The 56030-nt window shown below is 62.2% G+C and carries 57 protein-coding genes (1 of these 57 running past the window's edge); 21 read left to right on the forward strand and 36 right to left on the reverse strand.

The window, feature by feature from the left end:
- Positions 1-52: 52 nt before the first annotated feature.
- The 23 genes from A2I95_RS16795 to A2I95_RS16905 all read right to left on the reverse strand — a co-directional run bounded on the left by A2I95_RS16795 (position 53) and on the right by A2I95_RS16905 (position 18720).
- Positions 53-838, reverse strand: coding sequence for a TIGR02186 family protein (locus tag A2I95_RS16795; RefSeq protein WP_291731227.1), 786 nt, complete (start codon positions 836-838; stop codon positions 53-55).
- A 2-nt stretch (positions 839-840) separates the two neighbouring features.
- The gene (locus A2I95_RS16800) at positions 841-1764 is read right to left on the reverse strand and encodes a sulfite exporter TauE/SafE family protein (protein WP_291731229.1); all 924 of its coding nucleotides are present in this window, start codon (positions 1762-1764) and stop codon (positions 841-843) included.
- 288 nt (positions 1765-2052) lie between these two features.
- Positions 2053-3018, reverse strand: a complete 966-nt coding sequence (locus A2I95_RS16805; RefSeq protein ID WP_291731231.1) for an ABC transporter permease — start codon at positions 3016-3018, stop codon at positions 2053-2055.
- Complete coding sequence (locus tag A2I95_RS16810; protein WP_291731233.1) at positions 3018-4112, reverse strand: ABC transporter permease; 1095 nt, start codon at positions 4110-4112, stop codon at positions 3018-3020. The genes A2I95_RS16805 and A2I95_RS16810 overlap by 1 nt, the downstream gene beginning before the upstream one ends.
- Positions 4113-5642 carry an ABC transporter ATP-binding protein gene (locus A2I95_RS16815; protein WP_291731235.1) on the reverse strand — a complete coding sequence of 510 codons (1530 nt, stop codon included), beginning with the start codon at positions 5640-5642 and terminating at the stop codon, positions 4113-4115.
- Positions 5639-5992: a nuclear transport factor 2 family protein gene (locus A2I95_RS16820; RefSeq protein ID WP_291731237.1), complete on the reverse strand. Its 354-nt coding sequence runs from the start codon at positions 5990-5992 to the stop codon at positions 5639-5641. Before A2I95_RS16820 ends, A2I95_RS16815 begins: the two co-directional genes overlap by 4 nt.
- A gap of 17 nt (positions 5993-6009) precedes the next feature.
- The gene (locus tag A2I95_RS16825; protein ID WP_291731239.1) at positions 6010-7005 is read right to left on the reverse strand and encodes a BMP family ABC transporter substrate-binding protein; all 996 of its coding nucleotides are present in this window, start codon (positions 7003-7005) and stop codon (positions 6010-6012) included.
- A gap of 153 nt (positions 7006-7158) precedes the next feature.
- Positions 7159-7584 (reverse strand): GNAT family N-acetyltransferase, encoded by a 426-nt coding sequence (locus A2I95_RS16830; protein WP_291731241.1) that lies wholly within the window; start codon positions 7582-7584, stop codon positions 7159-7161.
- Positions 7577-8206 carry a tRNA (adenosine(37)-N6)-threonylcarbamoyltransferase complex dimerization subunit type 1 TsaB gene (tsaB, locus tag A2I95_RS16835; protein WP_291731243.1) on the reverse strand — a complete coding sequence of 210 codons (630 nt, stop codon included), beginning with the start codon at positions 8204-8206 and terminating at the stop codon, positions 7577-7579. The genes A2I95_RS16830 and tsaB overlap by 8 nt, the downstream gene beginning before the upstream one ends.
- A complete protein-coding gene (locus A2I95_RS16840; RefSeq protein WP_291731245.1) occupies positions 8203-8646 on the reverse strand; it encodes a GFA family protein in 444 nt (147 codons plus the stop codon). Before A2I95_RS16840 ends, tsaB begins: the two co-directional genes overlap by 4 nt.
- The gene (locus A2I95_RS16845; protein ID WP_291731247.1) at positions 8636-9202 is read right to left on the reverse strand and encodes a NifU family protein; all 567 of its coding nucleotides are present in this window, start codon (positions 9200-9202) and stop codon (positions 8636-8638) included. The genes A2I95_RS16840 and A2I95_RS16845 overlap by 11 nt, the downstream gene beginning before the upstream one ends.
- A gap of 69 nt (positions 9203-9271) precedes the next feature.
- Complete coding sequence (locus tag A2I95_RS16850) at positions 9272-9871, reverse strand: 2-hydroxychromene-2-carboxylate isomerase (protein ID WP_291731249.1); 600 nt, start codon at positions 9869-9871, stop codon at positions 9272-9274.
- Between the two features lie 19 nt (positions 9872-9890).
- Positions 9891-10346, reverse strand: a complete 456-nt coding sequence (locus A2I95_RS16855; RefSeq protein ID WP_291731251.1) for a universal stress protein — start codon at positions 10344-10346, stop codon at positions 9891-9893.
- 313 nt (positions 10347-10659) lie between these two features.
- Positions 10660-11523, reverse strand: a complete 864-nt coding sequence (locus A2I95_RS16860) for a branched-chain amino acid aminotransferase (RefSeq protein WP_291731254.1) — start codon at positions 11521-11523, stop codon at positions 10660-10662.
- Positions 11524-11866: 343 nt separating this feature from the next.
- Positions 11867-12628: a Phenylacetic acid catabolic protein gene (locus A2I95_RS16865; RefSeq protein ID WP_291731257.1), complete on the reverse strand. Its 762-nt coding sequence runs from the start codon at positions 12626-12628 to the stop codon at positions 11867-11869.
- Positions 12629-12652: 24 nt separating this feature from the next.
- Entirely contained in the window at positions 12653-13726 is a 1074-nt protein-coding gene (paaE, locus tag A2I95_RS16870) for a 1,2-phenylacetyl-CoA epoxidase subunit PaaE (RefSeq protein WP_291731258.1), read from the reverse strand.
- A gap of 10 nt (positions 13727-13736) precedes the next feature.
- Positions 13737-14210 (reverse strand): 1,2-phenylacetyl-CoA epoxidase subunit PaaD, encoded by a 474-nt coding sequence (gene paaD, locus A2I95_RS16875; protein WP_291731261.1) that lies wholly within the window; start codon positions 14208-14210, stop codon positions 13737-13739.
- A 151-nt stretch (positions 14211-14361) separates the two neighbouring features.
- Positions 14362-15123, reverse strand: coding sequence for a 1,2-phenylacetyl-CoA epoxidase subunit PaaC (gene paaC / locus A2I95_RS16880; RefSeq protein ID WP_291731264.1), 762 nt, complete (start codon positions 15121-15123; stop codon positions 14362-14364).
- Positions 15123-15407 carry a 1,2-phenylacetyl-CoA epoxidase subunit PaaB gene (gene paaB / locus A2I95_RS16885; RefSeq protein WP_008557866.1) on the reverse strand — a complete coding sequence of 95 codons (285 nt, stop codon included), beginning with the start codon at positions 15405-15407 and terminating at the stop codon, positions 15123-15125. Before paaB ends, paaC begins: the two co-directional genes overlap by 1 nt.
- Positions 15408-15418: 11 nt before the next feature.
- Complete coding sequence (locus A2I95_RS16890; protein ID WP_291731291.1) at positions 15419-15817, reverse strand: VOC family protein; 399 nt, start codon at positions 15815-15817, stop codon at positions 15419-15421.
- Positions 15814-16791, reverse strand: a complete 978-nt coding sequence (gene paaA, locus A2I95_RS16895; protein ID WP_291731293.1) for a 1,2-phenylacetyl-CoA epoxidase subunit PaaA — start codon at positions 16789-16791, stop codon at positions 15814-15816. Before paaA ends, A2I95_RS16890 begins: the two co-directional genes overlap by 4 nt.
- 22 nt (positions 16792-16813) lie before the next feature.
- Complete coding sequence (gene pcaF, locus A2I95_RS16900; protein WP_291731295.1) at positions 16814-18016, reverse strand: 3-oxoadipyl-CoA thiolase; 1203 nt, start codon at positions 18014-18016, stop codon at positions 16814-16816.
- Between the two features lie 137 nt (positions 18017-18153).
- On the reverse strand, positions 18154-18720 hold the full coding sequence (locus A2I95_RS16905; protein WP_291731297.1) for a GNAT family N-acetyltransferase: 567 nt from the start codon (positions 18718-18720) through the stop codon (positions 18154-18156).
- Positions 18721-18847: 127 nt separating this feature from the next.
- Between A2I95_RS16905 and A2I95_RS16910 the strand changes: the two genes are divergently transcribed.
- Both A2I95_RS16910 and A2I95_RS16915 read left to right on the forward strand, forming a co-directional pair.
- The gene (locus tag A2I95_RS16910; protein WP_291731299.1) at positions 18848-20473 is read left to right on the forward strand and encodes a sulfatase-like hydrolase/transferase; all 1626 of its coding nucleotides are present in this window, start codon (positions 18848-18850) and stop codon (positions 20471-20473) included.
- Positions 20474-20603: 130 nt separating this feature from the next.
- Entirely contained in the window at positions 20604-21254 is a 651-nt protein-coding gene (locus tag A2I95_RS16915) for a GntR family transcriptional regulator (RefSeq protein ID WP_291731301.1), read from the forward strand.
- Between the two features lie 77 nt (positions 21255-21331).
- Here the strand turns inward: A2I95_RS16915 and A2I95_RS16920 are convergent, their stop codons facing one another.
- On the reverse strand, positions 21332-22042 hold the full coding sequence (locus A2I95_RS16920) for a type 1 glutamine amidotransferase (protein WP_291731303.1): 711 nt from the start codon (positions 22040-22042) through the stop codon (positions 21332-21334).
- Positions 22043-22123: 81 nt separating this feature from the next.
- On the opposite strand from A2I95_RS16920, the gene A2I95_RS16925 reads away from it, so the two are divergent.
- Both A2I95_RS16925 and A2I95_RS16930 read left to right on the forward strand, forming a co-directional pair.
- Entirely contained in the window at positions 22124-23383 is a 1260-nt protein-coding gene (locus A2I95_RS16925) for a cytochrome P450 (RefSeq protein WP_291731305.1), read from the forward strand.
- Positions 23384-23492: 109 nt separating this feature from the next.
- Positions 23493-24782 (forward strand): glutamine synthetase family protein, encoded by a 1290-nt coding sequence (locus A2I95_RS16930; protein ID WP_291731307.1) that lies wholly within the window; start codon positions 23493-23495, stop codon positions 24780-24782.
- A gap of 119 nt (positions 24783-24901) precedes the next feature.
- Here A2I95_RS16930 and A2I95_RS16935 read toward each other — a convergent pair whose 3' ends face one another.
- Together A2I95_RS16935 and A2I95_RS16940 are read right to left on the reverse strand one after the other, a co-directional pair.
- Positions 24902-26257 carry an aspartate aminotransferase family protein gene (locus A2I95_RS16935; RefSeq protein WP_291731310.1) on the reverse strand — a complete coding sequence of 452 codons (1356 nt, stop codon included), beginning with the start codon at positions 26255-26257 and terminating at the stop codon, positions 24902-24904.
- A gap of 48 nt (positions 26258-26305) precedes the next feature.
- Complete coding sequence (locus A2I95_RS16940) at positions 26306-27085, reverse strand: IclR family transcriptional regulator (RefSeq protein ID WP_291731312.1); 780 nt, start codon at positions 27083-27085, stop codon at positions 26306-26308.
- A gap of 173 nt (positions 27086-27258) precedes the next feature.
- On the opposite strand from A2I95_RS16940, the gene A2I95_RS16945 reads away from it, so the two are divergent.
- The 6 genes from A2I95_RS16945 to A2I95_RS16970 all read left to right on the forward strand — a co-directional run bounded on the left by A2I95_RS16945 (position 27259) and on the right by A2I95_RS16970 (position 35453).
- Positions 27259-28206, forward strand: coding sequence for a tripartite tricarboxylate transporter substrate-binding protein (locus tag A2I95_RS16945; protein WP_291731313.1), 948 nt, complete (start codon positions 27259-27261; stop codon positions 28204-28206).
- Between the two features lie 71 nt (positions 28207-28277).
- Positions 28278-28808 (forward strand): tripartite tricarboxylate transporter TctB family protein, encoded by a 531-nt coding sequence (locus A2I95_RS16950; protein WP_291731316.1) that lies wholly within the window; start codon positions 28278-28280, stop codon positions 28806-28808.
- A 9-nt stretch (positions 28809-28817) separates the two neighbouring features.
- A complete protein-coding gene (locus A2I95_RS16955; protein ID WP_291731318.1) occupies positions 28818-30437 on the forward strand; it encodes a tripartite tricarboxylate transporter permease in 1620 nt (539 codons plus the stop codon).
- Complete coding sequence (locus tag A2I95_RS16960; protein WP_291731393.1) at positions 30344-31786, forward strand: aldehyde dehydrogenase family protein; 1443 nt, start codon at positions 30344-30346, stop codon at positions 31784-31786. Before A2I95_RS16955 ends, A2I95_RS16960 begins: the two co-directional genes overlap by 94 nt.
- Positions 31787-31899: 113 nt before the next feature.
- A complete protein-coding gene (locus tag A2I95_RS16965; protein ID WP_291731320.1) occupies positions 31900-33132 on the forward strand; it encodes a Tm-1-like ATP-binding domain-containing protein in 1233 nt (410 codons plus the stop codon).
- Between the two features lie 230 nt (positions 33133-33362).
- Positions 33363-35453, forward strand: coding sequence for a 3-hydroxyacyl-CoA dehydrogenase NAD-binding domain-containing protein (locus A2I95_RS16970; RefSeq protein ID WP_291731322.1), 2091 nt, complete (start codon positions 33363-33365; stop codon positions 35451-35453).
- Positions 35454-35642: 189 nt separating this feature from the next.
- On the opposite strand, the gene rpe is transcribed toward A2I95_RS16970, so the two are convergent.
- Entirely contained in the window at positions 35643-36332 is a 690-nt protein-coding gene (gene rpe / locus A2I95_RS16975; RefSeq protein ID WP_291731323.1) for a ribulose-phosphate 3-epimerase, read from the reverse strand.
- A 215-nt stretch (positions 36333-36547) separates the two neighbouring features.
- On the opposite strand from rpe, the gene phnC reads away from it, so the two are divergent.
- The 5 genes from phnC (at position 36548) to A2I95_RS17000 (ending at position 41338) form a co-directional block, all read left to right on the forward strand.
- A complete protein-coding gene (gene phnC, locus A2I95_RS16980) occupies positions 36548-37366 on the forward strand; it encodes a phosphonate ABC transporter ATP-binding protein (RefSeq protein ID WP_291731326.1) in 819 nt (272 codons plus the stop codon).
- A 66-nt stretch (positions 37367-37432) separates the two neighbouring features.
- Positions 37433-38335 carry a phosphonate ABC transporter substrate-binding protein gene (gene phnD, locus A2I95_RS16985; protein ID WP_291731329.1) on the forward strand — a complete coding sequence of 301 codons (903 nt, stop codon included), beginning with the start codon at positions 37433-37435 and terminating at the stop codon, positions 38333-38335.
- Between the two features lie 114 nt (positions 38336-38449).
- Complete coding sequence (phnE, locus tag A2I95_RS16990; RefSeq protein WP_291731332.1) at positions 38450-39319, forward strand: phosphonate ABC transporter, permease protein PhnE; 870 nt, start codon at positions 38450-38452, stop codon at positions 39317-39319.
- Positions 39316-40698, forward strand: a complete 1383-nt coding sequence (gene phnE, locus A2I95_RS16995; protein WP_291731334.1) for a phosphonate ABC transporter, permease protein PhnE — start codon at positions 39316-39318, stop codon at positions 40696-40698. The genes phnE (A2I95_RS16990) and phnE (A2I95_RS16995) overlap by 4 nt, the downstream gene beginning before the upstream one ends.
- Before the next feature lie 25 nt (positions 40699-40723).
- Positions 40724-41338 (forward strand): chloramphenicol acetyltransferase, encoded by a 615-nt coding sequence (locus A2I95_RS17000; RefSeq protein WP_291731336.1) that lies wholly within the window; start codon positions 40724-40726, stop codon positions 41336-41338.
- A 234-nt stretch (positions 41339-41572) separates the two neighbouring features.
- On the opposite strand, the gene A2I95_RS17005 is transcribed toward A2I95_RS17000, so the two are convergent.
- Positions 41573-42646, reverse strand: coding sequence for an Mrp/NBP35 family ATP-binding protein (locus A2I95_RS17005; protein WP_291731395.1), 1074 nt, complete (start codon positions 42644-42646; stop codon positions 41573-41575).
- 306 nt (positions 42647-42952) lie between these two features.
- On the reverse strand, positions 42953-43981 hold the full coding sequence (gene gap / locus A2I95_RS17010) for a type I glyceraldehyde-3-phosphate dehydrogenase (RefSeq protein ID WP_291731338.1): 1029 nt from the start codon (positions 43979-43981) through the stop codon (positions 42953-42955).
- A 143-nt stretch (positions 43982-44124) separates the two neighbouring features.
- Between gap and A2I95_RS17015 the strand changes: the two genes are divergently transcribed.
- Positions 44125-45129, forward strand: coding sequence for a LacI family DNA-binding transcriptional regulator (locus A2I95_RS17015; RefSeq protein ID WP_291731341.1), 1005 nt, complete (start codon positions 44125-44127; stop codon positions 45127-45129).
- A gap of 148 nt (positions 45130-45277) precedes the next feature.
- Positions 45278-45493, forward strand: coding sequence for a hypothetical protein (locus tag A2I95_RS17020; protein WP_027256338.1), 216 nt, complete (start codon positions 45278-45280; stop codon positions 45491-45493).
- Positions 45494-45562: 69 nt separating this feature from the next.
- Here A2I95_RS17020 and A2I95_RS17025 read toward each other — a convergent pair whose 3' ends face one another.
- From A2I95_RS17025 to A2I95_RS17055, 7 genes are all read right to left on the reverse strand, one after another.
- The gene (locus tag A2I95_RS17025; RefSeq protein ID WP_291731344.1) at positions 45563-46708 is read right to left on the reverse strand and encodes an iron-containing alcohol dehydrogenase; all 1146 of its coding nucleotides are present in this window, start codon (positions 46706-46708) and stop codon (positions 45563-45565) included.
- A 65-nt stretch (positions 46709-46773) separates the two neighbouring features.
- Entirely contained in the window at positions 46774-48156 is a 1383-nt protein-coding gene (locus A2I95_RS17030) for an aldehyde dehydrogenase family protein (RefSeq protein WP_291731346.1), read from the reverse strand.
- Positions 48157-48256: 100 nt separating this feature from the next.
- Positions 48257-49609 carry a glutamine synthetase family protein gene (locus A2I95_RS17035; protein ID WP_291731348.1) on the reverse strand — a complete coding sequence of 451 codons (1353 nt, stop codon included), beginning with the start codon at positions 49607-49609 and terminating at the stop codon, positions 48257-48259.
- 116 nt (positions 49610-49725) lie between these two features.
- On the reverse strand, positions 49726-50760 hold the full coding sequence (locus A2I95_RS17040) for a TRAP transporter substrate-binding protein (protein WP_291731350.1): 1035 nt from the start codon (positions 50758-50760) through the stop codon (positions 49726-49728).
- 52 nt (positions 50761-50812) lie between these two features.
- Positions 50813-52315: a TRAP transporter large permease subunit gene (locus tag A2I95_RS17045; RefSeq protein ID WP_291731351.1), complete on the reverse strand. Its 1503-nt coding sequence runs from the start codon at positions 52313-52315 to the stop codon at positions 50813-50815.
- Positions 52315-52911 (reverse strand): TRAP transporter small permease subunit, encoded by a 597-nt coding sequence (locus A2I95_RS17050; RefSeq protein WP_291731353.1) that lies wholly within the window; start codon positions 52909-52911, stop codon positions 52315-52317. Before A2I95_RS17050 ends, A2I95_RS17045 begins: the two co-directional genes overlap by 1 nt.
- Positions 52904-53689, reverse strand: coding sequence for an N-formylglutamate amidohydrolase (locus A2I95_RS17055; RefSeq protein ID WP_291731354.1), 786 nt, complete (start codon positions 53687-53689; stop codon positions 52904-52906). The genes A2I95_RS17050 and A2I95_RS17055 overlap by 8 nt, the downstream gene beginning before the upstream one ends.
- A 152-nt stretch (positions 53690-53841) precedes the next feature.
- Here A2I95_RS17055 and A2I95_RS17060 point away from each other — a divergent pair, with 152 nt between their 5' ends.
- The 4 genes from A2I95_RS17060 to A2I95_RS17075 all read left to right on the forward strand — a co-directional run.
- Positions 53842-54714 carry a MurR/RpiR family transcriptional regulator gene (locus A2I95_RS17060; RefSeq protein ID WP_291731356.1) on the forward strand — a complete coding sequence of 291 codons (873 nt, stop codon included), beginning with the start codon at positions 53842-53844 and terminating at the stop codon, positions 54712-54714.
- Between the two features lie 87 nt (positions 54715-54801).
- A complete protein-coding gene (locus A2I95_RS17065; protein ID WP_291731359.1) occupies positions 54802-55143 on the forward strand; it encodes a hypothetical protein in 342 nt (113 codons plus the stop codon).
- Between the two features lie 50 nt (positions 55144-55193).
- Positions 55194-55544 carry a RidA family protein gene (locus A2I95_RS17070; protein ID WP_291731361.1) on the forward strand — a complete coding sequence of 117 codons (351 nt, stop codon included), beginning with the start codon at positions 55194-55196 and terminating at the stop codon, positions 55542-55544.
- 269 nt (positions 55545-55813) lie between these two features.
- On the forward strand, positions 55814-56030 hold the 5' portion of the coding sequence (locus A2I95_RS17075) for an Ldh family oxidoreductase (protein ID WP_291731363.1). It continues 827 nt past the right edge of the window; the window shows 217 of its 1044 coding nt (coding positions 1-217); the start codon lies at positions 55814-55816; its stop codon lies beyond the right edge, outside the window.

The raw sequence follows: 56030 nt of genomic DNA on the forward strand, positions 1-56030 counted from the left end.
AAAAATACCCCGGGGTGAATTGGCCGTACGGCCAAAGAGGGGCCGGCCCCTCTTACCGGTTCCGAAGCAAGCTGAAGGCCGCAGAAGCGCCCCAGCCGGAGGCGATCGCAATGGCCAAGGCCATCAGGCCGTAGAGAAAAGGCTGCTCGCGGGACATCGAAAACAGGAACCGTTCCAGCCCCACTTTGCGCACATCGATTGTGGTCTCGTAACTGGACACAACCTCGCCGCCGCGGGTCAGAAAGATGCGGGTCTGGTAATCGCCTTCAGTCAGGTCCGCCGGCATCTCAATGGCGGTGCGGAACAGGGTCTGCTCATCTACTGCGACCGTGTTTTCCCGCAGCGAGTAGAGCCCGTTGTCCTCGCGGATGCGCACCACCGCGTCAGCAAAGGACTGGGCGCCGCGGATGTGCATTGCCGCACCGACCGATCGGATGGCCCGTTCGATGGACACCCGGAAACGCAGATCTTCGGTATCCGTCAGCACCTGGTCAAACGGTGCGCTGGTGGCCACCGCATAGAAAGCCGGGGCCGAGTCGACCAGCACGCTGTCCACATTGACCCAGATGCCCAGCTTCTTTTCCTTGCGGCGCACCATCACTGCCGGGGCAGGGCCGGAGACGGTAACAATCACTTCCAGCGGATCCTCCGACGGGATCGGGCTTTCCCGTTTCACCGCGCCGAAGACCAGAATTTCCGAGCCATCAAAGGTGGCGGTGATCGCCACCCGGTCCTGGCTGAGGCCCAGAACGACTTCTTCCTTGGCGGCTTGGGCCGCTGACTGCGGCAGCAGTGCCAGGGCCGCAGCTGTGAGGGCGGACATAAGCAGCTTGCGCATGATCAGTGGCCTCCTGCAGCGCCGAGCGAGTACAGCTCAGCCGGTTGCAGCAGCAGCTCAAGCCCCAGCTTGACACAGACGATGATCACCATCAGCGCCAGCAGGATCCGCAGCTGTTCGGCCTTGAGATAGACACCGATGCGGGTGCCGATCTGGGCTCCGATCACGCCGCCGACCAGCAGCAGCACTGCCAGAACGATGTCCACTGTATAGTTGGTGGTGGCATGCAGCATGGTAGTGAAAGCGGTGACCGTGATGATCTGGAACAGCGAGGTGCCGACAACCACTTTGGTCGGCATGCCAAGGATGTAGATCATCGCAGGCACCATGATGAATCCCCCGCCGACACCCATGATGGCGGCCAGGATGCCGACGCAGATGCCGACCAGGACCGGCGGGATCACTGAAATGTACAGGCCTGAGGTGCGGAACCGCATCTTGAACGGCAGCGCATGCACCCAGCTGCGCTGGCGCCGGGCGGCAGGCGCCGCACCGCCCGCTTTTTTTGATTTGCGAATGGCGTTCAGGCTTTCGATGAACATCAGCCCGCCGACCACGCCGAGGAAGACGACATAGCAGAGCTTCACCAGCAGATCGACTTGGCCAAGCGCCTTGAGGTAGTTGAACACCACCACCCCAAGCGCCGCGCCCATCAGGCCGCCGGCCTGCAGCACCAGCCCCATCTTGATATCGACGGTGCGCCTTCGGAAATGCGCGAGCACCCCGGAAAACGACGAGGCGACAATCTGGTTCGCTTCCGTGGCCACGGCCACGGCTGGCGGGATGCCGATGAAAAACAACAGCGGCGTCATCAGGAAGCCGCCGCCGACTCCGAACATGCCCGAGAGAACCCCGACCATTCCCCCGAGGCCCAGGAGAAGGAAGGCATTGACCGAGACCTCAGCTATGGGAAGGTATATCTGCATGGTCCTTGTTAAACCGCAGTTCGTTCAAAAATCAATGATCTATGCCGCTCTGCAGCGTGCAGGACTGATTTGACGCATCAAACTGGACTTATCGCTGGGTTTGCGGGCACAGGGGCAGGCGGGAAGCTCCCGCGCCCGCAGGAGATGGCTGCGCCAATCGCCTTGGCGGCCTTGGGCCGGGCACCGCACTGCGTGCGGTGCAACAGGGGCCTGCTGTGACACCTCTGAGGGGCAGATAAGGAAACGCCCGGTGCGGGGCCGGGCGTTTCAGCAAGACAGACGCAGGGCTTAACGCTCCTTGACGTAAGGCTCGCCGCCGGCGCGGGGCGGGATCGCCTTGCCGACAAAACCGGCCAGGATCACCACTGTCAGCACGTAAGGCAGCGCGTCCATCGCCTGCACCGGGATGGTGATGCCGCCCAGTTCGATGTTCTGGAACCGCAGTGCGACGGCCTGCAGCAGGCCGAACAACAGGCAGGCGCCCATGGCGTGCCAGGGCCGCCACTTGGCAAAGATCAACGCCGCCAGGGCGATGAAGCCGCGCCCTGCGGTCATGTCCTTGACAAAGCCTGCCTGCAACGCAGTGGCCAGATAAGCCCCGGCAATGCCGCACAACAGGCCGCAGATCATCACTGCCGCGTACCGCAGGCCGACAACCGAGACGCCGGCAGTATCGACCGCCGCCGGGTTTTCACCCACCGCGCGCAGGCGCAGTCCGAACCGGGTGCGGAACAGCACCCACCAGGTGGCAGGCACTGCCAGGAAGGCGATATAGACCAGGATCGAATGGCCCGAAAGCAGCTCGGAATAGACCGGGCCCAGCACCGGCACATCGGACAGGCTGTCGGCAAAGGGCAGGGTGATCGGCCCGAACCGCCCGCCGCTGAACAGCGACGGCGTGCGGCCGCCCTGCTGGAACCAGTCCTGGGCGATCAGCACGGTCATACCCGCCGCCAGGAAGTTGATGGCGACGCCGGAAATCAGCTGATTGCCGCGGAAAGTGATCGACGCCACACCGTGCAGGCCCGCCAGCACCAGCGAGGATCCGATACCGGCCAGCAGCCCCAGCCAGACATTGCCGGTCACGGCAGCGACAGCGGCGGAAAAGAAGGCGGCCATCAACATCTTGCCTTCCAGGCCGATGTCGAAGATGCCCGCGCGCTCGGAGAACAGGCCTGCAAGGCAGGCCAGCAGCAGAGGCGTGGCCAGGCGGACGGTGGAGTCCAGCAGTTGGATGATCGTCAGGAAATCCATCAGCTCCGCCCCTTCCGCACCGCCAGGAAGATCTTCTCAAGCGGCATCCGCACCATGTTGTCCAAAGCGCCGGTGAACAGGATCACCAGCGCCTGGATCACCACGATCAGCTCGCGCGGGATCGAGGTCCAGAGCGCCAGTTCCGCGCCGCCCTGATAGAGGAAGCCAAAGAGGATCGCCGCCAGAAACACGCCAAAGGGATGGTTGCGGCCCATCAGCGCCACTGCGATGCCGATGAAACCGGCGCCTTCGGTGGCGTTCAGCACCAGACGCTCGGCCTCGCCCATCACGTTGTTGACCGCCATCATGCCGGCCAGCGCGCCGGAGATCAGCATGGCGATCATGACAGTGCGGACCGAGGAGATACCGGCATAGCGCGCGCCGGGTTCCGATTTGCCCAGCGAACGGATTTCATAGCCCAGCGGCGTGCGCCAGATCAGCAGCCAGATAAACAGGCAGGCGCCCACAGCAACCAGCAGGCTGACATTGGCCGGGGCCGATTTGGAGAAGCTGATACCGATGGGGGTCAGCAGCTCATGCAGCGACGGCAGATGCACGGCCTCGGGGAAGCGCGCGGTGGCCGGGTCCATCGAGCCTTCGGGGCGCAGCACGTTGACCAGCACATAGTTCAGCACCGCCGCGGCGATGAAGTTGAACATGATGGTGGTGATCACGATATGGCTGCCGCGTTTGGCCTGCAGGTAGGCGGGGATTGCGGCCCAGGCAGCGCCGAAAACCCCGGCGCCCAGAGCAGCAAAGATCAACGCCAGCGACCAGTGCGGCCAGGGGATCAGCAGGCAGACCAGCGCCACGCCAAGCCCCCCCAGCATCGCCTGGCCTTCGCCGCCGATGTTGAAAAGGCCCGCATGAGCCGCAACTGCCACCGCAAGGCCGGTGAACATGAAATTTGTGGCGTAATACAGCGTGTAGCCCCAGCCATAGGTGGATCCCAGGGCGCCATCGACCATCAGTTTGACCGCCGCCACCGGGTCCTCGCCGATCCCGAGGATCACCAGGGCCGACAGGAGTGCGGCCAAAGCCAGGCTGATCAGCGGGATCAGGACCACATCGGCCCATTTCGGCATCTTGTCCATTTACGCGGCCTCCCCCGCGACACCGGCCATCAACAGGCCCAGTTCTTTCTCGTCCGTCTGATCCGCCGGGCGCTCGCCCATGATCATGCCGTCAAACATCACTGCAACCCGGTCCGCCAGCGACAGGATCTCTTCCAGCTCGACCGAGACCAGCAGGATCGCCTTGCCCTGATCGCGCAGCTCGACGATCTGCTTGTGAATGAATTCGATGGCGCCGATATCGACGCCGCGGGTCGGCTGTCCGATCAGCAAAAGCTCGGGGTTCCGCTCAATCTCGCGCGCCACAACGATTTTTTGCTGGTTGCCGCCGGAAAAGCTTTTGGCGGCCAGCCAGGGATCGGGCGGGCGCACGTCGAATTTTGCCATCTTGGCTTCGGTATCCGCCTGCAGGGCGGCGTTATCCAACAGCAGACCGTTCCTGTAGGCCGGATCGCGGTGATAGCCAAAGGCCACATTCTCCCATGCGTGGAAGTCCATGATAAGGCCTTCGCGCTGGCGGTCCTCCGGCACATGGCCGATATGGGCATCCCTGCGCGCGCGCGCATCCGCACCCTGGCCGCGCAGCGGCAAAGGGGTGCCATGCAGTTTGATGCTGCCGCTGCCCGCTCGCATGCCGCCCAAGACTTCCAGCAGCTCCGACTGGCCATTGCCGGCCACGCCTGCGATGCCGACAATCTCACCTGCGCGCACGGTCAGGTCGATGCCCTTGACGCGCTCGACGCCGGCCTCGTCCACCACCCGCAGGTTTTCAATCTCAAGGATCGGTGCGCCGGGCCGGGCCGGCACCTTGTCCACCCGCAGCAGCACCTTGCGGCCGACCATCAACTCCGCCAGATGTTCGGGGCTGGTTTCAGCCGTCTTTACGGTGGCAGTCATCTGGCCGCGCCGCATCACCGAAACAGTATCGGTATACTCCATGATCTCCCGCAGCTTGTGAGTGATCAGAATGATGGTCTTTCCCTCGGCGCGCAGCCGGTCGAGGATGCGGAACAGCTGGTCCGCCTCAGAAGGTGTCAGCACACCGGTCGGCTCATCCAGGATCAGGATCTCGGCTTTGCGGTAGAGCGCCTTCAGGATCTCGACCCGCTGCTGCATACCGACACCGATCTCGTCGATGCGGGCGTCGGGATCCACGAACAGCTCGTACTCTTCTTCCAGCGCCTTCAGCTCCTTGCGGGCACGGCGCAGCGAGGGCATCAGCATGCCGCTGTCCTCGGCCCCCAGCACGATGTTCTCCAGCACGGTGAAGTTCTCCACCAGTTTGAAATGCTGGAACACCATGCCGATGCCCGCGGCAATCGCCGCCTGACTGTCGGGAATCGCGGTCCGCTGTCCCTTGATCCAGACCTCGCCTTTGTCGGCCTTGTAAAAGCCGTAGAGGATCGACATCAGCGTCGATTTGCCGGCACCGTTTTCACCGATGATCCCGTGAATGGTGCCGGGGGCGACGCTGATGGAAATGTCCTTGTTTGCCTGGACCGGGCCAAAGGCCTTAGAAATGCCTTTGAGTTCGATGGCGGGAGCGGTCAATCGGGCTCTCCCATGCCTGTGAATCCGATCAGACGCACCACCTTGGCGTCTTCCAGATCAGCAAAATACTGGCCGCGCACCATCAGTTGGCCGTCCTTCAGGAAATCCACCGTGGCGCGTGCATGGCCATGATGTTCCGAGACGGCTACCACCTTAGCCGCGGCGCCGGGCATCATCGCGCTGAACTGCGCGATGTAGTCCAGATAGGCGTCACGGCCTTCGATGGGGACGGGAGTGTTGGGATCAGAGTAATAGAAACGAGGCCCAAGGGCCGCGTCGGTTTTTGCAGCGCGGTCCTCGGGCGAAGGGTCGCCCCAGGCCGCAAACAGAGTGATAAGGGAATCCGTCATGGCCTGGGGCTTTCTGCTTAGAAGCTCAGCGCGGGGCAGCTGTCGTCAGACATGTAGTCATGCACCTTGATCTCACCCGAGGCGATCTTGGCGGCAGCGTCGTCTACTGCAGCCTGCATGTCAGCAGAGACCAGCGATGCGTTGTGTTCGTCCATGGCATAGCCGACACCACCATTGGCCAGGCCCATGACCGAGAAGCCGGTTTCCATGTCCGCGCCATCCGAGAACGCCTCGAAAACCGCGTTGCCGACCTTTTTGGTCATCGAGGTCAGCACCTTACCCGGGTGCAGGTGGTTCTGGTTGCTGTCCACGCCGATCGACAGAATGCCTTCGTCAGCTGCGGTCTGCAGCACGCCGACACCGGTGCCGCCGGCCGCGGCATAGACCACATCAGCGCCTTGGCTGATCTGTGCCTTGGTCAGCTCCGAGCCCTTTACCGGGTCGTTCCAGGCCGCCGGGGTGGTGCCGGTCATGTTAGAAATCACGTTGGCATCCGGGTTGGCCGCCTTGACGCCCTCGGCGTAGCCGCAGGCAAACTTACGGATCAGCGGGATGTCCATGCCGCCGATAAAACCGACGGTGTTCGATTTCGACGCCATCGCCGCCATCATGCCAACCAAGTACGAGCCTTCATGCTCGTTAAACACCACCGAGCGCACGTTGTCGCCTTCAACCACCATGTCGATGATTGTGAACTTGGTGTCGGGATAGTCGCCTGCAACCTGACCCAGGGCATCGGCAAAGGCAAAGCCGACCATCACAATCGGATTGGCGCCGGCCTCGGCAAAGCGGCGCAGCGCCTGCTCGCGCTGGGCTTCGGACTGCAGCTCAATCTCGCGGTAGCTTTCGCCGGTCTCATCTGCCCAGCGCTGGGCGCCGCCGTGCGCGGCCTCGTTGAAGCTCTTGTCGAACTTGCCGCCCAAGTCGAAGATCAGCGCGGGCTCGGCCAGTGCGGCACCTGCGGTCAGGGCCAGCGACGCGGCTGCGCCCATCAGCGATTTCATCAGGGTCATCAGGTTAACTCCCACTGTCATTATTGTTGGATGCAGCGGAGGTTCCGCTGCCCGGCCCCGTTCAGGCCTTAAAGGGTGTGGCAATTTAGCCTGCAGGGCAGGGAGGGGGTCAACCGCTTTTTGACCATTTGGTGCGAAATCCGCGCAACTGGCCTAGCGGAAGGCTTTTCTCATCAACAGCGCATCCGCCGCTTTTGTCCCAATCCGGCGGTAGTAACCTGCGCGGCGCCCGCATTCCGCGAATCCGCAGGCACGGTACAATGCCTGCGCCGGGGCGTTGTCCTCGGCGACCTCAAGAAAAACTTCGGCCGCACCGCGATCCCGGACAGCTGATTCCCAGTCCGCCATGCAGCGCCGCGCCAAACCCTGGCGCTGATGCGCGGGGTCGGTGGCAATGGTCAAAAGTTCCGCCTCATCCGCGATCACCCGCACCAGGGCAAAACAGCGTGCATCACCGGCGGCAAAGACCAGCGGGCTGTCCAGCAGGGAGGCGAACTCTGCAGCGTGCCACGGGCGGGATTGGGTGAAGGCCGCGGCATGGGTCGCGGCCATCTTCTCCGGTGTCAGCGGTTCACTCATCAATCAGCGCAGGCGGAACATCACTGGAAGGCGCAGCATCTGCAGCGCGCAGGTACAGCGGTGCAGGCGGCTCAGTCACGGTGCGGAACCGTGCAGCGGCAATGCGTGCAACAGCTTCGGCAATCCCTGCTGGGCTTGCCTCGGGCGCAAAGGCCAGCCCGGCACCGCGGGCGGCCGCTTCAGCCTCTTGGCGCGGCATCAGACGCGGTGCCTCGCGCGGCAAGGCGGCATAGACCTGATTGCGCGGGGCAGGCACGGCCGACAGGGCGCCTTCAGCGGTGCGGGCGTCAAACCCGTCGACGCCGACAGCCGGAACTTCCAGCCCCAGCGCCAGCCCGCGCGCTGCGGAAACGGCAATGCGGATGCCGGTGAAATTGCCAGGCCCGACGCCGACGCCAATCGCATCCAGATCTTGCCAGGCGGCGCCGCCTTCGGCCAGCACCTCTTCCAGCAGCAGCATCAGCCGCTCAGCCTGGCCGCGGGTCATTTCTTCCAATCGGGACGCCAGAACCTCATCCCCGCGCAAAAGCGCAGCGGCGCAATGGCCGGCCGAGGTGTCAAAGCCAAGAACCAGCGGCTGAGAGCCATCATTTGTGAATTCGGGGGTGTCTTGCATAGTCATGTCTTGCTGCCGGCGCTGTTCAGCGCATCGCGCCCGGATCCCTCTGCACGCGGCAGGTCATCAGTGAAATGCAGCCAGGGCAGGCGGGATCTTTCGTGGCAATGGATGTCCGGCGCCAGTTCATCCGCCTGGTCCAAAATACCAACAGGCACATAGATCTGGCCGGGCAAGTAGCCGAATGCTGCCGCCAGTGGTGATCCGCAGTCCTTGCAGGTCCACCGTGAAACGCCGGGCTGACTGGAAAACGCCGGCCCCAGACCAGGCTCAGCGCGGAGATCCGCCTCGTCAAAGGCTGCGAAGGCGCCAACAGGACCGCCGGTCCAGCGGCGGCAGTCGCTGCAATGGCAATAGGCCACCGTCTGCGGGCGGGCGCTGAATTTCAGCCGTATCGCCCCGCAATAACAGCGGCCTGTAATGGGAAAGGCTGCCTCAGACGGCAACCGGGCGCACCTCGGTGACTTCCGGGATATAATGGCGCAGCAGGTTCTCGATGCCCATCTTCAGTGTCAGGGTCGAAGACGGGCAGCCCGCACAGGCGCCCTGCATATGCAGATAGACCACACCGCGGTCAAACCCATGAAAGGTGATGTCGCCACCGTCCTGGGCCACCGCCGGACGCACGCGGCTGTCCAGCAGTTCCTTGATCTGGTTGACGATCTCGGCGTCCTCGCCGGAATGTTCGGCATGGCCCGAGGCCGGATCGGCAGAGCCGTCCGCCATCACCGGCTGGCCGGACTGGTAATGCTCCATCACCGCGCCGAGGATGGCGGGCTTGATGTGGTCCCACTCAACGCTGTCCGCCTTGGTCACAGTCACAAAGTCATTGCCGAAAAAGACGCCGGTCACGCCGTCGACCGCAAAGATGCGGGAGGCCAGCGGCGATTTGGCCGCAGCATCGGCGCTGGGGAAATCAGCAGTGCCTGCTTCCAGAACGGTCTGGCCCGGCAGGAATTTCAGCGTCGCCGGGTTGGGCGTGGATTCAGTCTGAATGAACATGTCGGGTCTCCGTTAAGCGTGCCCCCGATATGCGCTCTGCGCGGCCTCAAGTCAAGATTTGGAACTATTCTAAATCGTACGGGCGGCGGCGTGGTCTAACGCCTGCTCCAGCCGGTCGTCGCCCCAGAACAGTTCCGGCCCGCTGGTGAAACTAGGCGCGCCGAAAATACCTGCGGCGCTGGCCGCCTCGGTCTGCGCGCGCAGTGCCGTTTTGATGTCAGGCGATTGCGCGCGGTCCAGCAGGTTCGCATCCAGTCCGGCCTGATGCAGACAGTCCAGCAGGACAGGTTCAGCGGAGATATCGGCCCCGGTCCCGAACTGTGCCTGAAACACGGCCTGGGCAAAGGTTTCGATTCGACCGTGCTCTGCTGCGGCCAGCGCCAGCCGTGCGGCCGGCAGCCCGTTTTGCGGAAACGGATCGGGGCGGCGGAAGGGCAGGCCGCGGGCCGCGCAGATCCGCTGCATGTCGCGCCACATATAGCGGCCCTTGGCAGGGAAGAGGTTGAAGGGCGATGTGGTCCAGCCCTGGGCAGCGAAGATGGGACCCAGCAGAAACGGCTTCCAGGTAACTGCGGCGCCGCGCGCCTTGGCGGCGCTGCTGATCCGCATCACGCTGAGATAGGAGTAGGTGGAAGCAAACTCAAACCAGAAGGCGACACTGCGATCCATTGCCTCCGCCTCCTGCTGGTCAGGTAATGGCTTCCAGCTTTTCCTTCGACAGATCGCCGGGCACTATGGTTATCGGCACCGGCAGGGCGCCAGATGTTTTGGTCAGCTGAGTGACCAGCGGTCCCGGCCCTTTGCGCCCGGTTCCGGCACCCAGCACCAGCACGCCGATTTCGGCGTCGTCCTCGATATACTGCAGGATTTCCGGCACCGCTTCGCCTTCGCGGATCACCAGATCGGGGTCCACGTTCTGGCGGTCGCGCATCCATTTGGCAAAGACCTCGAAATGGGCGTGGATCCGCTCGCGCGCTTCTTCCCGCATCACTTCGCCGACGCCGATCCAGTGGTTGAATTCGTCCGGCGGGATAACTGACAGAATTGTCACGCCCGCACCGGTGTGCGCCGCCCGCATCGCGGCAAAGCGCATCGCGTTCAGGCATTCGCGGCTGTCATCCAGCACCACTAGGAATTTGCGCATCTTCGCTCTCTCGTTGTTCCACCGCGGATCATGACCCAAGCGGGCGCATCAGGCAATAGAGCCAAAGCTGCCAGGCCGTTGCGATAATCTGGCCCTAGACTGCCGGTTGTGCGGGGCAGGGGAAGTGCTCCCGCTCCCGCAGGATTATCCGGCTGTGCCGGAAACTCCTTGGCGGCATTGGGCCGGGCGCCGCGCAGATGCGCGGCGCGGCGCCGTGCGCAAGCATGGTGTGATGCCCAACCGCACCGCGGGCTTTTGCCAAGAAGATCGCACGCGGGCGGGAGCCTGTTCCGCCCGTGAGGCAAGCGGAATGTTACCTTTGGCCGGATGCCCAATCCCAGTACATTTCGCGCACCCGCTTGGCCACAGGACCGGCCTGATACCGGCACGCGTCAAAGGCGGTGACCGGGGTGATCTTGCTCATATTGCCGGAGAGAAAGACCTCATCGGCCTCTTCGAAATCCTGATAACTCAGCACGCATTCCTGAACGGGGATACCATCGGCACGCATGTTGCTGATGTGGCGGGCGCGGGTGATACCGGCCAGAAACGTGCCGTTTGGGATCGGAGTGAACACTGCGCCATCGCGCACCATGAAGACATTGCTGGTGGCCGTTTCCGCCACGTTGCCCATCGCATCCAGCGCCAACGCATTGGAAAACCCCTTGCTGCGCGCCTCCCGCAGCATCCGGGCGTTGTTGGGATACAAGCAGCCGGCCTTGGCATTCACCACCGCATTTTCCAGCACCGGGCGGCGAAAGCGGGTGCGGGTGAGTGTTGCGGCAGTGGTGTCCGGTGCCATCGGAATTTCCTCCAGGCTGACCGCAAAGCAGGTGCTGTCAGGCTTGGGGGCGATCAGGGTCTCGTCCCCGTCTGCGGCCCAGTACATGGGCCGGATATAGACCGCAGCACCAGGCGCAAACGCCTCCAGCCCCTCGCGGATCACCTCCGCCATCTGCTCTGTTGAAAGCGTAGGGGTCATCATCAGCGCCTGGGCCGAGGCGTTGGTGCGGGCGCAGTGCAAGTCCAGATCCGGGACCACCCCTTCAAAGAACCGCGCGCCGTCAAACACCGAGGATCCCAGCCACATTGCATGATCCGCGGCTCGCATCACCGCCAGGTTCCCGTCATGCCACGTGCCGTCAAAATAGGTCCGGATGGTGCTGCCCGCTGCCATTGCATTGCCCTCGCTTTACGTTGCGAAAACTAGGCAGAGTTGGCGCGGCAGTCCAGACATGCTTACTTTCCAGGCGGGTGGAGCCGCAGCCGTGAAATGGGCAAACCACATGCTTTTCAGTGCCTTACATGGCGCGGATGGCGGGATGTGACGTGGCGTTTGGTAGGTCAGTAATACTGCCCAATTGTTTCGCGCGCGAAACATTCGGTCAGGAAAGCTGACTTAATCAACCTTAGCATGTGTTTCCGGCAAGATCCAGCGCGCCGCAAGGCGCGCCCGGCCCAACCGGGCAAGCGCATCCGGATGCGCGCAGGCCCGGGCGGGAGCGCATTGCTCCGGCGGGTTACGCAGCCGGTTTCAACCCGGTCTTGCCAAGAATTGCCCGGGCTTCCTGCTGCCATCGGGCTTTCAACTCGGCATTCGGGGTACGGCGCAGGCCCATGGCCTTGAGCCCTTCGAACTTGTCCGATGCTTCCTGGCCAAAGCTTGCCGCCACCCGCGGCCACCAGTAGTCCGCCAGTTCTTGCAGCGCTTGCGTGCCGTGAGCCTCGACCAGCGCCATCAGCCCTTCTTCCGCCAGTTCCGCATGGTGCGCCTCGACGGGCAGAATGGCGCGAAACGCCTCGGCCAGCGGCTGGTAGGAAACATGGGACAGCTCCTCCAGCTGCAGTGCCACCGCGCGGCCCATCAGGAGGTTCATCATCACCGCATCGGCCCAGCCTTCCAGCGGGTAGTTGAACACGGCAAGCCGCATGTCGTGCTTGGTACGGCTCTGGCCGATGTCGGCATTCCGTTCCAGCCGTGCGGTCCAGGGGTGGTGGTCGGCATAGCGTTCAGTATCGGCGCCAAAGTCACCCATGATGCGCAGCACCTTCTCGGCGCTGTCGGATTTTTCCAGCACGATCTTTGCGGCGGCGATGCGGGCCTTGATGCCGGGGCCTTCGTTGATGATGTCGGCAAAGCCGGCAGCACCCGCCAATTCGCTGTCGACGAAGGTTGCCATCATCTTCATCAGTTCGGCGCGATAGCGCGGCGGCACGTTGGAGGGGTTGGTCAGAACCCCGCCCTGTGCCAGATAGCTTTCGATGCTCATGTCTTCGGTCATGGTCTTGCTCCCTCGCTCTTGCCGTTACTGGTCGTAATCTACCACGACATTGTCCGTCACCGGATAGGCCTGACAGGACAGCACATAGCCCTTTTCGACCTCGTAATCCTCCAGCGCATGATTGGCGACCATCTCGACCTCGCCTTCCAGCACCTTGCAGCGGCAGGTGGAGCAGACGCCGGCCTTGCAGGCGTATGGCGCGTCCATCGCGTTCTCCAGTGCCGCATCCAGCAGGGTCATGTCCTTGCCCATCTCGACGGTCTGGGTAGCACCGTCCAGGGTGATCGCAGCCTTGGTCTGATTGGCGCTGCTGGCGGCATCCGTTGCGGTGGCCTTGCGTTTGGCGCGGCCCGGCTGGGCCGAGGCGAACAGCTCAAACTTGATCTGGCTGTCATTGAGACCGGCAGTGCGCAGCGCGCTGGCGATGCCCAGCATCATCGGCTCAGGCCCGCAGATGAAGGCGGTGTCGACCGATTGGATGTCGATCCAGTGCTTAAACAGCTGAGCGCATTTTTCTTCGGTCACCAGGCCGGTGAACAGGTCGATTTCCTGCGCGTCCGACTCCAGCACGTGGATCACGTTGAAGCGGCCCATGTAGAGGTTCTTAAGATCCTCCAGCTCCTCGCGGAACATGATCGTGTTCACGCCCTTGTTGGCATAGACCAGCGTGAAGGAGGCGTTCGGCTCTGCCGCCAGCGTGGTTTTGAGGATTGAAAGAACCGGGGTGATGCCGGAGCCGCCGGCAAAGCCCAAATAATGCTTCTCAGTACCTGCATCGAGCGGTGTGAAGAAGGTGCCCATCGGCGGCATTGCCTGCAGGGTGTCGCCGGGTTTCAGCTCTGTATTGGCCCAGGTGGAGAACGCGCCGCCATCGACGCGTTTGATGCCGACCTGCAGGATGCCTTCGTCCTTGCCGGCGCAGATTGAGTAGCTGCGGCGCAGCTCCTCGCCGTCGAAGTCGCGGCGGAAGGTCAGGTACTGGCCTTGGGTGAAATCGAACTCCTCAGCCGCGCCGTTTGCGGGCTTCAGGGTAACTACCACCGCATCGCGGATGGTTTTACGGACGTCGGTGACTTCAAGGTCGTGAAAGCGCGCCATCAGGGTCTCCTCAGATGCACTTGAAATAATCAAAGGGTTCGAGGCAGTCCTGGCAGCGCCAGTGGGCCTTGCAGGGGGTCGAGCCGAACTGGCTGACCTTGGTGACATGTGTGCTGCCGCAGTTCGGGCATTTTTCAGGGCCGCCAGCGGCTTGGGGCGGGGCGATACCGTAGTCTTCCAGCTTGGCGCGGCCCTTGGCGGACATCCAGTCGGTGGTCCAGGCGGGGGCGATCTGGGTTTTCAGTTGCAGATCCCGGATGCCATGATCCCGCAGAGCGGTTTCGATATCCAAGGCAATCACCGCAGTTGCCGGACAGCCGGAGTAGGTCGGGGTGACGGAAACAACCAGAGTTTTGCCTTCCCAGGCCACATCGCGGATGATGCCCAGATCCACCAGCGAGATCACCGGGATCTCCGGATCCGGCACGGCGTCGAGCCACTGCCATATCTGGTCAATGCTTGGCTGAGTTGTCACTTGGCTCATGCGGTTTATCCTCATTGGCTGTTCCGCCCGGATGGTAGGCCCGGCAGACCCCGGCCTCTCCGTCAAACCAAAGGTTTGCCTTCGGCAAAGCGGGAGGGGGCTTCACCCCCACTCGAGGCCGGGGGCCGCCCTCAGTTCTTTGGCCTTGGCCCTACCACTTGGCGCCCGGATAGGCGCGCTGCAGCCATTGCATTTGGGTCAGCAAATGGCCCAGGTGCTCGGTGTGCATGGTACCGGTGCGTCCGCCCTTATGGGCAAAGCGGCTCTCCGGGATGGTCAGCGTGGCCTCATTCAGGATGCGGGAGACCAGCGCGTCATATTCCTCGCGCAGGGAGGCCGGATCGGGCGCGATACCCGCCTTGACCATCTCGGCGTCCACATCGTCGGACTGGAACATCTCGCCCGCATAGGGCCACAGATAATCCAGTGCCTCCTGCATTCGGCGGTGGCTTTCCTCAGTGCCGTCCCCCAGGCCCACCACGGTATCAGCGGAGCGTTCCAGGTGATAGGCGACCTCTTTCGAGGCCTTCCCGGCAATCGCGGCAACGCGTTCGTCGGAGGATTTCATCAGCCGGCCCAGCTGGATCGAGTGCCAGGCGTCGAACAGGAACTGACGCATCAGGGTGCGGCCGAAGTCGCCGTTCGGCACCTCAGCCAGCAGCACGTTGCGGAAGTCCCAGGCGTCGCGCAGGAAGGCCAGGTCGTCGGCGGTTTTGCCAGTCCCTTGTACCTCAGCCGCAAGGCCGAGCCACATCTGCGTCTGGCCAATCATATCCAGCGCGGTATTGGCCAGCGCGATGTCCTCTTCCAAAACTGGTGCATGGCCGCACCATTCGCTGACCCGGTGGCCGAGGATCAGGGTGTTGTCCCCCATCCGCAGCAGGAACTGCAGGAATGCCTCTTCGCGGGTCATTACATCGCCCCCACTTCTTCGGGGATGTCGAAGAAGGTCGGGTGGCGGTAGACCTTGCTTTCCGACGGCTCATAAAGCGGACCCTTGTCGCTGGGCGAGGATGCGGCGATATGATTGGCTTCGACCACCCAGATCGACACGCCTTCATTGCGGCGGGTGTAAACATCGCGGGCGTTCTTGATCGCCATTTCGGCGTCTGGCGCATGCAGGCTGCCGACGTGGCGGTGGCTCATGCCGTGCTGGCCGCGGATGAAGATTTCCCAGAGGGGCCATTCGTTTTTCATCGTTATGTCTCCTATTCGCTGTCCGGACCCAGTCCGGGGCCATATGCGTCGGACGAAAGGTCCTGTCCAAAGGCAAGCCCGTGGCCATCGGGGTCCTTGATCTGAAAATCACGGCATCCGTATTCACGGTCTTCGGGCAGGCTGAGATGAGGCAGGTTCAGCGCGGTGAATTCTGCGTGCAGCGCATCTGCATCTTCAACGTAAAGATATGCGGCCCAGCCTTGGTTCACCGGGATTTCGCCGCTTTCTGAACGGTCCAGCCCCAAGGTGACCTGCCCGCGCTGAACGATGCCAAAGCCGGGCGGATCGCCCCATAGCCCCTGAGCTGTGAAGCCGAGACGCTGGTAGAAGGCAACGGAGCCGGTGACGTCGCGCACCTGCAGTATCGGCATGGCGCGTTGAAGTTTCATTCCGCGGCAACCTTGTTGGCGGCTTTCTTTTTGGCATGCGCCAAGAGGCCGTCGCGGACCCATTTGCCGTCGTCCCAGGCCTTGTTACGGGCGGCGAGGCGGTCCGTGTTGCAGGGGCCGTTGCCCTTGATCACCTCAAAGAACTCGGACCAGTCCGGATCTGTGTAGTCATAGTGGCCGCGTTCCTCGTTCCACTTCAGGCCCGGGTCCGGGACCGTCAGGCCAAGGTATTCGGCCTGCGGCACGGTCTGGTCGACGAATTTCTGGCGCAGCTCGTCGTTGGTGTTCATCTTGATCTTCCAGGCCATCGACTGGGCTGAATGGACCGAGTCCTTGTCGGAGGGGCCGAACATCATCAGCGACGGGTACCAGAGGCGGTTCAGCGCATCCTGGGCCATCTTTTTCTGCTCCGGGGTGCCCTCTGCCATCTGGCGGATGGCGTCATAGCCTTGGCGCTGGTGGAAGCTTTCTTCCTTGCAGACGCGGATCATCGCGCGGGAGTAGGGGCCGAAGGAGGTGCGCTGCAGCGGCACCTGGTTCATGATCGCCGCGCCGTCAACCAGCCAGCCCACTGCGCCGATGTCGGCCCAGTTCAGGGTGGGATAGTTGAAGATCGAGGAATACTTCATGCGGCCGTCCAGCAGCATTTCGGTCATCTCGTCGCGGGAGACACCCAGGGTTTCTGCCGCACAATAGAGGTAGAGCCCGTGGCCCGCCTCGTCCTGCACCTTGGCAAGCAGGATCGCCTTGCGCTCCAGCGTCGGCGCGCGGGTGATCCAGTTGCCTTCGGGCAGCTGGCCGACGATTTCGGAATGGGCGTGCTGGCCGATCTGGCGGATCAGCGTCTTGCGGTAGCCTTCGGGCATCCAGTCCTTGGGCTCGATCTTCTCGCCCGCGTCGATGCGCGCCTGGAAGGCCGCCAGCTGTTCCGGATCGTCCTGGGTCGCTTCGGATTTGACCATCTGAGCATACATGTCTGGGACCTCCTAAAGTTCGTTACACGCGTTCGAGGATCAGGGCGGTGCCCTGTCCGACGCCGACGCACATGGTGCAAAGCGCATAACGCCCGCCAGTGCGTTGCAATTGGTAGGCGGCGGTCAGCACCAGCCGCGCGCCGGACATGCCGAGCGGGTGGCCGAGTGCGATGGCACCGCCATTGGGATTAACATGGGGCGCATCGTCCGCAACGCCAAGCTCGCGCAGGGTGGCAAGGCCTTGGCTTGCGAAAGCTTCATTCAGTTCGATCACGTCCATCTGTTCGATGGTCAGGCCGGTGCGGGCCAGAACCTTGCGGGTGGCAGGCACCGGGCCGATGCCCATGATGCGCGGCTCAACCCCGGCGGCGGCCATGCCGACAATGCGGGCCATCGGTTTCAGCCCGTTTTTGGCCGCGGCGGCTTCATTCGCCATCAGGATTGCGGCGGCGCCGTCATTGACGCCCGAGGCATTGCCTGCGGTGACAGTCTTGTCCGGGCCGTTGACGCCCTTGAGGCCTGACAGCTTTTCAGCCGAGGTGCCGGGGCGCGGGTGTTCGTCGGTGTCCACGACGATGGGCTCACCCTTGCGCTGGGGGATGGTGACCGGGGTGATCTCGTCGTTGAAAATGCCGGCCTCATGTGCGGCGGCCCAGCGGGCCTGGCTGCGGGCGGCAAGGGCATCCTGATCTTCGCGGGAGATGCCGTAATCTGCGGCGACGTTATCGGCAGTCTGCGGCATGGAATCGGTGCCGTACATTTCGTGCATTTTCTTGTTCACGAAACGCCAGCCGATGGTGGTGTCATAGACCGTATTGGCGCGGGTGAAAGCAGACGTGGCCTTGGGCATCACGAAAGGCGCACGGGACATGCTTTCGACGCCGCCCGCGATGGCCATGTCATAATCGCCCGCTTTGATGCCGCGCGACGCCATGCCGACCGCATCCATGCCGGAGGCGCAGAGACGGTTGATGGTGGTGCCGGGAACGCTTGTGGGCAGCCCCGCCAGCAGGGCCGCCATACGGGCCACGTTGCGGTTGCTTTCTCCGGCCTGATTGGCGTCGCCCAGGATCACGTCATCCAGGCTGCTCCAGTCCACATCCGGGTTCCGCGCGGCAAGCGCAGCAATCGGCAGGGCGGCCAGGTCATCGGTGCGCACCTGGCTCAGCGCGCCGCCGTAGCGGCCGATCGGGGTGCGGGTGGCATCGCAGATGAAAGCATCCATGGGTATTCACGTCTCCTGTGGCGGCGGCAGGATAAGCCGACCGTTGGGTCGGTATTACGCCGGAAGATGATTCGCGGCAAGTTAAATGTAACGGAAAAGTTCGCTCATGTGAAATCGTGTAACGAGTTGGGCGGGTTTCAACCGTTTCCCGATACCTGCCCTGTGATCCGGTTTCTAAAATCAGTGCAGAGCAGGACATCGTTGAGGTAGCGTCTGCCCTGAACCTCAAAATGGGTCAGGGCCGCTTTTTCAAAGCCTTGGCTGAGATAAAAGGCGATGGCCCCTTTGTTTTCAGAGTTGGTAGCCAGCCACGGAGCGTCCCATCCGTTGGTGCGGCACGCCTCAACCCCTGCGGCAAGCAAGGATTGCCCCAGGCCCTTCCCCTGGTGCCGGGGCTGAACGTAAAGGGTGGAGATCTCAGTTTCTGAGCTGCTGCCGGCTGGGCACGGGTTGCCGTGCGATATCCGGACGTAGCCGTCTATTCCCTCTTGGTTTTCTGAAACCAGCAGCGTTTCTGCGGGGCGGTTCAGGAGGTCAAGGAAGTGTTCGCGGGTGAATTGGCCAAGCGCATAGTCCGCAAAGAAGCTGCTGACGCCCCTGCGCAGATAGGTGCCGATCCACACTTCGATGGACAGGGCCGCCAGACTGGAGGCGTCTTCGGTCTTGGCAACGCGGATTGATCCGGGATCGGGCGTATCGGTCATAATGTGTTTTGCCTTTGGAAAAACTGCGGATGGTGGCCACGCCGGGAGGTTTTGGCGGCTGACGGAAATCATCCTCGCCATTTTGCTTCACCTGTTCAATAATCCCGGCATTTACCGGGAGGTGCCGATGAACATTCTCTACATCATGTTCGACCAGTTGCGGTTCGACTATCTGAGCTGCGCAGGCCATCCGCATCTGCACACCCCGCATATTGATGCGCTGGCGGCCAGGGGTGTGCGGTTCACCCGCGCCTATGTGCAGTCGCCGACCTGCGGCTCGTCGCGGATGTCGAGCTATACCGGGCGCTACCCGTCCAGCCATGGTGTGCAGTTCAACAGCTACCCCTTGCGGGTGGGGGAGTGGACCATGGGTGACCATCTGCGCAAGGCGGGCATGGGCTGCCACCTGATCGGCAAGACGCATATGGTGGCCGATGCGGAAGGGATGCAGCGGCTGGGCCTGGCGCCGGACAGTGTGGTCGGCGTGCGCCAGTCGGAGTGCGGGTTTGACCCGTGGGTGCGTGATGACGGGCTGTGGGCGGAAGGGCCGGACGGGTTCTATGACCAGAAACGCAGCCCTTATAATGAGTACCTGAAGGAAAAGGGCTACCCGGGTGGCAACCCCTGGAACGATTTCGCCAATGCCGGGGTTGAGGGGAGTGACGTGGCGTCCGGCTGGTTCATGGTCAACGCGGATAAGCCTGCCAATATTGCCGAGGAAGATAGCGAAACGCCCTGGCTGACCACCCAGGCGATGGCGTTCATCGAACAGGCCACAGGCCGCTGGTGCGCGCATCTGAGCTATATCAAACCGCATTGGCCTTATATCGTTCCGGCCCCCTATCACGGCATGTACGGGCCTGAGCACGTGCTGCCGGTAGTGCGCTCGGAGGTCGAGCGTGACGCGGCGCATCCGGTGTTCGACGGCATGATGAACAACCAGATCGGCAAGACCTTCAGCCGTGATGAGGTGCGCGAAAAGGTCATTCCCGCTTATATGGGGCTGATTAAACAGGCCGATGACCAGATGGGCCGGCTGTTTGCCTGGCTGGAGGAAACCGGCCGCATGCAGGACACGATGATCGTGGTGACCTCGGACCATGGCGACTACTTGGGCGATCATTGGCTGGGCGAGAAGAACCTGTTCCACGAACCCTCGATCAAGGTGCCGCTGATCATCTACGACCCGCGCGCAGATGCTGATGCTGCACGTGGAACAACCTGCGATGCGCTGGTGGAGGCGATCGACCTGTTGCCGACTTTCCTGGAGGCGGCGGGCGGCGATCCGGCGCCGCATATCCTGGAGGGGCGCTCCCTGATGCCGTTTCTGCGCGGGGAAAACCCGGCGTGGCGGGATTATGCAATTGCCGAGTTCGACTACTCCACCATGCCGCTGTGCGAAAAACTGGGGCTGGAGCCGAAGGATGCACGTCTGTTCATGGTGACGGACAAGCGCTGGAAGTTCATGCATGCCGAAGGCGGGTTGCGGCCGATGCTGTTCGACATGGAAAACGACCCGGATGAACTGGTGGATCTCGCCAAGGGCAATGCGCATCAGGAGGTCATTGGCGTTATGTATGACCGGCTGTTGGAGTGGGGGCTGCGGATGTCGCAGCGCATCACCCTGTCGGATGCGCAGATCAAGGCGCGTCGTGGCAAGTCCGGGCGCAAGGGTATCCTGCTGGGCGTTTATGAGGCGGATGAAGTGGCGCCGGAGCTGACGGAGAAATACCGCGGGCCGGTGCCGCAATAACCAGTCTGCACATTCACCTTTGCACAAATACTCCGGGGGAGCCCGCAGGGCGGGGGCAGCGCCCCCAACCCGCGTTGCCAAGCCGCGGCAGCGGGCATAAATTGACCGGAAACGCATCAGGGGCGGCGCAATGGCTGGGCAGACAGAGCAGATTCTGAACGCAATCCTAGAGGACATTGAAGCAGGCCGCCTGGTGCCGGGCGCGCCGCTGGAGGAAGGCGAACTGGTGGAGCGCCACGGAGTCTCCCGCACGCCGGTCCGGGAGGCTTTTATCCAGCTGGAAGCCATTGGGCTGATTAAACGGCTGCCGCGCAAAGGGGCAGTGCTGTTCAAGCCGACGCTGGAAGAATTCCTGGCCATTCTTGAGGTGCATGCCCGCCTGGAGGGGCAAGCGGCGGCGCTGGCGGCGCGGCGGCTGTCTCCGGCGCGGGCGGCGGAGCTGGAGGCGGTTGTGGCTGCCTGCGAAAAGCATGCTGTGGAAAAGGGCGATGGTGATCCTGCAGGCTATTATCAACTGAATCTGCGCTTTCATGCCTGTGTGGCGGAGGGTTCCGGCAATCCGTTTCTGGTCGAGATGATCAAGACCAACGCACGCAAGCTGATGGCCTACTACCGGGCGCGCTACCGCTATCCCGGCGCCATTGCCCAATCTGCCAAAGAGCACCGGGAGATTGCCGCGCTGATCGTTGCCCATGACCGTGAGGGCGCGGAAGCTGCGATGATATCCCATGTGCAATTCGATCAGGTCACGGTGATGGATCTGCTGGCAGCACTGGGGTGAGACGCTGCTGAACGGGGCCTGCGGCCCCGTGCCTCCGGCGGGAGTATTTTCAGAAAGATGAAACCGGGCTGGGCCTTTCAGCTCAGGGGGGCTTGTTCGAAGAAGCGGGCAAGGCTTTCTGTAAAGGTTTGCTGATCGGAGTGTTCCGCTAGGCTGTCCAAGGCTCGGGTGTGCGCGTCCGGGCCAAGTTTTTCCTGCATTTCATCGGTCAGAGCGGTGATGAAGCCGTGGGTCATCTCCGGGTGATGCTGGGTCGTGAAAATGTGTCTGCCCAGTGTGAAGCCTGAATTCATGCCATGGCTTTCGGCGCAGGGTACGGCCTGAGGCGGCAGGCTGCGGACATATTCGCAATGAGAGCCATAAAGTTTCACCTCCTTCGGCAGCGCGGCAGCCCAGTCCGGCCGGGTCAGCAGATGGTTGCGGGTCAGCCCATGCACCCAGCCGTCCGGGTTGCGGTCCAGGCTGCCGCCGAGGGCCAGTGCGATGGCCTGATGGCCGAAACAGGCGCCGAACAGCGGGAAGCCGCGTGCGTGGGCGGTGCGGATCAGCTCCAGCAGCTGCGCGACCCAAGGGGCGCCGGAGCGGACCGAGGCCGGGCTGCCGGTGATCATGGCGCCGTCGAATGCAAACAGATCCTGCGGGAACCCGCCATCCTTCACGGTGAACACCGAGGTGCGCCAGTCCGGTCGTGCCATCTGGATCAGCCGGGTGAACTTCTCGCCGTCCTTGGGGTGTCTTTGGGCAAATTCGCTTTCGTCGGTGTTGGTCATCAGGATGGCCAAATGCATGAGTACGCTCGCAAGATTTTCGTTTACATATTTATGATGCTCATTAATATACAATGGGCAAGCAAGTTAGGGAAGCCCGCAATGACAGTTTGGACCCCCACCGATGACGGCTATGCGGATCTGAGCAGCCATGACGCTTTTGCCGGCGGCGCGCCGCACAACACCTTTGCCCGGCTCCGGCGCGAGGACCCGCTGCATTGGACCGAGTATGCGGGGGGGCAGAATTTCTGGTCGGTCACCCGTTATGAAGACATCACGGTGATGAACAAGAACACCGATGTGTTTTCCTCGGCGCGCGGGATCCGGATGGAGGACCAGTCCTATGAGGAATACCTGGCGCGGCGCACCTTTCAGGAGACCGATCCGCCGGAGCATTCCAAGGTGCGGATGAAGTTGCTGAAGGCGTTCTCCAAGACCACGATGGCGCAGTATGAGCAGGATATCCGGGACCTGTGCGCGGATATTCTGGATCAGGCGCTGGCGAAGGGGGAGTTCGACGCCACTAAGGAAATCGCCCGCCAGCTGCCGATGCGGATGCTGGGCCGGGTCGTCGGTCTGCCGGAGGCGGATCTGCCTTGGCTGGTGGAAAAGGGCGATGCGCTGATTGCCAATACCGATCCGGACTTCACCTCTCACGTACTGGACAAGATGCAGACGGATGAATTCCGAATGATGCCCTTCAACTCGCCTGCGGGTGCCGAGCTTTATGTCTATGCCAAGGAGCTGATGGAGGAGAAGGCGCGAAAGGGGGACACCTCGGGCGTGCTGAACCTGATCCTGGAGCCGGCCAAGGATGGCTCGGTCATCACCGAGAGCGAGTTCCGCAACTTCTTCTGCCTGCTGGTGGCGGCGGGCAACGACACCACGCGCTACTCAATTGCTGCCGGCATTCAGGCGATGTGCCATCAGCCGGAGCTGCTGGCGCAGATGCAAGCGGGCGGCGCGGTTTGGGAGACTGCCGCGGATGAGATCATCCGCTGGGCGACGCCTGCGCTGTATTTCCGCCGTACCGCGACGCGGGATGTCGAGATGCACGGCAACACCATCCAGCAAGGCGACAAGGTGCTGTACTGGTTTGCCTCGGCGAACCGGGATGACGGGTATTTCGAGGATCCATTTCACGTGAATCTTCACCGCAGCCCGAACCGGCATCTGTCGTTCGGGCAGTTCGGTCCGCATGTTTGCCTGGGCATGTGGCTGGCGCGGCTGGAGGTCACAGTGCTGTTTCAGGAGCTGGCCAAGCGGATCCGGCATATCGAGCCGGCAGGGCCGCATAAATTCCTGCGTTCGAACTTTGTCGGCGGGATCAAGGCGCTGCCGGTGCGGGTGGAGGTTGCCTAGCAGCTAGGCCATGCCGCAGGAAAGACTCTGCGAAAACCGCTAAATATGTTAAGTAACAAGGCACGGGAAACGATGCCGAAGACTGACCAACAGCGAAGGACCTTGAGCCATGAAGACCCGCCTGCGCGCGATGTTTTGCGATCACCTCAGCATCATGCGGGGGAAGTACCTGCCAAATTCCAAGATCGGAGACGACTCGACCCGGTTCTGCCGGTCGGTGTTTGGCACCCATTACGACAGGGACCTGCTGGATGCGCCGGGCTCGATGGTCAAGCAAGGCCTGCCGGACATGGAGCTGAAATGGCTGCATGATGATATCCGCGACAGCTGGCATGCCTCGACCAAGGTGGTGTTGGGCGACCTGTATGACGACGAGGGGCAGCCGTTGGCGCTGTGTCCGCGCTGGGCGCTGAAGCGGGCGGTGAAAGATTGGCAGAAGCACGGGCTGACGCCGAAAGTCGGGATTGAGCTGGAGGCCTTTGCGCTGCAGGCGGATGATCGCGGGCGGCTGATGCCCTATGATGCCCCGGGAGGGGTGGTTTACGGCACCGGGCCGTTTGCCGATCCGCTGCGGTTCAATGACCGGATCTGGGCGATGGCGGATGACATGGGCTTCTCGCTCGACATGATCACCGCCGAATTCGACAGCCCGCAGTTCGAATACACGCTGACCTTTGATGATGCGGTGAAGGCGGTGGATGACATCGTGCTGTTTCGCCTGATGGCGCGGGAGGTGGCGCTGGAATACGGCATTGTCCTGACGTTCATGCCGAAACCGGTGGCCGAGGCCGGCGGTTCGGGGATGCACATCAACTTCTCTTTTACCGATGAGGCGGGCGGCAATGCGCTGTCTTCAGGGCCGCGGGGCGGGCCGCAACATATGAACGATCTGGCGCGCGGCTGCCTGGCGGGGCTGCTGCATCACCACAAAGGGCTGGCGGGGCTGATTGCGCCGACCGCCAACAGCTATATGCGGCTGCAGCCGGGCTCGCTGTCGGGATACTGGCAGAACTGGGGCGGGGATCACCGCAACGTGACCACTCGGATCAGCGCGGAAGGCGGCGCCAAGGCGCGGCTGGAGCACCGGATGGCGGATGCTTCGGCCAATCCTTATACGGCAGTGGCAGCGGTGCTGCAGGCGGCGCGCCTTGGGGTGGAGAACAGCCATCAGCTGCCGCCAATGGAAACCGGTGACGGCTTTGACCGGACTGACGCACGCGAAGGCACGGCGGCTGATCTGAAAGGGGCGGCAGATGATCTGGAGCGGGATACGGTGCTGGCAGAGGCCGTCGGGCCTGAGCTGGTTGCCAACCATATCTTCATGAAACGCAAGGAAGTGCGCAAGACCCGCGACCTGGAAGGTGATGGGATGCGTGATTTCTACGTTCATTTCATCTGATATTAACTAAAGGGGACTCTGCAAGGGGCATGGAAACGGGCGCGGCTGCGGCAGTTGCGCCCGTTTCCATATCACGCCACCTCGCCGCGTCAGCGGCGCTGTCGTGTTTGGCGCAGGTGTCAGCTCACGGCCGCAAGGCCTGCGTCAAGGGCAGAGAGGATGATTGCGGCCTCGGCCTCGTTCAGCACCAGTGGTGGTGACAGGATGATGTTGGGGCCGGAAACCCGCACCATCGCGCCGGCCTCATAGGCCGCTTCCTGCAGTATGCCGGTGGATTTTTTGTCCGCCGCGGCCTTGGTGGGGCGGTCGGACACCAGCTCCAGCGCGCTCATCAATCCGTGGCCGCCGCGGACATCGCCGATCAGCTCGTACTTCCGCTGCAGTTCCAGGAGGCCCTGGTGGAGCTGGGTGCCGCGGGCGGCGGCATTTTCGGGCACGTTCAGGCGCAGGGTCTCTTGCAGGCAGGCCAGCGCTGCCGCGGCGCCTACGGGATGGCCGGAGTAGGTGTAGCCATGGCCGATGGCGGCTTTGCCGGTAGTGTCCTTCTCAAAAGTCTCGGTCATGTGATCGGCGATCATCACGGCGCCAAAAGGGAAGTAGCCATTGGTGATCGCTTTGGCCGTCGCCATCATATCGGGCTGCACGCCCCAGTGGCGCGATCCGGTCCATGATCCGGTGCGGCCGAAAGCGGTAATGACCTCATCGGCAATCAGCAGGATACCGTGTTTCGAGCAAATCTCGCGCACGCCGGGCATAAAGCTGGCATGCGGCGGAATCACACCGCCGGCGCCCAGGATCGGTTCCATGATGAAGGCGGCAATGGTGCCTGCGCCTTGGAAGGCGATTTCGTCCTCAAGCGCCTGCAAGCAGAGCTGAGCGAGGCGTTCGGGGTCGGTTTCATTGAACGGATTACGGTAGGTGTAAGGCGCCGGGATCTGGAAGCAGCCGGGCAAGAGCGGCTCGTACTGGGTGCGGAAATTGGCGTTACCGTTGACCGAGGCGCCGCCCATGTGGGTGCCGTGATAGCCTTTTTTCAGGCTCAGGAACTTGGTGCGCCCGGCCTCGCCGCGGATCTTGTGGTACTGGCGGGCCAGCCGCAGGGCGGTTTCCACCGAATCCGAGCCGCCCGACGTGAAGAAGGCGCGGGTGAGGCCGTCGGGGGTGAAGAACTTGCGCAGTTCCTCGGCCAGCTGGATCACCTGGTCGTTGGTGGTGCCGCGGAAGGTGGAGTAATAGGGCAGCACATCGAGCTGCGCGGCAATCGCGTCTTTCACGGGCTGGCAGGAAAAGCCGAGGTTCACGTTCCACAGGCCGCCGACCGCATCCACCACCTCATGCCCGTCGATATCGGTGATTTTCACGCCCCGGGCCGAGGTGATGATGGCCGGCGGATTGGCGAGGCTGTCGCCGGGATGCGCCATCGGGTGCCAGAGGGATCTGGCGTTGTGTTCTTTCAGGAAATTGGAGTCTTTCATGGGGTCAGCTCCTGGATGCGGCCCGCACCGGGGCCGGAGTGGGGGAGGTCAGGCGGTGCTGTCCTGCGGATAGTCCGCAGGTGCCGAGCCGCCGATGCGATGGGTGAGCGTGGCGCCCGCACGGCGCAGGGCCGCTGGGATCCGGTGTTTCTGATCCGGGGTCATACGGGAGACCGGCGCGGCCACTGCAAGCGCGCCGATCACCTGCCGGTCGGGGCCAAAGACCGGCACCGCGTGGGAATGCACATCCGCCTCGAACCCGCCGACGGATTGGGCCATACCGGTGCTGCGGACATCTGTTAGCTGGGCGCGGATGTCTTGCGGGTCGGTAATTGTCTCAGGCGTGTGGGCCAGCAGCGGCTGGGTCAGTGCTTCGTCAACAAAACGAGGGTCGGCATAGGCCAGCACCGCCATACCGGAGCTGGTGCCGTGAAAAGTCAGCACTTCGGCGTCCTCCATCATCACCTTGGTTGCGTGGCGCGGTGAATAGGCATGCGACAGCGAATTCAGCTGGCTGCCCTGCAACAGTGACAGGTGAGTGGTCTCGCCGGTCTCTTCGCTCAGATCGCGCAGCACCCGGCGGGAGACTGACAGGATCGGAACTGCCGCCTCGCGCAACGCCGCCAGCCGTAGAACCTGGGGGCCAAGCCGGTACATGCGGTCGCCATCAGTCTGTTCGACAAAGCCTGATTCCTGCAGTTCGCCCATCAGCCGGTAGACGGTTGCCTTGTTCATACCAGACAGGCGCGTGAGGTCGCTGAGCCCGATTCCGGTCCGGCCGTGATTGAAATGCGTCAATAATGACAAGGCTTTGGATACCGTTCCCATGCGCCTGTGCGTTCTCCCTGTTTGATCCTGGCAGGTGGTGCTTTTGGAAAAAGACGCACCATTGATGCAATTTTGTTGACAGATAACGGGGTGGGCTGTCAATCTAAATTCAAACCAACGGTTCAAATAACGAACCATCGGCGGAAGCCGGGAAGAAAACTGGGAGGAAAACGATGAAACTCAAGACACTCATGAAAAGTGCAGCCGCAGCGGCGGCGCTGGGGCTGAGCGCGGTTGCTGCGCAGGCCGAATATCCGGAGAAGCCGGTGAACTTCATCGTGCCGTGGCCGCCGGGTGATCTGGAGGATGTGCTGACCCGGATGATCGCCGAGGATTTCCAGAATGAATACGGCGTTGCGGCTGCTGTGGTGAACAAGCCGGGCGGCGGCGGCGGGCCGTTCCCTGGCGCCATTGAAGTCGCCAACGCGCCCAGCGATGGTTACACCGTCGGCTCCTTTGTGATCGGCGTACCAGTGATGGGCCACCAGATCGACATCCCGCCGCTGACGCCCGAGAAATTCGACCCATTGGGGATCTTCCTGACTTATCCCTTTGTGATCGCCACGTCCGGTGATGCGCCTTACAGCACGATGGAAGAGCTGGCGGGTTATGCCAAGGAAAACGACGTGGCGCTGGGCCATTTCGGTGATGTGCTGACCCCGACCCAGGTGACCAAGGCCTATGCCAAGAACGCCGGTTTCGAGTGGGGCTCGGACGCGGCTTTTGATGCGCTGGATTGCAACACGCTGGCCTCGGGTGATGCGGATGTGATCAACACCACGCTGCAGCTGGTGCTGCCCTGCCTGGATCAGGTCAAGGTGCTGGTCTCGATCACCGACGAGCGCATCCCTCTGGCCCCTGATGCCCCGACCATTGGCGAGCTGGACGAAAGCCTGAACATTGCCCTGTGGAACGGGCTGTTTGTGACCAAGGACACGCCGCAGGATGTGCGCGACAAGATCATTGCGGTTGCGGAAAAGGCCGTGATGAGCGAACGCGCCCAGAATGTCGCCAAGGAAACCGGTGCGCTGGTCTATTGGCAAAGCGCCGACGACAGCGCGGCACGGGTTGCCAATGATATCGGCACCATGGCCCGCATCAGCGGCCTGCTGTCGGAGTAATCCTCCCCCCTGCATCGGGGCCTTGACGGGTCCCGGTGCCTTTCAAATCGCGCGGACAAAGAACATCTCACATGCCTTCGGAACGTGAACACCGCTTTGCCGGACCGCGGCGCGGACAGCTGGTATTTGCCCTGTTTCTGGTGGCGGCGGCGCTGCTGCTGCTGGCTCTGATTGGAGATCAGACCGCCTGGGTCAACAAGACCAGGCTGTTCGCCCAGCCGCGGTTCTGGCCCGCTGTCGCAATTGGCGGCATGGTGCTGATGGGCGGGCTGCATCTGTACAAATTGCCTTGGCGGCGGGTCAGCCGTTATGACCTGCGGGAAGTCAAACGCTGGGCGCAGGTGCTGGAATTCGCGGGCTGGTTCATGGGCTATGTCCTTTTGGTGCCGATCATCGGCTACCTGCCCGTGACACTGGCCTTCATGCCTCTGCTCAGCTGGCGGATGGGCTATCGCAGCCCCTTCATGCTGTGGATCAGTGCGGCCTTTGCTGTGGTCGTTGTTGTGCTGTTCAAGGCTGTTCTGTCGGTCAAGATCCCGGGGGCGATGCTTTATGAGTATCTGCCGGGCAGTTTGCGCAGCTTCTTCATTCTCTATCTCTGAGTGCCCGCCATGGACCTAATCCTCTCTGCCATTGACATCCTGATGCGCTGGGACGTTGCGCTGGCGCTGCTGGCGGGGTCGGTCGGGGGAGTGCTGATCGGCGCCATTCCCGGCGTCGGTCCGGCGGTGGCGATTGCGATCCTGCTGCCCGCGACATTCTCGATGGATCCGATTGTGGGCCTGACGGTGCTGCTGGGGATCTACGGTTCGTCCATGTACGGCGGCGCCATTCCGGCGATCCTGATCAACACGCCCGGCACCGCGGTCAATGCTTTGACCACCTATGATGGCTATCCGATGACTGCGCGGGGCGAGCCGCGGCGTGCGCTGAGCCTTGCCTATTCCGCCAGTTTCTTTGGCGGTATCTTCTCAGTCATCTGCCTGATCCTGTTTGCGCCGGTGCTGGCCAAGATCGCGCCAATGTTCGGCTCGCGCGAGATATTCCTGGCGGCCCTTCTGGGCCTGATCCTGGTGGTGGTTGCACACCGCGGCCACGCGCTGATTGCCGGCGCCTTGGCCTGTTTCGGGATTTTCCTGCAGACCATCGGGCTGGAGCCGGTGAAATACACCCAGCGCTATACCTTCGGGCAGGATTTTCTGGGCGGCGGCATCAACCTGATCGTGGTGGTTCTGGGGCTGTTTGCCATTTCGCAGGCCTTTGTGCTGCTGACGGATGAGGACGAAAAGGTGCGCATGACCCGCCTGCGCGGCGGCATGTTCCAGGGCCTGCGCGAGCTGACGCGCCATCCTCGGGTTGCGGGGGTTTCAGCAACATTCGGTGTGCTGATGGGTATGGTTCCGGGCGTGGGGGAGTTCACCGCGCAGTTCATGTCCTACACCTATGCGCAGAAAACCTCGAAACGGCCGCAAGACTTTGGCAACGGGTCTTCTGAAGGGCTGATCGCGGCAGAGACTGCCAACAACGCGGTTCCGGCTGCAGCCATGGTGCCGCTCTTGGCGCTGGGCATTCCGGGAGAAGCGTTGACGGCGATGATGCTGTCGGTCTTCTATGTGCATAACGTGGTGCCAGGGCCGGGACTGTTTCAGAACGACATGGATTTTGTCGTGGCACTGTACCTCGCACTGCTGGTGCTGAATGTCCTGGTTCTTGTCTTCCTGCTTTTTGCTACCAAGTCGCTGATCCAGGTTGTGCGCATCCCCAACCGGTTTTTGGGCGTCTGCATCCTGACGCTCAGCTTCGTTGGGGTCTATTCCTTGCGCAACTCCGCCACCGACTGCGTGATGGCGGCGGCCTTTGGTATCCTCGGCTATGTGCTGAAACGCCTGTCGCTGCCTTCGGTGCCGATCATCCTGGGCATGGTCCTGGGCGGCATAATGGAGGTGAAGCTGCGCGCGGCTATGGCGCGGGTGAAAGAACCCTTTGATTTCATTGACCGCCCGGTGGCGTTCATCCTGTTTCTACTCATCATCATCGTTCTGGCGGTCCACATCCTGCGGGTGCTGAAGGACCACAAGGAACTGAAGGAGGCCGAATGGCAGACCAACAGCGCATCGACAAGCTTCGGCAGCTTGATGTGGCGCCGCAAAAACTCTTTCTTGAAGGATCATGGAAAGAAGGTTCGGGCCAGACACTCGAAGTTGCTTCGCCGGTTGACGGATCTGTTCTGACCACGCTGGCGGGCGCTTCTGCAACGGATGTCGAAAACGCTGTCGCTTCGGCGCGGCGGGCATTCGGCGACCGCCGCTGGGCGGGACAGTCCCCCGCCGCACGCAAACAGGTGCTGCACCGGATTGCGGACCGTATCCAGGCGGAAGCGGTTGAGCTGGCGGTGCTGGGCGTTCGCGACAACGGCACCGAGTTCAGCATGGCGCTGAAGGCCGAGCCGGGATCGGCTGCAGGCACGTTCCGCTATTACGCCGAGGCGCTGGACAAAGTAGCGGGCGAGGTCGCGCCGACTGCGCCGGATATGCTGGGGCTGGTGCACCGGATGCCGGTTGGCGTGGTGGGCGCCATAGTGCCCTGGAACTTCCCGCTGATGATTGGTGCGTGGAAGCTGGCGCCAGCGCTGGCGATGGGCAATTCGGTGGTGCTGAAACCGGCCGAAACTGCCTCGCTGTCGCTGCTGCGGCTGGCAGAGATCTGCTCGGAATGCGGCCTGCCGGACGGGGTGTTGAATGTGGTAACCGGTTCAGGCGCCGAAACCGGCGCGGCGCTGGCCGCCTCGATGGATGTCGATGTGCTGGCATTCACCGGCTCGGGCGCCACTGGACGCAAACTGCTGGAGGCCTCGGCGCGCTCCAACCTCAAACGCTGCTATCTGGAGCTGGGCGGCAAGTCCCCGAATATCGTCTTTGCGGATGCGCCGGATCTGGCCAAGGCGGCCAAAGTGTCTGCCGCGGGCATCTTTCGCAATTCCGGGCAGGTCTGCATCGCGGGCTCCCGCCTGCTGGTTGAGGCGCCGGTTCACGACGAGTTTGTCGAAATGCTGCAGGCCGAGGCAGAGGCGCTGCGGGTCGGCGATCCTCTGGATCTGAACACGCAGATCGGTGCGGTGAACTCAGAAGACCAACTGCGCCGGAACCTGTCCTTCATGGATATGGCACGGGCTGAGGGCGGGCAAGTCATCACCGGCGGGCAACGCATCTTGGAGGAAACCGGCGGCACCTATATGGCACCGGCGATTGTCACCGGTGTTGCGCAGGATCATGCGTTGTTCCAGCGCGAGGTTTTCGGGCCGGTGCTGGCGGTCACGAAGTTCGATACAGAAGAGAAGGCGCTGGGCCTGGCCAATGGTACTGCCTTTGGCCTGGCGGCTGCAGTGTGGACTGAAAACCTGTCCCGCACACACCGGATGGTTGCAGGCATCCGTGCCGGGATCGTACATGTGAACACCTATGGCGGTTCGGACAATACGGTGCCGTTGGGCGGGGTCGGCCAATCAGGCAACGGCCATGACAAGTCGCTGCACGCGCTGGACAAATACACCGATTTGAAAACTGCCTGGATTCAGTTGTGATGCAGGTTTTGCGGGGCAAAACCTGCAGCCTCCGGCGGGAGTGTTATTGAAAAGATGAAGGCCTGCGGGCTTGCAGAACGCAGGCAACAAGCGAGACTAGGGGAGAAATACCAGTGGCAGATAAGACCATACTGGTTGCCGGAACGTACGACACTAAAGACGATGAACTGAGCTATCTGGCGGAGGTGATCCGCGGGCAGGGCGGCAATGTGCTGACGATGGATGTGAGCGTGCTGGGGGATCCCAGTCAGCCCGCCGATGTCAGCAAGCATGATGTGGCAGAGGCCGGCGGCAGCTCTATCCGGGTGGCGATCGGCACTGGCGATGAAAACACTGCCATGCAGATCATGGGTGCAGGTGCCGCGGCCAAGGCGCTGGAGCTGTACCGCGCTGGCAGCATTGACGGCGTGATCGTTCTGGGCGGCACCATGGGCACCGACCTGGCGCTGGATATGTGTGCGGCGCTGCCTGTGGGGGTGTCCAAATACATCGTCTCAACTGTCGCATTTTCACCGCTGATGCCGCCCGAGCGGATCCCGGCGGATGTGCAGATGATCCTCTGGGCCGGCGGGCTTTACGGGTTGAACTCGATCTGCAAAGCGTCCCTGTCGCAGGCTGCTGGTGCGGTTCTGGGCGCAGCACGGTCGGTGGAGCCGCCCAAGCGGGACCGGCCGCTGATCGGCATGACGTCGTTCGGCAAGACGGTGCTGCGCTACATGGTGACGCTGAAACCGGCGCTGGAAGCGCGCGGGTTCGAGGTTGCGGTGTTTCACGCAACCGGCATGGGCGGGCGGGCGTTTGAAAGCCTGGCGGCAGAGGGCGCCTTTGCTGCGGTGATGGATTTTGCACCGCAGGAAGTGTCGAACCACTTGTTCGGCGGGCTGTCGGCGGGGGCAGACCGTATGACCAATGCCGGTAGGTCCGGCATGCCGCAGCTGGTGGCGCCGGGCTGTTATGATCTGGTGGATTTTGTCGGCTGGCAGGAGCCCCCTGCGCAGTTGAGGGGGCGGGAAACACATGCCCACAACCGGCTGCTCGCCTCTGCGATGCTGGTCGCCGCTGAGCGGCGGCAGGTGGCGCAGGCGATTTGCGGTAAACTGGCCACTGCCAAGGCCCCTGTTGCGGTGCTGTTGCCCGTTGGCGGTTGCAATGAATGGGACCGCCCCGGTGCCCCTTTGCGTGATGGGGAGGGGTTGGCTGCCTTTTGCGATGAAATGCGGGTCTGCTGCCCGGAGACTGCCGAACTTCACGAGCTGGACTGCCACATCAATGACGCTGAATTTTCAGCCAAGGCATTGGAAATCCTGGATGGCTGGATCTCTAGCGGGGTGGTGAATCCCGGCTGATGTGCCTGGCGGAAGTGCTGCCGGACAAGATGTTTCAAAAAGTTTCCATTCCCCTCGTTTTCTGTTACGCAACTGCTGGCATGATAGGCCGCCGGAAGCTGTGAGCCCCGCGACGAGGGGTTTGCGTGTCTTCTGCGGTCATTGGGGCTTTGCGGCGGTCCGGTTGCTGTGCCTAATCTGTTGGGAGCCGGGCGCAGCCGCTGCCGCCGCGGAAGAGAGAGGAAGACCGGATGAGTGAAGCCATTGCATATGAGCGCGTGGGCGAGATTGCAGTCTTGAAGGCGCAGAACCCGCCTGTGAACGCGCTGGGTATTGAGGTGCGCAAAGGGCTGCTGGCTGGGATTGAACGCGCTGAGACTGAGGGCGCCAAGGCGGTGCTGATCTATGGCGCGGGCAGGACCTATTTTGCCGGTGCTGATATCCGCGAGTTCGGCAAACCGCCGCAGGCCCCCTATCTGCCGGGGCTGTGCAGCCGGATCGAGGCCTCACCGCTGATCGTGGTCTCTGCATTGCATGGCACGGCACTGGGGGGCGGGCTGGAGGTGGCCTTGGCCTCGCATTACCGGATTGCGGTGCCATCGGCCAAGATGGGGTTGCCGGAAGTGAATCTGGGCATTCTGCCCGGTGCGGGCGGCACCCAGCGGCTGCCGCGTCTGGCGGGGACCGAAGCGGCGCTGGAGATGATCACCTCCGGCCGCCACGTCAGCGCGGCGGAGGCGCTGGAAAAGGGAATAATCGACAAGATCGAAGACGGCGATCCGCGCGGGATCGGCCTTGCTTACGTGCAAGAGCTGCTGCAGCTGGGCACCCCGCGCCGGGCCGTTGGCGAGATGCCCGCGCCGGAGGCGATGGATTTTGATGCTGCCTATGCAACCACGCTGAAAAAGAGCCGCGGCCAGCTGTCTCCGGCCACGGCTGTGCGGGCGGTGCAGGCGGCGGCTGAGGCTGAGAGTTTTGAGGCGGGCCTCCAGCGTGAGCGCGCGCTGTTCACGGAGCTGATGGGCTCTGACCAGCGGCAGGGGCTGATCCATGCCTTCTTCTCGGAGCGCGCGGTCAGCAAACTGCCGGAGCTGGAAGGGATTGAGCACCGCGAGGTGGCCTCGATGGGGGTGATCGGCGGCGGCACCATGGGGGCGGGGATCGCCACTGCGGCATTGCTGGCGGGTCTGCCGGTGGTTCTGATTGAAATGACTGATGACGCCACGGCTGCGGCACGCGGCCGGATTGAAGGCAACCTGAAGGGCGCCCTGAAACGCGGCAAGATCACTAACGCGCAATATGATCAACTGACCGGCGACGGGCTGACAGTGTCCACAGATTATGCTGCGCTGGCAGAAGCGGATCTGGTGGTTGAAGCGGTGTTTGAGGACATGGCCGTCAAGCGCGAGGTATTTGGCAAGCTGGATGCCCATTGCAAACCGGGCGCGGTGCTGGCGACAAACACTTCTTATTTGGATGTGGACGAGATTGCCGCCTCGACCTCCCGGCCGCAGGAAGTGATCGGGCTGCATTTCTTCTCGCCTGCGCATGTGATGAAGCTGCTGGAAGTTGTGGTGGCAAAGGATACCGCGCCAGAGGTGCTGGCGACCGGTTTTGCCCTTGGCAAGCGGCTGAAGAAAGTTGCGGTGCGCTCGGGCATTTGCGACGGGTTCATCGGCAACCGGATCATGAACGCCTATCGCAAGGCCGCGGAATATGTGGTTTTGGACGGTGCCTCACCCTATCAGGTGGATAATGTTGTAACCGGGTTCGGCTTCCCGATGGGGCCGTTTGCAATGGGCGATCTGGCGGGCCTGGACATCAACTGGGCTGCCCGCAAGCGACGCGCGCCGGCACGGGATCCGCGCGAACGGGTGCCGCGGTTCTATGAAATGCTCTGCGAGGGCGGCGATTTCGGCCAGAAGACCGGCAAAGGCTTTTACATCTACGAGGAAGGCAAGCGCGGCGGCGTGCCGAACCCGCAGGTGGCCGGGCTGATTGCCCGGGATCAGGAAGAGCAGGGTGTCACCCCGCGGGAATTCCCGGACGCGGAGGTATTGCGGCGCTATATGTGTGCCATGGTCAACGAGGCCGCCAAAGTGGTGGGCGAGGGCATTGCCCGCCGCCCGCTCGACGTGGATATGGTAATGCTGTTCGGCTACGGTTTCCCGCGTTTCTGGGGCGGGCCGCTGAAATGGGCGGATCTGCAGGGGCTGGACGGCATTCTGGCCGATATCAGGGCTTTCGCGGCAGAGGATGATTTCTTCTGGCAGCCCGCGCCGCTGCTTGAGCAATTGGTGGCGGACGGGAAAACCTTCGATGACCTGAACAAGGGCGGTTAAGCCGGGGGGCGGCGGGCGCCCTTCCGGCCCGTCGAGGGCCATCAGGGCGCGGCCCGGCTATGCCGGGCTGGACGCGCAGACACTGGCCGTATCACGAAAAAGCGCCGCGCGGAACGCGCGGCGCTTGGCCCAACAAGAGCGGCGCATCTGTGATGCGCCTGGCGATTGACGGGAGTTGCCCTTTGCGTTTTAGGTCCAGGTGCCCTCGGTGGCCGCACGGATCTTGCGGATATTCTCGCCGTAGACTTCGGGATCGTTGACCGAGCCGCCCTTGAACACAGCAGAGCCTGCCACCAGCACGTCGGCACCGGCTTCGGTGACCAGCGGCGCGGTGGCAGGGTCCACACCGCCATCGATCTCGATATGCACCGGGCGGTCGCCGATCATCGAACGCAGGCTGCGGATCTTGGCGGTCATGTCGATGAACTTCTGGCCGCCAAAGCCGGGGTTCACGGTCATCACGCAGACCAGATCGGTAAGGTCCAGCAGATGCGCAACCGCTTCCGCCGGGGTGCCGGGGTTCAATGCGACGCCTGCTTTCATGCCTGCCGCCCGGATCGCCTGCAGGGTGCGGTGGATATGCGGCCCGGCCTCGATATGGGCGGTCAGCACATCTGCGCCGGCATCTGCGTAGGCGTCAATATAGGGATCAACCGGCGCGATCATCAGGTGGACGTCCATCACGGTTTTCACATGCGGGCGGAATGCCTTCACCGCCTGCGGGCCGAAGGTGAGGTTCGGCACGAAATGCCCGTCCATCACATCCACATGCACCCAGTCGGCGCCCTGGGCCTCAATCGCCCGGATCTCCTGGCCGAAGTTGGCGAAATCGGCGGAAAGGATCGAAGGCGCGATCTTGATATTGCGGTCAAAGGACATCTGGCAGCTTCCTTTTGCAAAGGGAATTGAGGAGTCGATGGCCGTATAGACCGTCCCGGCCTCTGGGGACAGGGGCAGAATGCGCAGCAGGCCCGTAACCCTGTGCTGTACGCCCGCGGGTTGCGCGGGGCGGCGTTACAAAACTTTCACGGCAGTGACACATGAGGTTTGAGCAAGCGCACTAGGCAGGTCCCGAACGAAGAGGGAGCGCCCTGGTGCTGCGCATTGATAAACTGACAAAACGGTTCGGCGGCAAGATTGCGGTGGATACTGCCACGCTGGACATCGATAAGCCCTGCATGATCGGCATCATTGGCCGCTCCGGTGCAGGCAAATCCACGCTTTTGCGGATGCTCAACCGGCTGGAAGATGCCAGTGACGGGCGCATTCTGTTTCAGGACCGTGAAATCACAGGCCTGAACGGCAAGGACAAGCGGGCCTGGCAATCGGACTGCGCGATGATCTTTCAGCAGTTCAATCTGGTGCCGCGGATGGATGTTGTCTCCAACGTGCTGCACGGCACGCTGAACCGGCGCAACGTGATGGCGACGCTGTTCAACCTCTACCCGATGGAGGACATTCACAAGGCAATCGACATCCTGGACCGTCTTGGCATTGCCGAACATGCTGCCAAACGCGCCGAGGCGCTGTCGGGCGGCCAGCAGCAGCGGGTGGCGATTGCCCGTGCGCTGATGCAGGACCCCAAGATCATTCTGGCGGATGAACCGATTGCCTCGCTTGACCCGATGAACGCCCAGACCGTGATGGAGGCGCTGCGCCGTATCCATGAGGAAGACGGACGCACGGTGATTGCCAACCTGCACACGCTGGATACCGCGCGCCGCTATTGCGACCGGGTTGTTGGAATGCGCGACGGGCGCATTGTCTTTGACGGGCTGCCCGAGCAGCTGACCACCGGCGTCGCCCGCGAGATCTATGGCGCCGGGGATGAATTCTCCGAGGCGGCCACCTCAACCGAGATCGAGACTTTGGAACGGGCAGATGCAATGCGCGCCGCCATTCCCGCCGAGTAACCCCGAACTTCTTTTACCGACCCCGCGGGCTGCTCGTCGGGGATTGACCAACCGGAGAGACATGAGATGAAGAAACTGCTTGCTGCCGTTTTGGCAACCACCGTGCTGACTGCCCCCGTTGCGGCAGAGGAAATCAAGGAATTCCGCATCGGCATCCTGGGCGGAGAAAACGCGCAGGACCGTCTGAGCAAACAGGAATGCCTGCGTGAACAGACCGAAGAGCTGCTGGGCGTTGAAACCAAACTGTTTGCACCTGCCGATTATAACGGTGTGATCCAGGGTCTGCTGGGCGGCACCATCGACATGGCCTGGCTGGGCGCATCGGGTTATGCCAAGACCTATCTGTCCAACCCCGAAGCGGTTGAGCCGGTTTTGGTCAAGGTCAATGCGGACGGCGGTTTCGGCTACTATTCGGTTGGCTTTGCGCGCAAGGACAGCGGCGTCGCTTCGCTGGAAGACCTGAAGGGCAAGTCCTTTGGCTTTGGCGATCCGAACTCCACCTCGGGCTACCTGATCCCGTCGATCGAAATCCCGCAAGTGACAGGCGCCACCATGGACTCGGGTGATTACTTTGGTGAAGTGAAATTCACCGGCGGTCATGAGCAGACCATTGTTGCCGTGGCCAATGGCGACGTTGCCGGCGGTGTAAGCTGGGCTGATGGTCTGGGCGAATGGGAAGACGGCTACAATTCCGGCGCCCTGCGTCGCGCGGTGGATGCGGGCCTGGTGGACATGAACGATCTGGTCGAAATCTGGAAGTCCGCGCCGATCCCGGAGGGTCCGTTTGTGCTGCGCACCGAATTGCCTGCGGATGTGAAGGTCAAGATGACCGGCCTGCTGGCCTCGATGAACTCAATCGATCCGGACTGCATGTACAACGTGCTTGGCGGTGAATCGAAAGGCCTGATGCCGATCACCCATGACGCCTACGAGGTGATTATCGAAGCCCGTAAGCTGAAGTCTCAGTAATTTCAGCCAAGTACCTTTGATATTGCGCTCTGCGGGGTCCGGATTTTCCCCTGAGCCCCGCAATTTTCTTGATGGCGCCTGCATTCGCCATCCCTTCAAAACCAGGACCCTTACATGGCAGATCTGACAGCCGCCCGGCCGGGCATCGAGGACATCCGGCAGCAATACACCGCCCATACCCAGCGCAAGCGGCTGTACGGCGGCATACTGCTGGCCATTTTTGTGGCGCTGATGGCGGCGGGGTTCCGCACCGCGGATGCGCGCAATGCCGGCTCTTTTGCCGATGGGTTCACCCGGATCTTCGACTACCCCGCTGAAGTGCTGGCAGAAGCGTCGGAGAAGGCCGCCCAGCTGCCGGGCCATGTGGTGCACTTCTTTCCGGCGCTGGTTGAGACGCTGAACATCGCCGCGGCTTCGACGCTTGTGGGCGCGGCGTTCGGAACCCTGCTGTCGTTGCTGGCAACTCGCGGCATGGCGCCCTGGCCTGCGCTGATCCCGCTGTTCCGCAGGATCAGTGACATCTGCCGTGCGATCCCGGAAATCGTCATCGCGCTGGTTCTGATCTTTGTCCTTGGCGGCGGTCCGGTGCCTGCGATGATCGCCATCGCCATCCATACCGCCGGCGCGCTGGGCAAGCTGTTTTCCGAGGTGAACGAAAATGCTTCATTGAAACCTGTGGAAGGCCTGTCATCGGTCGGCGCCACCTGGGCGCAGCGGATGACGCTGGGGGTGATCCCGCAGGTCGGACCGAACTACGTCAGCTACGCGCTGCTGCGGTTTGAAATCAATATTCGTGCCTCGGCCATTCTTGGTTTTGTCGGGGCAGGCGGCATCGGCTACGAGCTGAAAAATGCCATGTCCTGGGGGCAGGGGCGGTATGACGAGGCCGCTGCGATTTTCCTCCTTCTCTTTGTCACCATTGTTGCCGTCGACCAGCTGTCCGGCATCCTGCGCGACCGTCTGACCCATGGAGCGAAAGCATGACCACTTTCGATACCACTCTCACTCCGGCAGAGCTGAAGCTGGATATTTCAAGGCTGTTCCTGAAGAAGCGGCTGATGGGTTTTGCACTGCCCGCCGCGGTGCTGGCCTATCTGGCCTATGTCTTTGTGGCCTTTGATGTCCTGGGGCTGTGGCAGAAAGCGAGCCTTGAGAACGCCAGAACCCTGGTCAGCGACAGTTACAGCTACAAGACCCATGTGACCCGCGACAACCGCAACGGCGCGGTTTCGGTCTCTATCGAAGGGGAACGCAAGGGCGCCTACCCGGATGGAACAGCACCGGATTGGGTTGCCTTGGGCGAGGGGGGCGGGACCACGGTGATTGACCTTGAGGACGGCCATACCGTCACCTTTGGCCCGGAAATCATCGAATACGCGATCCCCGGCTATGGCACCGTACGCGCCACTCCCAGCCGCAGCGCAGGCGTTCAGGCCGAACTGCCGGCAGGCGAAGTGCCCGGCTGGATCAGCGTTTCCAAAAACCGGCTGGCGGTCAAAACCGGGGCCGGACGCCTGACCGTGACCCGCAACCGGGCCGAAGTGTTCCGCTATTTCGCAGGCTGGGAGCTGTTCTTTTTCACCCTCGACAGCCCTTATTACGGCAAGGGGGCAGGGGAACTGCTGCAGCGTGCTGCCACAGGCGAGGCAGGCGCGATCTTCCAAGAGTTCTGGACCAACAAGATGTGGCGTCATCAGGACGTGGCCTGGGCGATTGCCGAAACACTGCTGATGGCGTTTCTGGGCACTATCGGCGCAGGGATCATCGCACTGCCGCTGGCCTTTGCCGCCACCCGGAACTTCATGCCGTTCCGTGCCTTGCGCTTTACCATGCGCCGACTGTTCGATTTCTTCCGCGGGGTGGACTCGCTGATCTGGACCGTGGTGCTGGCGCGTGCCTTTGGCCCTGGTCCCCTGACCGGTGCGCTGGCGATCCTGGTCACAGACACGGGCACATTCGGCAAGATCTTCTCGGAAGCGCTGGAGAATGTCGACCGGAAGCAGATTGAGGGTGTTGCCTCCACCGGCGCCAAACCGCTGCAGCGTTACCGGTTCGGAGTGATCCCGCAGATCACCCCGGTGCTGCTGAGCCAGCTGCTGTATTTTCTGGAATCCAACACCCGCTCTGCCACCATCATCGGTGCGATCACCGGCGGCGGCATCGGCCTGCTGCTGACCCAGGCGATCATCACCCAGAAGGACTGGGAGGAGGTGGCTTATTACATCACGCTGATCATCCTGATGGTGATGCTGATGGACTGGTTCTCGGGTTGGCTGCGGCGGAAGCTGATCACAGGCGGCAGCGGGCCTGCCAAGCGTAAGGCGGCCAAGGCGCATGAGGGCAGCGCCTTCCTGCTGCCCTGATCCCGGAAGTTTCAGAGGAAAGACCATGGCCCGTTTGCAGGCAGAAGCCCCGTTCCTTCACCCGGAATGCCAGATCACAGACAGCCGGTTCGGGCGCTATGTGGAGATCGGCGCAGGCAGCCGGATCGCGAATTCAGCGGTTGGCAACTACAGCTATTGCGACCGTACCTGCGATATCGCCAACGCGGAGATCGGCAAGTTTGCCAATATTGCCAGTTTTGTCCGGATCGGCGCGACCGATCACCCGATGGAGAAGGCCTCGCTGCACCATTTCCACTATCGTTCGGGCGACTACTGGGACGATGCGGAGCAGGATGCAGAGTGGTTCTCCCGCCGCGCCGGGCGCACGGCCTTTGTCGGCCATGACACATGGATCGGCCATGCTGCGATCATCAAGCCCGAGGTGATCATCGGTCATGGTGCGGTTGTGGCTTCGGGCGCCATCGTGACCAAGGATGTGGCGCCCTACACGATTGTGGGAGGCAACACCGCTAAAGTGATCCGCCGCCGCTATACCGAGGCTGTCGCCGGGCAGATGATGGATCTGGCCTGGTGGGATTGGGACCACGAAACCTTGCGCGCCGCGTTGCCGGATTTCCGAACCTTGCGGGCGGAGGCGTTTCTGGAGAAATATGCCTGATCCGGCGGGCGGGAGGCTCCCGCCTGTTCCTGCGCATTCATAGAATGCCCCTCACAGTTGGGCGTGGCGCCGCTGCGCGGCGAGAAGGGCCTGCTGAGACGCGCTTGATGGGCAATTCTGCCCTTCAAGCGCCGTGTTCATTGTATTGTCTGCCATCCCCGCCTCAAGGGTGAACGGCGCTACGCGCCGCCGCTTTGCGGCCTTTGACCGGGGGACGGCTTAAAGTTGTGTCCCTCAGGCGGCGCCTGCGTCCACCAGCTGGGTGGCGATATCAAGAAACACTTTGGCCTGGGCGCTGTCGGGCTGCGCTGCCACAATTGGAGTGCCGTTGTCGCCGGCCAGGCGCACATCCAGATGCAGTGGCACCTCGCCCAGCAGCGGCACGCCCAGCTTCTTGGCCTCCTGAGCCACGCCGCCATGGCCGAAGACATGTTCTTCGTGGCCGCAGTTTGAGCAGATGTGGGTCGACATGTTTTCAATCATGCCCAGGACCGGCACGTTCATTTTGCGGAACATGTCGATGCCCTTGCGCGCGTCGATCAACGCCACATCCTGCGGGGTGGAGACCACAATGGACCCGTCCACATGGGTCTTTTGCGCTAGCGTCATCTGCACGTCGCCGGTGCCCGGCGGCAGGTCGACGATCAGCACGTCCAGCTCACCCCATTGCACCTGCAAGAGCATCTGCTGAAGCGCGCCCATCAGCATCGGGCCGCGCCAGATCACCGCCTGGTCTTCGCCGGTCATCAGACCCATCGACATCATGGTGACGCCATGGTTGCGCAAAGGCAGGATGGTCTTGCCATCAGGGCTGGCTGGCCGTCCGCTGACACCCAGCATCTTGGGTTGCGACGGGCCGTAAACATCGGCATCCAGCAGCCCCACTTTGCGCCCCTGCATTGCCAGCGCGCAGGCAATATTGGCCGAAACGGTGGACTTTCCAACCCCGCCTTTGCCGGAGGCCACCGCCAGGATCCGTGCCACGCCCGGGACCTTCTGCGGTGAGGTCTGCTGCTGGGCCTGGGCGGGTTGTTTGGGCTTCAGATCCGGCGGCGCCTTCTGCGAATGGGCGGTCAGCATGGCCGAGACCCTCTCGACCCCCGCCAGCGCAGCCACCGCGGCGTCAGCCTGATCGCGGACCGGGCCATAAGCCTCGGACTTGTCAGGGTCGATCTCCAGCACAAAGCGGACGGTGCTGCCCTCGACGGTCACTGCGCGGGCGATGCCTGCGCTGACGATATCATTGCCGCTGACAGGGTCGGCAATAGACTTGAGCGCCTCAAGGACGGTTTCACGGGAGATGGTCACGCCGTTTTTGCTCCTGTAGCTGGTCATGCTTTGCGCCTGTTCTGGCGCAATTCAGCGCGGTATGCCAGCGCTTCGCTGCGTGGAGTTTGATTTGGCGCATCCTGGAGGCAGCTTTTGCGCCAGCTGGTCTTGTCCGGCAGACGGCACGGAGGGTCAGCGGCGGAACGCAGCAGCGCCGCGCGTCAGCGCGGCGCCGGGCCCAACGGGAGGAGGCACCCATGGGGGCTGGACGACGGGCGGGAGGTCCCCGTCAACTGGCTCCTGCCAGCTGGTCCCCGTCAACTGGCTCCTGCCAGCTGGTCCCTGTCAGCTGGCCAGTGCCACCTCGGCAGACTTCATCACCTCGCCGATGCGGCGGCCAGTATCCACCATGCGATTGGAGAATCCCCATTCGTTGTCATACCAGCTGACCACCCGCACCAGCCCTTCGGCGGTGACAGCAGTCTGTGCCGCAGCAAAACAGCTGGAATGCGGGTCGTGGTTGAAATCGACCGAGACCAGCGGGTCTTCTTCATAGGACAGGATACCTGCCAGCCGACTTTCTGCTGCTGCTTTCACTGCGGCATTCACGGTTTCCACAGTGGCGGCGCGTTCCGGCACAAAACTGAGGTCCACCACGGACACATTCGCGGTGGGCACGCGGATTGCCGAACCCTCCAGCCGCCCCTTCAGATGCGGCAGCACCTCGGAGATCGCCCGGGCCGCTCCGGTAGAGGTGGGGATCATCGACAGCGAAGCAGCGCGGGCGCGGTACAGGTCCGAGTGGCTGGTGTCATGGGTCGGCTGGTCGCCGGTATAGGCGTGGATCGTGGTCATGTAGCCGGTTTTGATGCCAAAGGCGTCGTCCAGAACCTTGGCCAGCGGCGCCAGGCAGTTGGTGGTGCAGGAGGCGTTGGAGACGATCATATCGTCCGCCGTCAGATCCATGTGGTTGACGCCGTAGACCACGGTGCGGTCGGCATCTTTGCCGGGGGCGGAGATCAGCACCCGTTTGGAACCGTTCTTTAGATGCCGCACAGCGTCACCGCGGGCCGTGAACAGTCCGGTGCATTCATAGGCGATATCGACATCCTGCCAGGGCAGCTCCTCCGGATTGCGGATGGCGCTCAGCCGGATGCTGTGACGGCCCACCCGGATCAGGTCATCGGCCAGGAACACGGGCGTCTTCAGGCGTCCATGCACGCTGTCGTATTTCAACAGATGCACCAGGGTCTCGGGCGGCGACAGGTCGTTGATGGCAACAACTTCGATGTCTTGTTCGCTGCTTTCCAGAAGCGCCCGCAGCACCCCGCGGCCAATCCGTCCAAATCCGTTGATTGCGATTTTCAGTGTCATGCCTCACCTCTGGCTGCTGGACCGGGATGATTCCGGTATCGATAACGTTTGCGATACCGATATCGATAACGGGTGCGAAAATCAACCCCTGTGCCGGCAGAGCAGCCCTTGCGGCTGCCCGCAAACTGCTTGACCATGGGCGCATGACCAAGAAACTGCTGCTGAAAGACGTGGCCCACCTGGCCGGCGTCAGCGAGATGACCGCCTCCCGCGCCCTGCGCGGGGCCCCGGATGTGTCCGCCAAAACCAAGGCCAAGGTCGAAGAGATCGCCCGCAGCCATGGCTATGTGCCCAATCGGATTGCCGGCTCGCTGTCTTCGCAATCGGTCAATCTGGTGGCGGTGGTGGTGCCGTCGCTGAACAGCTTTGTCTTTCCTGAGGTGCTCTCGGGTATCTCCGCCGTTCTGAAGGGCAGCCCGCTGAAGCCGGTGGTGGGGATCTCCGGATATGACCTTGAGGAAGAGGAAGGCGTTATCCGCGAAATGCTCAGCTGGCGCCCGTCCGGGTTGATTGCCGCAGGTCTGGAACATACCGGGACGACACGGCGGATGCTGCAGCAGGCCGACTGTCCGGTGGTCGAGGTGATGGATGTGGACGGCGACCCGGTCCGCCACTGCGTCGGCATTTCGCATCTGCAGGCAGGCCGCGACATGGCAGATCAAATTCTGGCCTGCGGTTACCGCAAGATCGGCTTCATCGGCACCAAGATGCCGCAGGACTTCCGCGCCCGGAAACGCTTTGACGGCTTCACGGATGGTCTGGCCGCCCAGGGTGTCGCCCTAGGTGATATTGAGCACTACGCCGGCGAAAGCGCGATTCTGACCGGCCGCCAGCTGACATCGCAGATGCTGGAGCGCAGCCCGGAGCTTGATTGCATCTACTATTCCAGCGACGTGATGAGTGTTGGCGGCTTGATGCATTGCCTGGCCGCAGGCCTGTCGGTGCCGGGCGATATTGCGCTGGCCGGCTTCAACAATCTGCAGATCCTGCAGGGCATGCCGCAGCAACTGGCCACAACGGACGCCTGCCGCCGTGAGATTGGCGAGCGCGCAGCGCGGGTCATCCTGCAATCGCGCGAGGCTGGCAGCACGGACAGTCTGGTGTTCGACCGGCTGTGCCCCGCGATCAGCCTGGGTGAGACGCTCTGACAGCTCCCCAGTGGCTGAAACCGGCGGCGTTTCCGGCATTCGGGGCAGGGCGGGGCTGTTTTTGGGCGCTTTCCTGTGGCTTTGCGGCCCGCCATGGGGCAGCCTGTAGGCAGCCAGTTCAGACCAGCCAACCGGAAAAGGAGCTCAGATGCCCCAGTACAACGACATGTTCGAACTGTCCGTTACGGATATGGAGCTGATAGAGACCGCCCTGCAAACCACAAGGGACACTCTGTCAGAGGCCCAACCGGCAGCGGGCAGCAGCGAGGACGAGACGCTGCGCCGCGTGCACGAGCTTTTGGGCCGGCTGCACAATCAGAAGATTTTCTACTACCCCAAGGACAAGGTCTACGTCAGCGGCTGATGCTGTGCCGGAATGAAAAAGCGCTCCCCGCCGGGCGGAGAGCGCTGAAATCCGGCAAAAAGCCCTTGCTTAAATCGCAGCCTTGAACAGCTGGGTGAGGTTCTCCTCAGTCAGTTCAATCGGGTTGCCGCCGCAGGAGGGGTCGATGATGGCGCCTTTGACCAAGTCGGGGATGGCCGCTTCGGTGACGCCCAGATCTGCCAGCTTGCGGGGAATCCCAAGGCTATCGTTCAGCTCCTGCACAAAGGTACAGAAGCCGTCAAAGCCGCCTTCAATTCCCAGGTATGCTGCCGCCATGGTGAACCGGTCCGCGATTGCGGGCGCGTTGAATTCCAGAACCGCTGGCATGCAGACCGCATTGGTGGTGCCATGGTGGGTGTTGAAATGGGCGCCGATGGGGTGGCTCATCGCGTGGATGGCGCCGAGGCCCTTCATGAAGGCGGTGGCCCCCATCGCCGCGGCAGACATCATCTGCGCGCGCGCCTCGATATCGGTACCGTCGGCATAGGCGCGCGGCAGGTAGTCCTTGACCAGCCGCATCCCCTCCAGCGCGATGCCCTGCGACATCGGGTGGTAGTGCGGGCTGGAAAACGCCTCAACGCAATGGGCAAAGGCATCCAGGCCGGTGCCTGCGGTGATGAATTTGGGCATGCCCACCGTCAGCTCGGGATCGCAGATCACCACCGCCGGCAGTACCTTGGGGTGGAAGATGATCTTCTTCTGGTGGCTGACACTGTCGGTGATGACGCTGGCACGGCCCACTTCAGATCCGGTGCCTGCGGTGGTCGGCACCGCGATGATCGGCGCGATGGCATCGGCATCGGCGCGGGTCCACCAGTCGCCGATGTCCTCAAAATCCCAGACCGGGCGGGTCTGACCGGCCATGAAGGCCACCATCTTACCCAAGTCCAGTCCCGAGCCGCCGCCAAAGGCGATCACCCCGTCATGGCCGCCCGCTTTATAGGCTTCGACACCGGCGTCCAGGTTTTTTTCATTCGGGTTCGGATCCACGTCCGAGAACATACCGCGGCCCAGCCCAGCGGCTTCCATGATGTCGAGGGTGCCCTGGGTGACAGGCAGATCGGCCAGCCCCTTGTCGGTGACCAGCAAGGGCTTGGTGATGCCGGCAGCGGCGCAAGCCTCGGCCAGTTCCTTGATCCGGCCGGCGCCGAATTTGATTGCGGTCGGGTAGGACCAGTTTCCGTTAAGGCTCATGTCGTCGTTCCTTTGATGCAATGGCCCGCCCCGGGGAGGAGACGCCGGGGCGGGCGGGGCCGCCTTCAGCCGGTCACCTTCTTGAGGTGGTAAGACTTCGGGCGGGTCAGATTGTGATAGCCGATGACCGACAACCCGCCGCCGCGGCCGGTGTCCTTGCAGCCGGTCCAGCACAGGCCCGGATCCAGATAATCGGCGCGGTTCATGAACACGGTGCCGGTCTCGATCCGGTCCCCGACGGCTTGCGCCCGTTCCACGTCCCTGGTCCAGAGCGAGGCGGTGAGGCCGAAGTCGCTGTCATTCATCAGCCGGATGGCTTCCTCGTCGGAGGAGACCTTCATGATGCCCACCACCGGGCCAAAGCTTTCCTCGCGCATCACCCGCATGTCATGGGTGACTCCCGTCAGGATCTGGGGTGTCAGATAGGCGCCGCCATCGTCTTCGGCAAAGGTTTCGATATGGGCCACGGCGCCAGCCTCGACCGCCTCGGCGATCTGGCCGCGTACTTCGCCTGCAAACCGCACATTGGCCATCGGGCCGATGGTGGTCTCCGCATCCAGCGGGTTGCCCAGCTTGTAGCCCTTCACGATGGCAATGGCCTTCTCCAGGAAGGCGTCATAGAGGCTTTCATGCACATAGATCCGCTCGATACCGCAGCAGCACTGGCCGGAGTTGAACATCGCGCCGTCAATCAGCGTGTCCACCGCCGCGTCCAGATCAGCGTCCTCCATCACATAGCCCGGATCCTTGCCGCCCAGCTCGGTGCCGACGCCGGTGAAAGTGCCCGCCGCTGCACGTTCCATCGCCTGGCCGCCGCCCACTGATCCGGTGAAATTCACGAAATTGAACGCCTTCTCTGCAATCAGTGCCGAGGTGGTGTCATGGTCCAAAAAGACATTCTGGAACACATCCGCAGGCACACCCGCCGAAGCAAAAGCCTGCGCCATTCGCTCGCCTGCCAGCAGCGTCTGGGTGGCGTGCTTCAGCACCACTGCATTGCCTGCGATCAGGGCCGGGGCCACAGTGTTGATTGCGGTCATATAGGGGTAGTTCCATGGCGCCACGACAAGCACGACCCCATGCGGGACACGCCTGATATAGCGTTTGAAACCGGCGTCCTCGCCAACCTCGATATCGGCCAGCGATTCCACAGCAATCTTCGCCATATGCGAGGCACGTTCGTTAAAGCCGCCGAACTCGCCGCCATAACGCACCGGCCGGCCCATCATATGGGCCAGTTCCGGCACGATTTCATCGTTCATCGCGCCAACGGCAGCGACGCCTGCCATCACCAGGCCGATCCGCTCCTGCAGGGAGCGAGCGGCCCAGGCGGTCTGGGCCGCTCGGGCGCGCGCCGCCGCGTCAAAAGCCGCCTCGCGCGACAAGGTTTCGCGTTCGGCAAAAACCGATCCGTCGATCGGCGAGATGCACTTCAGTGTCTGGCCCATGCCATCAACTCCATTCCAAGAGGCACTGCCGCCCCTGCTTCTTTCTGGTCAAAAATACCTCGGGGGTCAGGGGGCTGGCCCCCGGTCCGCCGGGGCCGGATCACGCCCGCTCGAAGCCGCGCGCGATCTCGTAATCGGTAACCACGCGGTCAAACTCCTCGATCTCCACCTCGGCGGCGCGCACGTAGTGGTCCACCACCTCATCACCCAAAGCCGCACGCAGCATCGCAGAGCCTTTCAGCGCCGCCGCTGCATCGCGCAGGGTGCCGGGGATCATGCCGCTGTCGCCCTGGTAGACATCCCCCTTGGCAGGCGGCTGCAAGTCCAGTCCTTCCTCAATGCCGGCAATGCCCGCCGCCAGCATGCCTGCCATCGCCAAATAGGGGTCCATGTCGGAGCCCGGAATGCGGCATTCGACCCGGATCGCCTTTGTGCCGTCGCCGCAGAGCCGGTAACCCGCAGTGCGGTTGTCCACCGACCAGATGATGCGGGTCGGCGCAAAGGTGCCCTTCATGAACCGTTTGTAGCTGTTGATGTAAGGCGCCATGAAGGCGGTGTAGTCGGGCGCGTATTTCAGCAACCCACCCATGTAGTTTTTCATCAGCTGCGACATGCCCAGCTCATCTGACGGGTCATGAAACGCGGGCTTGCCGTCCTGCCACAGCGACTGATGCACATGGCTGGAAGAGCCGACTTTATCGTGGCTCCATTTCGGCAGGAAGGTTACCGCATGGCCTTGCTGGTGGGCGATTTCCTTCACCGCGTGTTTCGCGATGGTGTGGTACTCCGCCGTGTCCATCGCCGCGGCGTATTTGATGTTCAGCTCTTCCTGGCCGGTCTCTGCCTCGCCCTTGGAGTTCTCAATCGGCAGGCCCGCATCCCACAAGTGGTTGCGGATCGGGCGCATCACATGCTCCTCGCGGGAGGTTTGCAGGATGCTGTAATCCTCGTTGTAGCCCGAGATCGGCGCCAAATCGCGAAAGCCCGATTTGCGGATCTCGTCAAAGCTCTTCTCAAAAAGGAAAAACTCAAGCTCAGTGGCGCACATGGCGTCATAGCCCATCGCCTTAAGCCGGTTCACCTGGCGTTTCAGGATCGCGCGCGGCGAATGTGAAATCTCCTCGTGGGAATGGTGATCCAGCACGTCGCACAGCACCATCACGGTACCTTCCAGCCACGGCACCGGGCGCAGCGTCGCCAGATCCGGCTTCATCACATAATCGCCATAGCCGTTTTCCCAGCTGGTCGAGGCATAGCCATCCGGAGTCGCCATCTCCAGGTCCGTCGCCAGCAGATAGTTGCAGCAATGGGTCTCTTCCCAGGCGCCAGCAACGAAATGCTTGGCGTGGAAACGCTTGCCCATCAGCCGTCCCTGCATGTCCACAAGACACACCAGAACCGTGTCGACCAGACCCGAAGAAACCTGGGATTTCAAATCATCGAAGGAGAGCATGAGCAGCCCTTTGCGTGTTCAGGCCAAAACTTTTCCTCAAAAGTTTTGGCAAATTCCTTGAGTAAGGAATTTGGCCCGCTGCGGTGCAGGCCAAATCCTGTTTTTCAACCAGTCCCTTAGCCGTAGCGGTAGGGGCGGCCCGCTTTTTGCATGTCGGCGTTGTACTTCTTGAAGATCTCGACAACCTTTGCCTTTGTTTCGGATTCGGCTGCGATCTCGTCCCAGAACTTCACTGCCGCGTCTTCGACTTGTGCCCATTCGTCATCCGGAATGGTGGTCAGTTTCATGTCGCTGCCGTTGACGCGCAGGTTGGCTTCACCGCCCCAGTACCACCACTGGCGGTAGTAGTGCGACTGGTCGCAGCAGACACGGAACAGGGTCTGCAGGTCTTCCGGCAGTTCATTCCAGCGGCCCTGGTTGGCAAAGAACGACCCCGCCCAGGCGCCGGAGATGTTGTTGGTCAGGAAATAGTCGGTGACCTTGGACCAGCCGACGGTGTAATCCTCGGTGATGCCGGACCAGGCGATGCCGTCCAGCTCGCCGGTCTGCACCGCGACTTCGATGTCTTCCCAGGGCAGGGTGACCGGCACCACGCCGAACTGCGACAGGAAGCGGCCCGCGGTCGGGAAGGTGAAGACGCGCTTGCCCTTCAGATCCGCCAGCGAGTTGATCGGGTCCTTGGTGGCAAAATGGCAGGGGTCCCAGGCGCCGGCCGAGATGTGCTTGACGCCGACCTTGGAATATTCCGCGTCCCAGATCTCGTTCAGGCCGTACTGGTTGAACAGGACCGGCACGTCCAGCGAGTAGCGCGAGGCGAAGGGGAAGTAGCCGCCGAACACGGTGACCTCGGTGGGCGAGGCCATCGAGTCATCATCCGACTGCACCGCGTCGATGGTGCCGCGCTGCATGGCGCGGAACAGCTCACCGGTGGGGACCAGCTGATCGGCGTAGAACAGCTCGATCTGCATCCGGTCGCCGGCGATCTTGTTGAACATGTCGATGGCGGGTTTGATCACATGTTCACCCAGTGCCGCGCCGGCATAGGTCTGCATCCGCCATGTGATGGTGGATTGGGCAAGGGCCGGGGTGGCCAGCGGTGCCGCCATGGCGCCAACGCCCGCGGTCTTCAGAAACTTACGTCTTGTTGTCATTATTCTCACTCCTTGTTGAAATATCGGGCCCCTTGGCAGGACTCTTGCTTGGTTATCTTCCGTAGACATATTCCGGCAGCCACAGGGCGATTTGCGGGAATATCATGATCAGGGCCAGCGCCAGCACCATCACTGCAGCAAACGGGATGATCGAGACATAGATGTCCTTCAGCCCGATTTCCGGCGGCGCCATCGCCCGCATCAGGAACAGGTTATAGCCGAAGGGCGGCGTCATATAGGCGATCTGGGTGGTGATGGTGTACAGCACACCATACCAGATCAGATCGAAGCCAAGCGCTCCCACCAGCGGCACATAAAGCGGCGCGACGATCACCAGCATCGCGGTGTCATCCAGGAAGGTGCCCATCACGATGAAGCTCAGCTGCATCAGGATCAGGATCATCCAGGGGGACAGGCCCAGCTTGGTGGTGAACAGGTCTTCGATAGCCTTGACCGCGCCAAGGCCGTCAAAGATCGCTCCAAAGGCAAGGGCTGCCAGGATGATCCACATAAACATGCAGGAGATGCCAAGGGTTGAGCGCACCGAGGTTTCGAACACGTCCTTGGTCATCCGCCCCTTAAGCACCGCGGCAATAAAGGCAGTCATGGCGCCAATCGCCGAGCTTTCAACCAGCGAGGTCCAGCCGTTCACAAAGGGCACCATCATGGCGGCGAAAATCGCCAAGGGCAGCACTCCGGAGAACAGCAGACGGTACTTCTCCTTCATGAACACGTCTTTGTAGAACAGGGCATTCTTACGGGTCAGGAAGGACAGCGCGCCCAAGGCAAGCGCCAGGCCAAGCGCGGGTTTGGCCTCCAGCGCGCCGGTTTTGATCAGCAGCGGCACCAGCACCAGCGCACCCAAAATGATGTAGTTCAGGCGCAGCGGGTGGTCGGTGATCTGCTCGTATTTGGCCAGATCCTCGGGGTGCATGGCCGGACCCAGATCGGGCTGCATGCGGGAGCGGACATAGATGTAGATAATGAACATCGTAGCCATCAGCAGGCCGGGGATCACGCCTGCCAGCCACAGCTGGCCCACCGGCTGGCGGGCGATCATCGCATAAAGCACCAGAACCACCGAGGGCGGCACCAGGATGCCAAGGGAGGAACCCGCTTGAATGGTGCCGGTCACCAGGATCTTGTCATAGCCGCGGCGCAGCAGTTCCGGCAGCGCGATGGTCGCGCCAATCGCCATGCCTGCCACTGACAGGCCATTCATCGCCGAGATCAATACCATCAGGCCGATCGTGCCGATGGCGAGCCCGCCTTTCACCGGCCCCATCCACACGTGGAACATCCGGTAAAGGTCGTCAGCAATCTTTGATTCCGACAGCACGTAGCCCATGAAAATGAACATCGGCAGGGTCAGCAGCGGATACCACTTCATCAGCTTCATCGCCGCGGAGAAGGGGATCTCCACCCCGCCGGTGCCCCACAAGAGCATGCCCGCAACCGCGCCGACAAAGCCGATGGCGCCAAACACCCTCTGGCCGGTCATCAGCATCAGCATCATGCCGGCAAACATGACGATAGCAATCCATTCATAGGACATCAGATTTCAACTCCGCGCAGGCGTCCGATATCCCGGAACAATTCGGCAAGGCATTGCAGCAGCATCAGAAAGACGCCGAAGCAGAGGATGGTTTTGACAGGCCACAGGAACGGCCGCCAGGCGGTGGAGCTGCGCTCGAGATAGCCGATCTTTTCACCCGCAGCGGCGGGGCCCTCGCTCAGCAGGGTTTTGAGCAGGTCCCAAAAGAACTGCACCGGCTCCAGCCCGAAGTAACCCAGGGAATAGGCGGTGGAGCTGAGTGCCCCGTACATCAGGATCACCAGGTAAGTGATCAGGAACAGCACGGTGAAAGCATCGACCATCGCCTTGGTTTTTGTCGACCAGGCGCCATAAAACAGATCCATCCGCACATTTGATCCCATCTGGATCGAATATGGTCCGCCCAGAATGTAATAGGCTACCATCACAAACTGCGCCGTCTCCAGCGTCCAGTGCGACGGGTCGAAAAAGGTCTTGGACACCGACGACCACAAGAGGACCCCGATCAGGGCAAAGATCAGATACATGGCAAAACGGCCGATGAAACGATTCATCGCGTCGATGCCGCGTACATAGGCCCTTATTAGTTTAGGCATCACGGCCTCCCTCAGCCGTCAGCGCGGCCAGGGCCGGGCGCAGCAATGTCAGCATTTCTTCTGCCATGGCCTCTTCCTCTTCCGGTGTTGCGACCAGATCATTGCGGATTTCAATCATCACATTGGCCAGCCCATGCGCCAATCCGTGGATTTTCAGCGAATGGGTGACGCCATCTGCAGGGCCATAGGGTTCATTGCGCTCCACCCTGCGGTGCGGCAGGGCAGGGGCTGCGGCCAGCATTGCGTCGGCCAGGCGGCTGTCGGCGTCGTGCAGGATGCCGATCTCCACCGCGCGGTTCTCGCCGTAATAGACCGGGGTGAAGCTGTGCATGGTAACCAGAACGGTTTGCAGCCCGGCAACTTTGCGGGTCTTGATCAACCCGGCGACAGTGTTGCAAAACGGCTTATAGACCGTGTCCGTACGCTCCTGCCGTTGCGCTGCGGTCAGGCCTTTGTTGCCCGGTACCTCTACCAGTTCGGATTTCTCCGGCATGGCGCTGGCGGCCTCGGGCGGGCGGTTGCAGTCGTAGACCAGCCGCGACACGGTGCTGGCCACCAGCGGGGCATTCAGCACTTGGGACATATGCAGAGCAATGGCCCGCGCGCCGGGATCCCAGGCGGCATGGCTCAGCCGGTCCTCGCCCCGCAGCCCCAGTCCGTTATAGCGTGCCGGGATATTGCTGGAAGCGTGCTCGCACAGTAGCAGAACCGGGCTGGGGCCCTCACGGTTCACCACCTCCACTGCCTCCCCCTGAGCGTGAGAATCGCTCTCTCGCATATGCTGCCTCCCTGCGATTTGGAAAAATCTTTCCATGAAGAGATATTTGTGTCAATATCTTTTCATGACCGGTTTCGCACAGAGATTCCTGAAACTTTCTTTTCAGGCCGGACCCGGATAGGAAAGTGTCTGTTCAAAGCAGGAATGCCCCGTTGACGAAACCGCCAGCCACCGTTCGCGAGTTGATCCGCGAGAGCTATTCCGCGCTCACCCAGTCCGAACGCAAGTTCGCAAATCTGCTGCTGGAAAATTACCCTGCGGCAGGATTGGCTTCGATCACCATTGTGGCCGGCAATGCTGATGTCTCGACACCGACCGTGGCGCGGATGGTGCAGAAACTGGGCTTCAAAGGGTACCCGCAATTCCATCAGGCACTGCTGAAGGAACTGGAGGCCAAAGTCTCCGGTCCGACCAAGCGGCGCGACAATTGGGCGACCGAGGCGCCCGAGGGTCACCTGCTGAACAGATTTGCACAGGCTGTGACCGACAACCTGCAACAGACGTTTTCCAACATCGACACCGCACAGTTCGATGCGGCGGTGCATCAGCTGTCAAACACCGAGGGGCGGCTTTATGTGGTTGGCGGCCGCATCACCAGGGCACTGGCGGATTACGCCTTTACCCATTTCCAGGCGATCCGGCAGCGGGTCACCCATATGACGTCTTCCTCCGCCACTTGGCCGCACTATGTGCTGGATATGGTCGAGGGCGACACGTTGCTGTTGTTCGACGTGCGCCGCTATGAAACCAACCTGCAGCGCTTGGCTGAACTCGCCTCTGAACGCGGGGTGAAAATTGTTCTTATCACGGATCAATGGGCCAGCCCGATTGCGTCGGTTGCCGAACATACCTTCAACTGCTGGGTCGAGATCCCATCTGCCTGGGACTCCAACATCTCCACTATGATGCTCTTGGAGGCGATGATCGCGGCCACCCAGGAGGAAAGCTGGGACAAAACCAAGGACCGCTACGACCGCCTGGATGAGCTGTTCGACATGACCCGCCTGTTCCGGAAGTTCTCCTGATCAGAAAACAGGCTGCTGCATGGACATTGCCCTCCGGTTGCGCCTTACTGGGCACCAAGCCGGTTTCCTTCAGGCAGGAGTATTCAAATGCGACTAATCGGATTTCTGATGCTGGCCGCGCTCGCCGCAGCACCCGCCGCGGCCAACCCGCTCAGCCGTATTCTGGCCAAGTCAGGGCTGACTCCGCAGGACACTAACATCATGCGCCAAGCCGAAAAGTCCCTTTTGGCCGAGGCGCAGGGCGGCACTGGGAAACGGGCCAAATGGACCAATCCGGACAGTGGTGCATATGGTGAGGTTCGGGTGGCCGGCAAGGAGGGCGATTGCTTGCTCTTGCAGCATCAGGCCTTCCTCAAAGATAGCCAGGACCCCAAGCAGGTCCGGCGCAGGTTTTGCCCGTCGGGGGATGACTGGCTGCTGACCCAGTAGCCCTGCGCACAAACACAAGACGTCTCAATCAGTCAAAGGGAGATAACGGGATGCCTGACATTACCCGCAAACATATTGGCCCGCGCATGAGCCAGATCGTGACCCACGGCGATACCATCTATCTGGCAGGCCAGGTCGGCACTGCCGGTGCCAGCGTGGCGCAGCAGACCCAGGACTGCCTGGGCAAGATCGACGCGCTGCTGGCAGAGGCAGGCAGCGACAAGACCCGCATCCTGCAGACGGTGATCTGGCTTGCCGACATGAAGGATTTTGCCGAGATGAACGCTGTTTGGGACGCCTGGATCCCTGAAGGCCACACCCCGGCACGCGCCTGCGGCGAGGCGAAGCTGGCCCGCGAGGATTTTCTGGTCGAGTTTATCGTCACCGCTGCCAAGGCCTGACCCCGGCGGCAGTCCTGTTCAGGCCCCCCATCGCTCCTGCGCCGCCCGTGAATGCCCAAGGCGGCGCGCAACGGCCTGAATGGCGGCAATCTGGTGGAACGGGATAGCAATCCTTGCAGCATAGGTTGTTCAAAGTTGTCTTCTTTTCCTGTTGCTGCAAGATCGTAGAGTGATTGGTACAGGCAGGGGGGCGGAGTACGCGGCATGGCAGATTATTCTCTCTCACACAGCAGCCAGGGTCCAATACTCAATTGGGGGCGTACGCGTTGATGCAACCAACAGCTTCCAAGCTCACCCTGCGGGGGAGCCGCACATCCGTTGAAGCGGCTGAGGCGGAAGGCCTGATCCGCAAAATTTTCGTTAGCCTGGGGTACAGCCCTGAAGTCTCGGCGCAGGTGGCGCATCATTTGACCGACACCAGCCTGTGCGGCGTGGAAAGCCACGGCGTGATGCGGGTGCTGGAATATGCCAACCAAACGCGGTCAG

The organism is Leisingera sp. F5 (genome assembly GCF_001593695.1).

What these genes read in the sequence shown, in the direction of transcription:
- A2I95_RS16905 (WP_291731297.1), bottom strand. Translation starts at nt 18,720, where the DNA reads ATGACCGATACGCCCGATCCCGGATCAATCCGCGTTGCCAAGACCGAA.
- A2I95_RS16920 (WP_291731303.1), bottom strand. Translation starts at nt 22,042, where the DNA reads ATGCATTTGGCCATCCTGATGACCAACACCGACGAAAGCGAATTTGCC.
- A2I95_RS17000 (WP_291731336.1), top strand. Translation starts at nt 40,724, where the DNA reads ATGGCCCGTTTGCAGGCAGAAGCCCCGTTCCTTCACCCGGAATGCCAG.
- paaD (WP_291731261.1), bottom strand. Translation starts at nt 14,210, where the DNA reads ATGAGCCAAGTGACAACTCAGCCAAGCATTGACCAGATATGGCAGTGG.
- A2I95_RS17055 (WP_291731354.1), bottom strand. Translation starts at nt 53,689, where the DNA reads ATGCGAGAGAGCGATTCTCACGCTCAGGGGGAGGCAGTGGAGGTGGTG.
- paaB (WP_008557866.1), bottom strand. Translation starts at nt 15,407, where the DNA reads ATGAAAAACGAATGGCCCCTCTGGGAAATCTTCATCCGCGGCCAGCAC.
- A2I95_RS16925 (WP_291731305.1), top strand. Translation starts at nt 22,124, where the DNA reads ATGACAGTTTGGACCCCCACCGATGACGGCTATGCGGATCTGAGCAGC.
- phnE (WP_291731332.1), top strand. Translation starts at nt 38,450, where the DNA reads ATGGCAGATCTGACAGCCGCCCGGCCGGGCATCGAGGACATCCGGCAG.
- A2I95_RS16940 (WP_291731312.1), bottom strand. Translation starts at nt 27,085, where the DNA reads ATGGGAACGGTATCCAAAGCCTTGTCATTATTGACGCATTTCAATCAC.
- A2I95_RS16845 (WP_291731247.1), bottom strand. Translation starts at nt 9,202, where the DNA reads ATGTTCATTCAGACTGAATCCACGCCCAACCCGGCGACGCTGAAATTC.
- A2I95_RS16915 (WP_291731301.1), top strand. Translation starts at nt 20,604, where the DNA reads ATGGCTGGGCAGACAGAGCAGATTCTGAACGCAATCCTAGAGGACATT.
- A2I95_RS16955 (WP_291731318.1), top strand. Translation starts at nt 28,818, where the DNA reads ATGGACCTAATCCTCTCTGCCATTGACATCCTGATGCGCTGGGACGTT.
- A2I95_RS16805 (WP_291731231.1), bottom strand. Translation starts at nt 3,018, where the DNA reads ATGGATTTCCTGACGATCATCCAACTGCTGGACTCCACCGTCCGCCTG.
- A2I95_RS17050 (WP_291731353.1), bottom strand. Translation starts at nt 52,911, where the DNA reads ATGCCTAAACTAATAAGGGCCTATGTACGCGGCATCGACGCGATGAAT.
- A2I95_RS16810 (WP_291731233.1), bottom strand. Translation starts at nt 4,112, where the DNA reads ATGGACAAGATGCCGAAATGGGCCGATGTGGTCCTGATCCCGCTGATC.
- A2I95_RS16945 (WP_291731313.1), top strand. Translation starts at nt 27,259, where the DNA reads ATGAAACTCAAGACACTCATGAAAAGTGCAGCCGCAGCGGCGGCGCTG.
- A2I95_RS16825 (WP_291731239.1), bottom strand. Translation starts at nt 7,005, where the DNA reads ATGACCCTGATGAAATCGCTGATGGGCGCAGCCGCGTCGCTGGCCCTG.
- A2I95_RS16830 (WP_291731241.1), bottom strand. Translation starts at nt 7,584, where the DNA reads ATGAGTGAACCGCTGACACCGGAGAAGATGGCCGCGACCCATGCCGCG.
- rpe (WP_291731323.1), bottom strand. Translation starts at nt 36,332, where the DNA reads ATGTCCTTTGACCGCAATATCAAGATCGCGCCTTCGATCCTTTCCGCC.
- paaE (WP_291731258.1), bottom strand. Translation starts at nt 13,726, where the DNA reads ATGGCGCGCTTTCACGACCTTGAAGTCACCGACGTCCGTAAAACCATC.
- phnE (WP_291731334.1), top strand. Translation starts at nt 39,316, where the DNA reads ATGACCACTTTCGATACCACTCTCACTCCGGCAGAGCTGAAGCTGGAT.
- A2I95_RS16970 (WP_291731322.1), top strand. Translation starts at nt 33,363, where the DNA reads ATGAGTGAAGCCATTGCATATGAGCGCGTGGGCGAGATTGCAGTCTTG.
- A2I95_RS16820 (WP_291731237.1), bottom strand. Translation starts at nt 5,992, where the DNA reads ATGACGGATTCCCTTATCACTCTGTTTGCGGCCTGGGGCGACCCTTCG.
- A2I95_RS16855 (WP_291731251.1), bottom strand. Translation starts at nt 10,346, where the DNA reads ATGCGCAAATTCCTAGTGGTGCTGGATGACAGCCGCGAATGCCTGAAC.
- A2I95_RS16800 (WP_291731229.1), bottom strand. Translation starts at nt 1,764, where the DNA reads ATGCAGATATACCTTCCCATAGCTGAGGTCTCGGTCAATGCCTTCCTT.
- A2I95_RS16860 (WP_291731254.1), bottom strand. Translation starts at nt 11,523, where the DNA reads ATGGCAGCGGGCAGCACCATCCGGACCTATTTTGACGGCACGTGGCAT.
- A2I95_RS16935 (WP_291731310.1), bottom strand. Translation starts at nt 26,257, where the DNA reads ATGAAAGACTCCAATTTCCTGAAAGAACACAACGCCAGATCCCTCTGG.
- gap (WP_291731338.1), bottom strand. Translation starts at nt 43,981, where the DNA reads ATGACACTGAAAATCGCAATCAACGGATTTGGACGGATTGGCCGCGGG.
- A2I95_RS17025 (WP_291731344.1), bottom strand. Translation starts at nt 46,708, where the DNA reads ATGAGCCTTAACGGAAACTGGTCCTACCCGACCGCAATCAAATTCGGC.
- A2I95_RS17070 (WP_291731361.1), top strand. Translation starts at nt 55,194, where the DNA reads ATGCCTGACATTACCCGCAAACATATTGGCCCGCGCATGAGCCAGATC.
- phnD (WP_291731329.1), top strand. Translation starts at nt 37,433, where the DNA reads ATGAAGAAACTGCTTGCTGCCGTTTTGGCAACCACCGTGCTGACTGCC.
- paaA (WP_291731293.1), bottom strand. Translation starts at nt 16,791, where the DNA reads ATGTATGCTCAGATGGTCAAATCCGAAGCGACCCAGGACGATCCGGAA.
- A2I95_RS16890 (WP_291731291.1), bottom strand. Translation starts at nt 15,817, where the DNA reads ATGAAACTTCAACGCGCCATGCCGATACTGCAGGTGCGCGACGTCACC.
- A2I95_RS16930 (WP_291731307.1), top strand. Translation starts at nt 23,493, where the DNA reads ATGAAGACCCGCCTGCGCGCGATGTTTTGCGATCACCTCAGCATCATG.
- A2I95_RS17015 (WP_291731341.1), top strand. Translation starts at nt 44,125, where the DNA reads ATGACCAAGAAACTGCTGCTGAAAGACGTGGCCCACCTGGCCGGCGTC.
- A2I95_RS17035 (WP_291731348.1), bottom strand. Translation starts at nt 49,609, where the DNA reads ATGCTCTCCTTCGATGATTTGAAATCCCAGGTTTCTTCGGGTCTGGTC.
- pcaF (WP_291731295.1), bottom strand. Translation starts at nt 18,016, where the DNA reads ATGGATGCTTTCATCTGCGATGCCACCCGCACCCCGATCGGCCGCTAC.
- A2I95_RS16910 (WP_291731299.1), top strand. Translation starts at nt 18,848, where the DNA reads ATGAACATTCTCTACATCATGTTCGACCAGTTGCGGTTCGACTATCTG.
- A2I95_RS16795 (WP_291731227.1), bottom strand. Translation starts at nt 838, where the DNA reads ATGCGCAAGCTGCTTATGTCCGCCCTCACAGCTGCGGCCCTGGCACTG.
- tsaB (WP_291731243.1), bottom strand. Translation starts at nt 8,206, where the DNA reads ATGACTATGCAAGACACCCCCGAATTCACAAATGATGGCTCTCAGCCG.
- A2I95_RS17020 (WP_027256338.1), top strand. Translation starts at nt 45,278, where the DNA reads ATGCCCCAGTACAACGACATGTTCGAACTGTCCGTTACGGATATGGAG.
- A2I95_RS17040 (WP_291731350.1), bottom strand. Translation starts at nt 50,760, where the DNA reads ATGACAACAAGACGTAAGTTTCTGAAGACCGCGGGCGTTGGCGCCATG.
- A2I95_RS17045 (WP_291731351.1), bottom strand. Translation starts at nt 52,315, where the DNA reads ATGTCCTATGAATGGATTGCTATCGTCATGTTTGCCGGCATGATGCTG.
- A2I95_RS17030 (WP_291731346.1), bottom strand. Translation starts at nt 48,156, where the DNA reads ATGGGCCAGACACTGAAGTGCATCTCGCCGATCGACGGATCGGTTTTT.
- A2I95_RS16865 (WP_291731257.1), bottom strand. Translation starts at nt 12,628, where the DNA reads ATGACCGAAGACATGAGCATCGAAAGCTATCTGGCACAGGGCGGGGTT.
- A2I95_RS17065 (WP_291731359.1), top strand. Translation starts at nt 54,802, where the DNA reads ATGCGACTAATCGGATTTCTGATGCTGGCCGCGCTCGCCGCAGCACCC.
- A2I95_RS16950 (WP_291731316.1), top strand. Translation starts at nt 28,278, where the DNA reads ATGCCTTCGGAACGTGAACACCGCTTTGCCGGACCGCGGCGCGGACAG.
- A2I95_RS16850 (WP_291731249.1), bottom strand. Translation starts at nt 9,871, where the DNA reads ATGGATCGCAGTGTCGCCTTCTGGTTTGAGTTTGCTTCCACCTACTCC.
- paaC (WP_291731264.1), bottom strand. Translation starts at nt 15,123, where the DNA reads ATGACCCGCGAAGAGGCATTCCTGCAGTTCCTGCTGCGGATGGGGGAC.